This is a genomic window from Flavivirga rizhaonensis (genome assembly GCF_004791695.1).
GTDB lineage: Bacteria > Bacteroidota > Bacteroidia > Flavobacteriales > Flavobacteriaceae > Flavivirga > Flavivirga rizhaonensis.
On record NZ_SRSO01000026.1, the window covers coordinates 1 to 57,671 of the forward strand.

General features: G+C 31.9%; 54 protein-coding genes (1 of these 54 running past the window's edge). 25 read left to right on the top strand and 29 right to left on the bottom strand.

What is annotated here, in order from left to right:
* The coding region (locus EM932_RS16185; protein WP_135878247.1) for a hypothetical protein at window positions 1–184 on the bottom strand (184 nt) is incomplete at its 3' end.
* 222 nt (window positions 185–406) lie between these two features.
* Between EM932_RS16185 and EM932_RS16190 the strand changes: the two genes are divergently transcribed.
* From EM932_RS16190 to EM932_RS16210, 5 genes are all read left to right on the top strand, one after another.
* Window positions 407–1,183: a LytR/AlgR family response regulator transcription factor gene (locus EM932_RS16190; protein ID WP_135878248.1), complete on the top strand. Its 777-nt coding sequence runs from the start codon at window positions 407–409 to the stop codon at window positions 1,181–1,183.
* Between the two features lie 210 nt (window positions 1,184–1,393).
* A complete protein-coding gene (locus EM932_RS16195) occupies window positions 1,394–3,430 on the top strand; it encodes a beta strand repeat-containing protein (protein WP_135878249.1) in 2,037 nt (678 codons plus the stop codon).
* A gap of 24 nt (window positions 3,431–3,454) precedes the next feature.
* A complete protein-coding gene (locus EM932_RS16200) occupies window positions 3,455–3,676 on the top strand; it encodes a hypothetical protein (RefSeq protein ID WP_135878250.1) in 222 nt (73 codons plus the stop codon).
* A gap of 75 nt (window positions 3,677–3,751) precedes the next feature.
* The gene (locus EM932_RS16205; RefSeq protein WP_135878251.1) at window positions 3,752–5,146 is read left to right on the top strand and encodes a hypothetical protein; all 1,395 of its coding nucleotides are present in this window, start codon (window positions 3,752–3,754) and stop codon (window positions 5,144–5,146) included.
* 5 nt (window positions 5,147–5,151) lie between these two features.
* Window positions 5,152–6,177, top strand: coding sequence for a PAS domain S-box protein (locus EM932_RS16210; RefSeq protein WP_135878252.1), 1,026 nt, complete (start codon window positions 5,152–5,154; stop codon window positions 6,175–6,177).
* A 41-nt stretch (window positions 6,178–6,218) separates the two neighbouring features.
* Here the strand turns inward: EM932_RS16210 and EM932_RS16215 are convergent, their stop codons facing one another.
* Window positions 6,219–6,836: a LytR/AlgR family response regulator transcription factor gene (locus EM932_RS16215; protein ID WP_135878253.1), complete on the bottom strand. Its 618-nt coding sequence runs from the start codon at window positions 6,834–6,836 to the stop codon at window positions 6,219–6,221.
* 191 nt (window positions 6,837–7,027) lie between these two features.
* Here EM932_RS16215 and EM932_RS16220 point away from each other — a divergent pair, with 191 nt between their 5' ends.
* Together EM932_RS16220 and EM932_RS16225 are read left to right on the top strand one after the other, a co-directional pair.
* On the top strand, window positions 7,028–10,519 hold the full coding sequence (locus EM932_RS16220) for a ligand-binding sensor domain-containing protein (protein WP_135878254.1): 3,492 nt from the start codon (window positions 7,028–7,030) through the stop codon (window positions 10,517–10,519).
* A complete protein-coding gene (locus tag EM932_RS16225; protein WP_135878255.1) occupies window positions 10,519–11,253 on the top strand; it encodes a LytR/AlgR family response regulator transcription factor in 735 nt (244 codons plus the stop codon). The genes EM932_RS16220 and EM932_RS16225 overlap by 1 nt, the downstream gene beginning before the upstream one ends.
* Window positions 11,254–11,828: 575 nt before the next feature.
* On the opposite strand, the gene EM932_RS16230 is transcribed toward EM932_RS16225, so the two are convergent.
* The 9 genes from EM932_RS16230 to EM932_RS16270 all read right to left on the bottom strand — a co-directional run bounded on the left by EM932_RS16230 (window position 11,829) and on the right by EM932_RS16270 (window position 18,743).
* Entirely contained in the window at window positions 11,829–12,257 is a 429-nt protein-coding gene (locus EM932_RS16230) for a VOC family protein (RefSeq protein WP_135878256.1), read from the bottom strand.
* A 9-nt stretch (window positions 12,258–12,266) separates the two neighbouring features.
* Window positions 12,267–13,025 (bottom strand): 23S rRNA pseudouridine(2604) synthase RluF, encoded by a 759-nt coding sequence (rluF, locus tag EM932_RS16235; RefSeq protein ID WP_135878257.1) that lies wholly within the window; start codon window positions 13,023–13,025, stop codon window positions 12,267–12,269.
* 19 nt (window positions 13,026–13,044) lie between these two features.
* Entirely contained in the window at window positions 13,045–13,872 is an 828-nt protein-coding gene (locus EM932_RS16240; protein WP_135878258.1) for an alpha/beta hydrolase, read from the bottom strand.
* A complete protein-coding gene (locus EM932_RS16245; protein ID WP_135878259.1) occupies window positions 13,869–14,240 on the bottom strand; it encodes a cupin domain-containing protein in 372 nt (123 codons plus the stop codon). Before EM932_RS16245 ends, EM932_RS16240 begins: the two co-directional genes overlap by 4 nt.
* A gap of 92 nt (window positions 14,241–14,332) precedes the next feature.
* Complete coding sequence (locus EM932_RS16250) at window positions 14,333–15,304, bottom strand: YitT family protein (protein ID WP_135878260.1); 972 nt, start codon at window positions 15,302–15,304, stop codon at window positions 14,333–14,335.
* Window positions 15,305–15,315: 11 nt separating this feature from the next.
* Window positions 15,316–15,876, bottom strand: a complete 561-nt coding sequence (locus EM932_RS16255) for a hypothetical protein (RefSeq protein WP_135878261.1) — start codon at window positions 15,874–15,876, stop codon at window positions 15,316–15,318.
* 42 nt (window positions 15,877–15,918) lie between these two features.
* Window positions 15,919–17,463 carry a helicase HerA-like domain-containing protein gene (locus EM932_RS16260; protein WP_135878262.1) on the bottom strand — a complete coding sequence of 515 codons (1,545 nt, stop codon included), beginning with the start codon at window positions 17,461–17,463 and terminating at the stop codon, window positions 15,919–15,921.
* 68 nt (window positions 17,464–17,531) lie between these two features.
* Entirely contained in the window at window positions 17,532–18,257 is a 726-nt protein-coding gene (locus EM932_RS16265) for a hypothetical protein (RefSeq protein WP_135878263.1), read from the bottom strand.
* A 90-nt stretch (window positions 18,258–18,347) separates the two neighbouring features.
* Entirely contained in the window at window positions 18,348–18,743 is a 396-nt protein-coding gene (locus EM932_RS16270) for a hypothetical protein (protein WP_135878264.1), read from the bottom strand.
* Window positions 18,744–18,861: 118 nt separating this feature from the next.
* Here EM932_RS16270 and EM932_RS16275 point away from each other — a divergent pair, with 118 nt between their 5' ends.
* A complete protein-coding gene (locus EM932_RS16275; RefSeq protein WP_135878265.1) occupies window positions 18,862–19,491 on the top strand; it encodes a 7-carboxy-7-deazaguanine synthase QueE in 630 nt (209 codons plus the stop codon).
* A 222-nt stretch (window positions 19,492–19,713) separates the two neighbouring features.
* On the opposite strand, the gene EM932_RS16280 is transcribed toward EM932_RS16275, so the two are convergent.
* The 4 genes from EM932_RS16280 to EM932_RS16295 all read right to left on the bottom strand — a co-directional run bounded on the left by EM932_RS16280 (window position 19,714) and on the right by EM932_RS16295 (window position 25,529).
* Window positions 19,714–20,256 (bottom strand): DUF2911 domain-containing protein, encoded by a 543-nt coding sequence (locus EM932_RS16280; protein WP_135878266.1) that lies wholly within the window; start codon window positions 20,254–20,256, stop codon window positions 19,714–19,716.
* A 261-nt stretch (window positions 20,257–20,517) separates the two neighbouring features.
* Entirely contained in the window at window positions 20,518–23,856 is a 3,339-nt protein-coding gene (gene gatB/aspS / locus EM932_RS16285; RefSeq protein ID WP_135878267.1) for a bifunctional amidotransferase subunit GatB/aspartate--tRNA ligase AspS, read from the bottom strand.
* Entirely contained in the window at window positions 23,856–25,256 is a 1,401-nt protein-coding gene (locus EM932_RS16290; protein ID WP_135878268.1) for an amidase family protein, read from the bottom strand. The genes gatB/aspS and EM932_RS16290 overlap by 1 nt, the downstream gene beginning before the upstream one ends.
* A gap of 3 nt (window positions 25,257–25,259) precedes the next feature.
* Window positions 25,260–25,529 (bottom strand): Asp-tRNA(Asn)/Glu-tRNA(Gln) amidotransferase subunit GatC, encoded by a 270-nt coding sequence (locus tag EM932_RS16295; RefSeq protein WP_211344305.1) that lies wholly within the window; start codon window positions 25,527–25,529, stop codon window positions 25,260–25,262.
* A gap of 707 nt (window positions 25,530–26,236) precedes the next feature.
* Between EM932_RS16295 and gyrB the strand changes: the two genes are divergently transcribed.
* Entirely contained in the window at window positions 26,237–28,186 is a 1,950-nt protein-coding gene (gyrB, locus tag EM932_RS16300) for a DNA topoisomerase (ATP-hydrolyzing) subunit B (protein ID WP_135878269.1), read from the top strand.
* A gap of 517 nt (window positions 28,187–28,703) precedes the next feature.
* Here the strand turns inward: gyrB and EM932_RS16305 are convergent.
* The gene (locus EM932_RS16305; protein ID WP_135878270.1) at window positions 28,704–28,841 is read right to left on the bottom strand and encodes a LacI family DNA-binding transcriptional regulator; all 138 of its coding nucleotides are present in this window, start codon (window positions 28,839–28,841) and stop codon (window positions 28,704–28,706) included.
* A gap of 157 nt (window positions 28,842–28,998) precedes the next feature.
* On the opposite strand from EM932_RS16305, the gene EM932_RS16310 reads away from it, so the two are divergent.
* The 8 genes from EM932_RS16310 (at window position 28,999) to EM932_RS16345 (ending at window position 40,060) form a co-directional block, all read left to right on the top strand.
* Window positions 28,999–30,405 (top strand): 3-keto-disaccharide hydrolase, encoded by a 1,407-nt coding sequence (locus tag EM932_RS16310; protein ID WP_135878271.1) that lies wholly within the window; start codon window positions 28,999–29,001, stop codon window positions 30,403–30,405.
* A 14-nt stretch (window positions 30,406–30,419) separates the two neighbouring features.
* On the top strand, window positions 30,420–31,757 hold the full coding sequence (locus EM932_RS16315; RefSeq protein ID WP_135878272.1) for a Gfo/Idh/MocA family oxidoreductase: 1,338 nt from the start codon (window positions 30,420–30,422) through the stop codon (window positions 31,755–31,757).
* Window positions 31,758–31,764: 7 nt separating this feature from the next.
* Window positions 31,765–32,958, top strand: a complete 1,194-nt coding sequence (locus EM932_RS16320) for a Gfo/Idh/MocA family protein (RefSeq protein WP_135878273.1) — start codon at window positions 31,765–31,767, stop codon at window positions 32,956–32,958.
* Between the two features lie 510 nt (window positions 32,959–33,468).
* On the top strand, window positions 33,469–34,479 hold the full coding sequence (locus EM932_RS16325) for a DUF6588 family protein (protein ID WP_135878274.1): 1,011 nt from the start codon (window positions 33,469–33,471) through the stop codon (window positions 34,477–34,479).
* Between the two features lie 229 nt (window positions 34,480–34,708).
* The gene (gene mdh / locus EM932_RS16330) at window positions 34,709–35,635 is read left to right on the top strand and encodes a malate dehydrogenase (protein WP_135878275.1); all 927 of its coding nucleotides are present in this window, start codon (window positions 34,709–34,711) and stop codon (window positions 35,633–35,635) included.
* A 200-nt stretch (window positions 35,636–35,835) separates the two neighbouring features.
* The gene (locus EM932_RS16335) at window positions 35,836–36,459 is read left to right on the top strand and encodes a hypothetical protein (RefSeq protein ID WP_135878276.1); all 624 of its coding nucleotides are present in this window, start codon (window positions 35,836–35,838) and stop codon (window positions 36,457–36,459) included.
* Window positions 36,460–36,695: 236 nt separating this feature from the next.
* Complete coding sequence (gene secDF / locus EM932_RS16340; protein WP_135878277.1) at window positions 36,696–39,686, top strand: protein translocase subunit SecDF; 2,991 nt, start codon at window positions 36,696–36,698, stop codon at window positions 39,684–39,686.
* Between the two features lie 143 nt (window positions 39,687–39,829).
* Complete coding sequence (locus EM932_RS16345; RefSeq protein WP_135878278.1) at window positions 39,830–40,060, top strand: hypothetical protein; 231 nt, start codon at window positions 39,830–39,832, stop codon at window positions 40,058–40,060.
* A gap of 404 nt (window positions 40,061–40,464) precedes the next feature.
* On the opposite strand, the gene EM932_RS16350 is transcribed toward EM932_RS16345, so the two are convergent.
* From EM932_RS16350 to rsfS, 6 genes are all read right to left on the bottom strand, one after another.
* Window positions 40,465–40,731, bottom strand: coding sequence for an acyl-CoA-binding protein (locus EM932_RS16350; protein WP_135878279.1), 267 nt, complete (start codon window positions 40,729–40,731; stop codon window positions 40,465–40,467).
* Window positions 40,731–41,381, bottom strand: coding sequence for a phosphatidylserine decarboxylase family protein (locus tag EM932_RS16355; RefSeq protein WP_135878280.1), 651 nt, complete (start codon window positions 41,379–41,381; stop codon window positions 40,731–40,733). The genes EM932_RS16350 and EM932_RS16355 overlap by 1 nt, the downstream gene beginning before the upstream one ends.
* Entirely contained in the window at window positions 41,371–42,192 is an 822-nt protein-coding gene (locus EM932_RS16360; RefSeq protein ID WP_135878281.1) for a phosphatidate cytidylyltransferase, read from the bottom strand. Before EM932_RS16360 ends, EM932_RS16355 begins: the two co-directional genes overlap by 11 nt.
* Window position 42,193: 1 nt before the next feature.
* Window positions 42,194–42,802, bottom strand: a complete 609-nt coding sequence (locus EM932_RS16365; protein WP_135878282.1) for an LUD domain-containing protein — start codon at window positions 42,800–42,802, stop codon at window positions 42,194–42,196.
* A 121-nt stretch (window positions 42,803–42,923) separates the two neighbouring features.
* On the bottom strand, window positions 42,924–44,867 hold the full coding sequence (gene ftsH / locus EM932_RS16370) for an ATP-dependent zinc metalloprotease FtsH (protein ID WP_135878283.1): 1,944 nt from the start codon (window positions 44,865–44,867) through the stop codon (window positions 42,924–42,926).
* A gap of 9 nt (window positions 44,868–44,876) precedes the next feature.
* Complete coding sequence (gene rsfS / locus EM932_RS16375) at window positions 44,877–45,248, bottom strand: ribosome silencing factor (protein ID WP_135878284.1); 372 nt, start codon at window positions 45,246–45,248, stop codon at window positions 44,877–44,879.
* A gap of 93 nt (window positions 45,249–45,341) precedes the next feature.
* Between rsfS and EM932_RS16380 the strand changes: the two genes are divergently transcribed.
* The gene (locus tag EM932_RS16380) at window positions 45,342–46,073 is read left to right on the top strand and encodes a biotin--[acetyl-CoA-carboxylase] ligase (protein ID WP_135878285.1); all 732 of its coding nucleotides are present in this window, start codon (window positions 45,342–45,344) and stop codon (window positions 46,071–46,073) included.
* On the opposite strand, the gene EM932_RS16385 is transcribed toward EM932_RS16380, so the two are convergent.
* Window positions 46,070–46,465 carry an SRPBCC family protein gene (locus tag EM932_RS16385; RefSeq protein WP_135878286.1) on the bottom strand — a complete coding sequence of 132 codons (396 nt, stop codon included), beginning with the start codon at window positions 46,463–46,465 and terminating at the stop codon, window positions 46,070–46,072. The genes EM932_RS16380 and EM932_RS16385 overlap by 4 nt on opposite strands.
* Window positions 46,466–46,490: 25 nt before the next feature.
* Window positions 46,491–47,135, bottom strand: a complete 645-nt coding sequence (gene pyrE, locus EM932_RS16390; protein WP_135878287.1) for an orotate phosphoribosyltransferase — start codon at window positions 47,133–47,135, stop codon at window positions 46,491–46,493.
* 131 nt (window positions 47,136–47,266) lie between these two features.
* Between pyrE and EM932_RS16395 the strand changes: the two genes are divergently transcribed.
* Window positions 47,267–47,848 (top strand): NUDIX hydrolase, encoded by a 582-nt coding sequence (locus EM932_RS16395; protein WP_135878288.1) that lies wholly within the window; start codon window positions 47,267–47,269, stop codon window positions 47,846–47,848.
* 122 nt (window positions 47,849–47,970) lie between these two features.
* Here the strand turns inward: EM932_RS16395 and EM932_RS16400 are convergent, their stop codons facing one another.
* Window positions 47,971–49,719, bottom strand: coding sequence for a M14 family metallopeptidase (locus EM932_RS16400; RefSeq protein ID WP_135878289.1), 1,749 nt, complete (start codon window positions 49,717–49,719; stop codon window positions 47,971–47,973).
* 164 nt (window positions 49,720–49,883) lie between these two features.
* Here EM932_RS16400 and EM932_RS16405 point away from each other — a divergent pair, with 164 nt between their 5' ends.
* A complete protein-coding gene (locus tag EM932_RS16405) occupies window positions 49,884–50,249 on the top strand; it encodes a hypothetical protein (RefSeq protein WP_135878290.1) in 366 nt (121 codons plus the stop codon).
* Window positions 50,250–50,365: 116 nt separating this feature from the next.
* Window positions 50,366–51,979, top strand: coding sequence for a SulP family inorganic anion transporter (locus EM932_RS16410; protein ID WP_135878291.1), 1,614 nt, complete (start codon window positions 50,366–50,368; stop codon window positions 51,977–51,979).
* Window positions 51,980–52,219: 240 nt separating this feature from the next.
* On the opposite strand, the gene EM932_RS21260 is transcribed toward EM932_RS16410, so the two are convergent.
* The 4 genes from EM932_RS21260 to EM932_RS16430 all read right to left on the bottom strand — a co-directional run bounded on the left by EM932_RS21260 (window position 52,220) and on the right by EM932_RS16430 (window position 54,668).
* A complete protein-coding gene (locus EM932_RS21260) occupies window positions 52,220–52,498 on the bottom strand; it encodes a HEAT repeat domain-containing protein (RefSeq protein WP_246041119.1) in 279 nt (92 codons plus the stop codon).
* A 175-nt stretch (window positions 52,499–52,673) separates the two neighbouring features.
* Window positions 52,674–53,144, bottom strand: coding sequence for a hypothetical protein (locus tag EM932_RS16420; RefSeq protein ID WP_135878292.1), 471 nt, complete (start codon window positions 53,142–53,144; stop codon window positions 52,674–52,676).
* Entirely contained in the window at window positions 53,141–53,596 is a 456-nt protein-coding gene (gene coaD / locus EM932_RS16425; protein ID WP_135878293.1) for a pantetheine-phosphate adenylyltransferase, read from the bottom strand. Before coaD ends, EM932_RS16420 begins: the two co-directional genes overlap by 4 nt.
* Before the next feature lie 85 nt (window positions 53,597–53,681).
* Window positions 53,682–54,668, bottom strand: coding sequence for a D-alanine--D-alanine ligase (locus EM932_RS16430; RefSeq protein ID WP_135878294.1), 987 nt, complete (start codon window positions 54,666–54,668; stop codon window positions 53,682–53,684).
* 178 nt (window positions 54,669–54,846) lie between these two features.
* On the opposite strand from EM932_RS16430, the gene EM932_RS16435 reads away from it, so the two are divergent.
* The 4 genes from EM932_RS16435 to yaaA form a co-directional block, all read left to right on the top strand.
* Complete coding sequence (locus EM932_RS16435) at window positions 54,847–55,401, top strand: PASTA domain-containing protein (RefSeq protein ID WP_135878295.1); 555 nt, start codon at window positions 54,847–54,849, stop codon at window positions 55,399–55,401.
* A 35-nt stretch (window positions 55,402–55,436) separates the two neighbouring features.
* Window positions 55,437–56,474, top strand: coding sequence for an RluA family pseudouridine synthase (locus tag EM932_RS16440; protein ID WP_135878296.1), 1,038 nt, complete (start codon window positions 55,437–55,439; stop codon window positions 56,472–56,474).
* Window positions 56,475–56,680: 206 nt separating this feature from the next.
* Window positions 56,681–57,337: a VOC family protein gene (locus EM932_RS16445; RefSeq protein WP_135878297.1), complete on the top strand. Its 657-nt coding sequence runs from the start codon at window positions 56,681–56,683 to the stop codon at window positions 57,335–57,337.
* A gap of 25 nt (window positions 57,338–57,362) precedes the next feature.
* On the top strand, window positions 57,363–57,671 hold the start of the coding sequence (yaaA, locus tag EM932_RS16450) for a peroxide stress protein YaaA (protein WP_135878298.1). Its footprint extends 450 nt past the window's final position; 309 of the gene's 759 nt are visible here — the first part of the coding sequence; it begins with the start codon at window positions 57,363–57,365; its stop codon lies beyond the right edge, outside the window.

The window sequence follows — 57,671 nt, forward strand, 5'->3', positions numbered from 1 at the left end:
CTTGAATAACTTGAGCTTCGTTACGTAAATAAATAGAACTATCTGCTTCGTTTAGGTTAATATCATCTTCAACAAAGACAATTTCATCATTTATAAAAACATAAGCATCATTTCTTACTGATAATTGAGCAAATGCTAAATTGTTAACAGTAATTAATAGCAATAAAGAGTATAAACATTTCATAAGATTTGGGATTAGAAAGATTTATAATAAGAATCATTAATATAGTAATGATATATTCAAATGTAGCGTTTGATTTTTGTGTTTTACAGCTGAAAAATTGCGAAATGGAATATATGTCTTCTGAAAAAGCCTTTTTGAGCCTTGAATAAGTGTAGGGATTGAATGAGTAGTTTTAAATTTACTTTATGTCTTATAAATTGAATATATAAAACCTCAAAATTTATGGTAAAAGTAGTTGTAATAGAAGATGAAAGTGTTTCTAGCAATTATATAGTTTCTTTATTAAGTAAATATTGTTCCGACGGATTTATATTAGAAAAAGAAATAGATAATATCGTTGATGCAGTAAGATGGTTTATTAATAATGATAGTCCAGATTTAATATTTATGGATATTCATTTAAGTGATGGATTGTGTTTTGAGATTTTTAATAAGGTAGAAATTAGTTGTCCTATTATATTTACTACAGCCTATGATGAATATGCCATTAAGGCATTTAAAACAAATGGAATCGATTATTTGTTAAAGCCAATTACTGAAAAAGATTTTTACCAAGCTATTATGAAGTTTCTAAAAATAAGGAGAGATAAACAGTCACAAATAAATGAGCGGGTAAGCCTTTTAAATTTAGACAAGGAAAAATTGCATAAGAAACGCTTTTTAGTGAAATTAGGAAATAAGTATACCCCACTAAAAGCTGAAGATATTGCCTATTTTTATAAAGATGATATTGTATTTATAAGATCTTTTGATGGTAACAACTATCCAGTTAATAGCTCATTGACGAGTATAGAGAACTCTATAGATCCTAATATGTTTATTAGGGTTAATAGAAAAATATTAGTTAATATTAATGCTATAGAGTATCTGGCACAATATAAACCTGGTCAATTAGTACTCTGGGTAAAACCAAAATTTGAAGAACTTATTATATTAAGTCGAAAAATCAAGTCATTTAAAATCTTTATTAAATTAATTAATAATCAATTCTTGCCGTAAAAATAAATTACTTTTTTTTAGAAAATGTTATTGATATGACGTATATATTTGAGTAAGAAAAATCTTAGTGCTAATAATATCAAGGGATTGCAGCTTTAAACGTAAAAAAACGCATTTCATGGATTAAATATTTGTGTTCGACAAATATGAATCTCTCTATTCCCCATACTGTATCTATATTTCGAGGTATAACCCCAAAACTTTACAGTTATGAAAAGAATCTACATAACAGCTTTTAATCTTTTATTTTCTTTATTAATGTATTCTCAGGTTGGTGTAGGCACCACATCTCCCGACCCAACATCTGCTTTAGATATTGTAAGTAGTGATTCAGGATTATTAATTCCCAGAGTATCGCTTTCGTCTACCACAGATACATCTACCATTGTTGGAGCTGAAGCTATAAGTCTTCTAGTATATAATAATGCAAGTGTCTCAGATGTTACACCAGGATTTTATTTTTGGAATGGAACGGAGTGGGAGAGAATTGCTTCAGGAGCAGTTGCTGGTAATAGTTGGAACACATCAGGTAATGGAGGAACAACAAGTGGCACAAACTTTTTAGGGACAACAGACGCCCAAAGTTTAGATGTGAGAACTAATAATATAATAAGGACTCGATTTACAACCAGCGGACAAATTGAAGTTTTAAATACTGGAAGTTCTATTTTTATTGGTAATAATGCTGGAGAAAATGATGACTTATCGGCAAATTTAAATCTTTTTATAGGTGATGGCGCTGGAGAGACAAATGTAACTGGTAATAACAACATTGCTTTGGGTTATAGAGCTTTAAATGCAAGTGATGACAGATCGCATAATATAGCTATTGGTAATGGCGCATTGGAAAATAATACAGGCTATCGCAATGTAGGTTTAGGTTTTGAATCACTAACTGCCTCTACTATAGCAGATGATAATGTAGCAGTAGGATATCGTTCTCTTTACTCAACAACAACTGGAGATTCTAATGTGGCCATTGGTAGAAGTGCGCTTTACACAAATACAGATGGTGACGAAAATGTTGCTATTGGTGAAAGAGCGATGGTTTTTAACACTACGGGTAGTCGTAATACAACCATGGGGTTTCGTTCTCTATATAGTAATCAAACAGGTAATTTTAATGCTTCCTTTGGTGCTCTTTCTTTATTTGCAAACACAACAGGGGCTCAAAATACGGCATTGGGATCATTCAGTCTTGAAAATAACACAGTTGGAGATAATAATGTAGCAGTTGGAACACAAGCACTGCATAATAATACAAGTGGAAGAGATAATATAGGTATAGGATTTAGAGCTTTGTTTAATAACAATGGTATAAAGAATTTAGCAATAGGTTTTGATGCACTTTATGAAAATACAACAGGAACCGAAAATAATGCCATAGGAGATGGCGCTTTATACAGTAACCTAACAGGAGATAGTAATAATAGCTTAGGGTTTAATTCACTTTATAATAATACAACTGGAAGTTTTAACGTTGCTATTGGAGATCAGGTACTACTTAGCAATATTAGTGGAGAATATAATAGTGCGTTAGGTTATAGTAATTTATATTCTAATACAAGCGGAAATTATAATACAAGCTTAGGTTTTGAAAGCCTTTATGAGAATATTACAGGAACTAATAATATTGCATTAGGGTTTCAGGCGTTATACAATAATACTACAGCGGACCATAATTATGCGATAGGTACTTTTTCTTTATTTAATAATACAACAGGAACATATAATATTAGTTTTGGTTATGATAGTCTACGTAATAATCTAACAGGTAATTCAAACATAGGTTTAGGACGAGAATCAGGCGTTAATAATAGTACAGGCGATAATAATATAACAATAGGCTATAGAGCCAATTATAATAATGTTTCTGGAAGTAACAATACAGTAGTTGGTTATGAAGCTGGATTTGGAACAGGCTTAATTTCTGGAAGCGGGAATGTGTTTATAGGATATCGAGCAGGATTTCAAAACATAAGTTCTAACAGATTATATATTGAGAATAGTAGTTCTTTATCCCCTTTAATAGGTGGTGATTTTCAAAATGATAGAGTGGGAATAAATGCAGATATAACGGCTCTAAACCATACATTAACCGTAGGAGGTAGTGTGAAAATAACCACACTAATAAGTATTACACCAGGAACGGCACCAATAACCCCAGCAACTGGCGATGTTTATTATGATGCAGCTGCTAATAAATTACGAGTATATACAGGTAGTGCATGGGAAGATTTAAATTAAAAACATATTTAAAAAAAAGCCCATATGAAACTTAATGAAGCAGATAAGAAAATAATCAGATTAAAGAATTTTGAAAGTTCTTTATTACAACTAAGACAATCCATTAGGAGTATAAAGTATGATTTTAAAAGAAACATAAAGCATGCTTCATTTGATGATAAATTAAAAAAAACCTACAGAAAAAAATTAGAAGAGTATACCGTTAAAGAATTGAATTATTTAAGAAATATGATAGATAATTATTAAATAAAAGGATACTCACATATTATTCCATTTTTGTCAGGTAAAATTTTTGTGTAAAACTTAAATAAAATAAAGGAAATGAATACCAAAGATAAATTCCAAATAAATTTTACTTACACCAGATATAATCTAAGAATTAAGAACCCATTAGAGTTATATAATGAGATAATCTTCTATAAGAGAAGAAATAAAGAAATAGAAAAAATACAGCAAATCTTAAAAAAAAGGAAGGCAACATTTGAGTTGGTATTTTCCATTTTAGTTTGGGTATCACTTATTTGTATTTTAACATCTACTAAAGTTTATGCTCAGTTTAAACCCAAAGATGTTAGTGATCTAGTCTTTTTTGTTGAAAGTGCTATTATTGATGAAACGCATCATGTAGCAACATGCGAATCTGAATTTTGTTTAAATCATCCAAATTCAGAAAGTGCCATAATTACAGAACAATATTGCGATGTGACAGATAGTTGTGATGAAGGATGTGTAAGGAGGTGGTTAGACCAATCTGATTATGTGCCAGGTGGAGGATTTAATCCACCAGAATATACCAGTGGTAGAAATTTTGGACAAGATGATAAAGAGAAACCATGCTATATTAGTAATTGCATTAATGGAAAACCATGTATGCGAGGAGGGCCTGCTTATGGAGACGATGGGATGGGAAACTATAAATTTGAACAAGATAAATACCTTGAGATTGAAGGATCTGATGCTGTTAGTTTAACAGGAGCATTTTCTATTTTTCTCTTAGCAAAACCAGCCGACCAGACAGCGACAGGAGACTGGTCTTATTTTGGTTTAGCAGCTCATTATGTTACTCACAGGGTTTCTAATAACACGATTATACTTAGAGTCGGAAATACAGTACCACCTAGTCCAGTAGTAACTATAACAACACAAGGGGCAGTACAATTAAATCAATGGCAGCTCATTGAAATACATAGAGATGATTCAGGTAATATAACATCATTCGTAAATGGAGTTGACACTTCGGTTACAGGAGTCAATTCGGGTTCTGGCACCTTTAAGATAGGATACTTGCTATCTAATTTTAAAACCGGAGTGACACATGGTGTAGCAAGTATGCATGGAGATGTAGCTGCCTTTTTAGTTTATAATAAAAAAACGTCTGATACCGAAAACACGAATGTAAGAGCGTATTTTGATGTCAATTATCTAGCTAATATATTACATGTAGAAAGTGTTTCTTCAGCGGGTATAAACGTGTTTCCTAATCCAATTCAGGATTATGTAATACTTAAAGTTAAAAAATCGAAAGACCTCTTTAGTATGCCCGATAAAAATTATCCATTGGTCTATAATACTTTAGGAGAGGAGATAGACACACTAATAGAAAAAACAGATAAAGGCGCCTCAATGAGTTTTCGTATTCAATTTGATGATACTATAAGTAGAGGTGTTTATTTCGTTAGCTTTAAAGGGGAGATCGTTAAATTAATTAAAGTTTAAGGATTATGATTCCTGGGGCAGATGATCTTAATTTATATGTTGACGACTTTTTTAAAACGATTTTCAATACAGCTACAGAATCATGGATTTTAACTGATAAATTTGGCGTGGTTAGGATGATTAACCCTACTACAACAGAGATGTTTGGGTACGAACAATCAGAATTAATAGGGCAGAAAATAGAACTCCTTATGCCTGCTAAAGAGAGAAAAGAGCATGTAGACTTAAGAAATAATTATATAAAACATCCAAGAAAAAGACCTCATGGTATTGGTGTTGAGGTTTTCGCATTACATAAAAACAAAACAGAATTTCCAGTAGAAATTAGTTTAAACCATCATAAATTTAATAACGAAACATATGCTTTAGCGGTAGTAATAGATATTACTAAAAGAAAAGAAAAAGAACAAAAGCTTCAGGAAGCTATATTAGAAAAGGAACAATTTAAGCAAGACAAAATCAAGTCAGAATTGGAAGTCTTAAAGAATCAAGTCAACCCTCATTACTTCTTTAACAGTTTAAGTGTTCTGGCACCATTAATAAATATAGATCAAAAAAAATCGCAAAAATTCACAGAAAAACTAGCCAGTACCTACCGTTATATTTTAGAAATTAGAGATAAGCTAACCGTTACTGTTAAAGAAGAATTACGTTTTATTAAAGATTATGAGTTTTTACAAGCAGTTCGTTTTAATAATAAGTTTATTATTAGTTACGATGTGATTAAAGATGATTTAAAAAAAGACATCGTTCCTTTTGCATTGCAAATTTTAATAGAGAATGTATTTAAACACAATGCCCTTTACTTAAATAAAAAGCTAAATATATCTATTGAATCTAAAGATGGAGGTATTATGGTTTCAAACAATATTAACAAAAAAATAGATTCCAAGTATAAATCTTTTGGGATAGGGTTAAAAAATATAAATGAACAATATGATCGTTTATCTGACCAAAAACCATTTTTTGATGAGAAGAAAGGTTTTTACGAAGCTTGGGTGCCTTTTATAGACTCTAAAGTCACAAAATAGGTTTTTATCAATTTTTTGAACAGTTTTTTAGTTACTTAAAACTATAAGGAATAACTAAGTAAGGCCTTTAAACCACTCGATTTTTCTTGGCTTAAAATAATAATTTCTTCAAATTTTGGACTCACTTTAATAGTTAATTGTCCAGGTCTATATTGAGCCAAATATTCTATAGCATTAATATTAATGATCATTTTTCGATTAACTCTAAAAAAGGTGTTGGTATCTATTAAACTCTCTATGGTATTTAAAGAACTATTAATAGGGTAACTATTACCATTAAAAGATTTAGCAAACACAATATCATCTTTATAAAAATAGGCTATATCTTCAGTTTTTAAAGGGATGTATTTTTTACCCAGTTTTACTAAGAAACGTTCTTTATCTATTTTTCGGTCCTCTGTTTTTAAGCTCTTATTTTTTTTAGCCTTCTTTTTTAGTCTCAATAATTTAGATATTGATGGATCACTATTTTTTTGAGAAATAATTTTTAGTAAACGATCCATATCACAATCATCATTATTCATAAACCATTTTATGGTATCCAAAACACTTTCGGTTATCGCCTCCATTATAAATGTTTCAGAAGAATAATCTTTCAATAAATTAATAATATGCTTACTTGATATAGTTTCATCTTCTATAATTAATACTCTAACCATAGTTGTTTGCTTTAGGGAATAATTTTTCTGCTATTTAATATGAAGGTAATTAGTACTTAATAAGAATATATGTAAATTTATCATTCGGGACTTATATAAGGATTAAAGGGCATTTCCAGCTATTATAAGTAGTTTAAAACTTACTTTTTATGTAAGTAGAAGATATTTGGGGTTTAACAAAATAAATTTTTATGACATTTTTATCAGTAATGAGAAAATTTAAATGGGTTTATCTATTATTGGTTTTATTTTTAATCTCCTGTGGGAATAGAAGTGATAATAAATTAAATGCTGTAAAAGATAATACCGATGATGATCATTACTTGGTTTTAATAACAGGAGATACTCTAAAAACAAAGGTGCCTCTCAAATTAGAAGGAAAAAAAACCTTGATAAATGAATCTGGTGTCATTAAAACAAAGCTTAAGAAACCTCCAAAAATTGTAAAGTCAAAAAATAGTCCTGAAAAAATAAAAAGTACTGAGACTACTTTGATATCACTTAATCAAAAACTAAAACAACGAGGGACAATTGATATTTCCAAACTAAAAGACACCATTTTAGAAGGAAATAAAAGCACTGTGTTTTTTCCAAAACCAGTTCAATCAGAAAAACCATTATATAGAGATAATGCTATTCTGGATATTCAATGGATGGACGTAGACCAAGGATTAAACTCATCATATGTTGTTTATTCTTTTGAAGACTCCAGAAATAATATCTGGATTGGTTATTATGGAGGAGGGGTTAGCAAATTTGATGGTGTAGAATTTTTACATTTTACAGAAAAAGAAGGATTATTTAATAACTATGTCTGGACTATATATGAAGATAGCAAGCATAACTTATGGTTTGGTCATTATTCTGGAGGAGTAACAAAATATGATGGAAAGGCCTTTACCCACTATTCAGATGAAGATGGGTTTCCAGACAGAACCATTTGGAGTATTTTAGAAGACAGTGCGGGCAATATGTGGTTTGGAACCGCAAACGGAGTTGTGAAATTTAATGGTGAAATCTTTACGCATTATACAAAGGGTGCCGGACTAATTGGTAATGACGTAGTATCCATGATAGAAGATCAAAATAAAAATATATGGTTTGCTACAAAGAACTCTGGAATTAGCATCTATAATGGAGAATCCTTTTATTCTTTAACAAAAGATGATGGATTACCAGATAATAGAGTTTTATCAGTTTATGAAGCTACAAATAAGGATATCTGGATAGGAACACATGGAGGAGCCTGCAAATATGATGGGCGATCACTTGAAAAAATTACTGTAAAAGAAGGGCTAACACATAATAAAGTCATTTCGATAGTTGAAGATAAAAATAATAATATCTGGATAGGAACTCATGGAGGAGGGGTATCAAGATACGATGGGAAAACAATCTATAACATAACTAAAGATGAAGGATTACCTCATAATGAAATTAGGCATTTACTTGTAGATAGTAAGGGAAACATATGGGGAGGAACAGAAGGAGCAGGCCTTTTTAAATTTAACCCTAATTCTTTTTTGCATTATACAAAAGAACAAGGGTTGTCTACAGAACAAATTTTCTCAATGTATGAAGACAAAAAAGGAACTATTTGGTTTGGTACATATGGAGGCGGTTTAACTAAATATGATGGGGCTCACTTTTTTCATTACGGAGAAGAACAAGGATTGATAGCTAAACAAGTGATTTCTTTAACAGAAGATAGCAAAGGAAATCTCTGGTTCGGCACTTTTAGTCAAGGGCTATTTAAGTTTGATGGCGAAGTTTTTACACAATACAATAAAGATTCTGGTTTATCTGAAAATATGGTGTGGAGTGTTGTAGAGGATAGAGAAGGGACTATGTGGGTTGGTACCGAAATGGGAGGCCTGAATCGATTTGATGGTAAAGCGTTTATAAATTATAATTTTGGAGAAGGTTTCTCAAGTTATATCGTCTGGGATATTTTAGAAGATACAAAAGGAAATGTATGGATAGCAACTAACCGAGGAGGCATATGCAAATATAAAGATGGAGAGTTTACGTTTTATGCACAAAAGGAAGGATTACTAAGTGACATCGTTTGGACTATTTTAGAAGACAAAAAAGGAAATATCTGGTTTGGTACCCACAAAGGTATTTGTGTTTATGATGGAAAGACTATAAAGAGTTTTAATGAAGACGATGGATTGTCCAATAATATTGTTTGGTCCTTGTTACAAGATGATAAAGAAAACATATGGATGGGAACAAGCAAAGGTTTGAATTGCTTGGTTTTAGATGAGGCGTTGATTGCGAAAGTTGATGACAAAGAAAAAACAGACGCTATTAATGGCTACATTACGAGCTTTCAAAAAAATGACGGATTAAAATCTACTATATTTTATGCCAATAGTAGCCTTTTTGATAAAAATCACAATATGTGGTTCGGTACTATTAGTGGTGTCGTAAATTTTAATCTTAATAGTTTTAATTTAGTAGACGCTGCTCCATCAATACAGCTAAACACCATAGACATAAACCAAAAAAGTATTAATTATAATTTATTGAGCGATAGTATTTATAATACTTCGACACCTTTTTTTAATAAAATAAAAGATTGTGCTGCAGAAGTTGAAAACTTTCATAACTACCCTAAACGTTTAGAATTACCATTTAAATTTAATCATTTAACTTTCAAATTTGCAGGTATAGATTGGAGTGCACCTCATAGTATCCAATATTCTTATAAGATTTCTGGATTGGATAAAGAATGGAGTATTCCAAGTAGTGAAAACAAAGCGGATTATAGAAACATACCACCAGGAACATATATGTTTAATGTAAGAGCTATTGGTAAATCAGGTCAATGGAGTAAGCCATTACAGTATGAGTTTTCAATTTCACCACCATGGTGGCTTAGCTTTTGGGCAATTAATAGTTATATAGTTTTAAGTATTTTATTAATTATAGGGAGTTTTAAATGGTATGGGAACAGAATGAAGAAGAAGCAAGTTATATTAGAACATATTGTAGAAGAAAGAACCCGTACTATTGGTCATCAAAAAGAAGAACTTTCTATAGCCTATGCAGATTTAGAACAAGAGCGCAATAAAATGGAACTAAAAGCACTTCTAAATCAAATTAACCCGCATTTTATTTTCAACGCTTTAAACTCGATTCAACAATTTGTTATTTCAAATAATGTTAAAACATCTTTAGATTACTTTAATAAGTTTGGAAAATTAATCCGGGCTTCACTGGAACATTCAGAAATGAAATTTGTTTCTATTAATGATGAAGTTCAAGTTATTCGCAATTATGTAGATTTAGAAAACTTGAGATTTAATGAACCTGTTGTTTTGAATTGTGAGGTCAATCATATTGATGCTTATAATGTTAAAATCCCTCCAATGTTTATTCAACCCATTGTTGAAAATGCTATTATTCACGGACTAAGTAAAAAGGAAAAGGAGAAAGAAATTAATATAAACTTTGAAGAATTTGATGATTATATTTTATGCAGTATACATGATAATGGCTCAGGAAGAAAAAATAAAAAGAGTATTAAAAATAAAAATTCAGGAATGATTATAACCCAAAAAAGGTTAAAATCTGTTTGGAATTTGAGCGATGAAAAATATATAAAAGTGGTTGTTGAAGATTTAAAAGATCCAACAGGAACTATAGTTAAGATCAAACTACCTAAAGATTTCTAATGATAAGAGCAATATTAGTTGATGATGAAAAAGGTGCATTAGAAACCTTATCCGGCATGCTGAGTTTATTTTGTAAAGAAGTTCTAATTTTAGGCAAAGCGTCTTCTGCAAATGAAGCTAGAGATTTAATTAAAGAGTTTAATCCAGATTTGGTTTTTTTAGATATACGAATGCCTTTCGAAAACGGGTTTGATTTGTTGGAATCAATAGATAGCTATACATTCCATGTTATTTTTACAACAGCTTATAATAATTATGCCTTAAAAGCTATTAAATTTAGTGCTTTAGATTACTTGTTAAAACCTATTAATGTTGAAGAACTACAAAGAGCAGTATCCAAAATCTCAAAAATAGCGGTAAATAAAGAACAATATAATGTTTTTAAGGCACACCAATTGGATCATGAGCATGAACAAATTTTATTACCCTCTAAGAATGGATTTCAAGTTGTAAATTATCATGAAATTTTAAGGTTTGAAGGGGAACGTAATTATACTCATGTTTATTTTTTAAATGGTAATCGACTTTTAGTAGCAAAAACATTAAAAGAGTATGAAGAGCTTTTAAGAGATTATGGTTTTTTTAGAGTTCACCAATCTAACATCATAAACATGAAATGTGTAAAAGGATATATTAATGGAAGAGGAGGCAAAATCCAATTAATAGATAATACACAAGTTGATTTGGCAAGAAGTAGAAAAAAAGAATTTTTAACATTTTTTAAGTCATTCTAAAGTAAAAAGCACAATTCTTAATATTTGATTTTAGTAATTTAACGCCAGTTCGACATATTATAAATTGATAATCAGTTATTTAAAAGGTTTTAAAACAGAAATCATGTCAAGGACGAGGAACGAGGAGGAATCTCTTTAAGATGAGATGTCTCGTCACTCATACTTCGCTCTGTCGACATGACAAACAGCTGTATTTCATTGGATTAAATAAGATATTTTCAATAAAGTTTACGTGGAACTCAGGTTAATTTAAAAGGAACTCGTTTTAGTGAAATTGGATTTTATAGAAACTTAAAAATGAAAATATCTTTAATACCCAAAAAGCCGTGTTTAGGTATAAATTATTCGTCTTCGTATTATTTTAATTTTAATAGATAATATTAGTAACTAAATTTAGTTATTATATAGTTATCTGTAATTAAATGCTATGAATAAAATGACAAACTTCTCTCAAGAAAGTAAATTAATATATGAAGAAATTGATAGACTAAAAAGACTAAACGATCTCTTAGTCTTGATGCTTATTTGTCTTTTTGTGCTCCTATTAACAGTATTGTATTTCTATAAATAGATTTTTATTTAGCAAATAATTGCCCCATATCCTTGAAAGATTTAAATTCCAAAGCATTTCCCGAAGGGTCTTTAAAAAACATGGTAGTCTGTTCTCCAATTAAACCTTCAAAACGAATATAGGGTTCAATAATAAAATCAATGTTTTTATTGCCTAAATTTTCTGCAAAAGCATGAAAAATGTCCCAAGGTAAAACGACCCCAAAGTGTGGTACAGGAACACTTTTTCCATCTACCGGATTAGTATGCAGATTAGGTTCTTCTTCTTTTGGCTTGTAATGAATCACTAATTGATGACCGAAAAAGTTAAAATCTACCCAAGAATCGCTGCTTCGTCCTTCTTCACAACCTAAAACATCTCTATAAAAAGCTCTACATTCTGGGAGGTTATAAACAGGTATCGCTAAATGAAAAGGCGCTATGGAACTGTTCATAATCGATATTTATTTTTTTATCCTGCTAGGAGGTTTTTGATATTCTTTAAAAGAATTACTAATTAAAAGATTTAACTCGCTAAATTCTTCTTTTGTCAATTCTCTATAGTCTCCAATAGGCATATCCATTTTAATATTCATTATCCTAACACGTTTAAGTGCTTGTACCTCATAATTTAGATACTCACACATACGTCGGATTTGTCTGTTTAAACCCTGTGTTAAGATAATTTTGAACTTATAAGTGCTTAGTTTTTCAACTTTACATTTTTTAGTCACCCTGTTTAATTCTAATAAAGGAATGCCTCCCGACATACGTTCTATAAACGTTTGGGATATAGGTTTATCTACCGTTACAATATATTCTTTTTCATGATTATTGCTGGCTCGTAGAATTTTGTTGACTATATCACCATCATCGGTTAATAGAATTAAACCTTCACTAGGTTTATCTAACCTGCCAATAGGGAAAATACGTTTAGGGTAATTTATAAAGTCGATAATGTTGTCTTTTTCAATAGAAGTATCAGTCGTACAAACAATCCCAACGGGTTTGTTCAAAGCTATATAAACAAAACCTTCTTTGTTGTTTTTAATTTCTTTACCATCTACATGAACGATGTCCCCTGGTGCAATTTTTGTACCCATTTCCGGAATAGCTCCATTTATAGTGACACGTCCAGCCTCAATAAGTTTATCGGCTTCACGACGCGAACAATACCCAACTTCACTTAAAAATTTATTAATACGCTTTAACTGTACTTCCATACTTCAAAAGTACAACATTTTATGCGTTTAAGAAGTCAACAATATGATTGTAAACAGTCTCGTTTTTTAAGCCGTGACCAAAACCTTTTGTGCTAATAAACTGTACTTTTTCGTAATTCTTTTTGAATTTTAAACCATCCGTGTAGGGGATAATTCTATCTTTTTTGTCATGGATTGCTAATATTTTAGCATCGATTTCTTTTGTGAAATTAGGAGCAGAGTAGTATTCTGGTAAATGATTAAATTCTTTTAATAAATACTGAGCCATAGCTTTAGACACTCTGTCATTATACCCCATCATGGTTTCATAGCGTTTAAAGACATCAACAAAATCTGCTGGAGCACCTAATAAGGCTATTTTTTTAATGGATTTTAAAGGAGAGTTGTACTGAGAAAAAATAGTTGATGTCCCTCCAATCGAATGACCTATTAGTGTTTGCGCTTCGAATTTTTTTGCAATAACATGTATGCATTCTGAATAAAAAAGTGCATTAAATAATTTCCCCCCAGAAGCGCCATGTGCAGGTGCATCTAGTGCAATGATGGTATAGTCTAAGGTTTTTAAAATTTCAATTAAACTTTTCCATCTATAAGTATTGCTTTCCCAGCCATGGGCTAATAAAACAGTTTCTTTTTTCCCTTTCCAAAGGTAGGTTTTTATCGAAATATTTTCATAAATAATGTCTTTCTGAATGGCTGTGTTTAGGTATTGAGTTGCCTCTTCATCAAGTCTCCCTTTCTGAGGCGTTGAAAATAACTTAATTGATAATTTTGCGGCATATTCTGGTGAAAAATAACTTGTGAGATTTATAAAAAAACCAATGAATTTTAAAAAACGTGCATTCATTCAGATTCTCTATTTACCAGATTGATAGAAAACGCAGGGGTGCAAATCGCTAGATATTCACATGTTTCGGTGAAAGGATTGGAATATTGAACTCTAGTATTCTTTTCAATTTTAATAGATTGACCAGCTTCTAGAACAATGGTTTCATCTTCAATAATAAATTGTTTTTTGCCTTTTATTATAAAGGTAAATTCATCAAATTCTGGGGTTTGAAAAGGTTCGCTCCATCCAGAAGGAGCCACCATATGAGCTATGCTAATTTGCGAATTACCATCTGTGGCTATTCCAAAATGTTCTTTTATTATTTTTCCATCGTTTGTAGGAACAACGAATGGATTATTTTGAATTGTATATTTTTTTTGTGCCATGCAATATTTATTTTTCTCCTAACTCCTAACTCCTAACTCCTAACTCCTAACTCCTAACTCCTAACTCCTAACTCCTAACTCCTAACTCCTAACTATTTCAAAGGTCTCTTCTTAATCATTCCTCCTTTTAAATCCTTAACAACCCCCATAATAATAAACGCATTTCTATCAATTTTATCGATTTCCGTTTGTAGTTTGGCAAGCTCCAGACGTGTTACAACCGTATAAATAATGTCTTTATCGTAGCTATAACCTTGCTTGCCATAACCTCCTTTACCAGCATATATAGTACAGGCGCGTCTTAGTTTTTCAGTGAGCATAATTCTTAGTTCCTCATGGTTGTTTGAGATGATGGTAACTCCAACATATTCTTCTACACCATCTACCACAAAATCGACTGTTCTTGCTGCTGCCAAGTAAGTAAGCATGGCATAAAGCGCTGTTTCAATAGAAAGTGTATATGCGCCTACTGAAAATATTATGACATTGATCAATAATAAAACATCCCCAATGGTTAACGATAATTTTCTGCCTAAAAATATAGCTAAAACTTCAGTGCCGTCAATAACACTTCCACCACGTATAGACATACCAATTCCAAAGCCTAAAAAGAACCCACCAAAAACAGCGATTAATAATTTATCTTCGGTAACAATAGGATAATTTACAAAGTGAACAACGATTGCTAAAAGCGTTATGGCAACAATGCTTTTTATGGCAAACCTGAAACCAATAGTTCTAGAAGCAAGAATTAAAAAAGGGAGGTTAACTAAAACTAATAATAAACCTAAATTTAATGATGTAACGTTTTCTAATAATAAAGAAATACCAGTAGCACCACCATCAATAAATTTATTTGGTAATAAAAAGCCTTTTAACCCAAATCCAGCAGAAAAAACACCAATTATAATAAAAAAGGATTCTTTAATGGCATGTGATAATTCAACTTGAAACCGTCTTACCAGTGGAACTATTTGCTTTTTACTAACAGGTTTGTCTACCTGTTTTTTTTCAAGCCTTTTTCGAGCTAAATCTATTAATAGTTTTGATAAGAATGGATTCATTTATTTGTTTGCTAATGCATATTCCAGTTTAAAAAAAAGTATTTTATTTTAGCATTCTCAGGAATATGCATGGCTTCAATTTCTACATCCATATTAAACCTGAGATTGGCAGGAAGTTCTTCTTTATCTATAACAAAACTTGCGTTTAGTTCATTTACAGTAATAAGAACAGAGTTTATTAGATTATTTATTTTTGAAACTTTATAAGTACCCGAAATATCTTTAAAAGTGCTTAGAGTCGTTATGCCTTTATCGGTTTTATATCTGGGATCTATGATCTGAATACTTTCAATAGTAGAAGTTGAATCTAAAGCTTGTTCTGGAGTTAGAACTAAAAGCTTTTTACCGCCTTTTTCAAATATTTCTATATTATTTTTACTCCCTGCAAATTCATCACCACTAGTGAATTTTACTAAAGAATCATTGACAAAAATATTTTTAAGGTCTTTAACCTGAGTTGAATCTGTTAATAGTCCCAAGTGGTGTTTACCTACTTCAAAAGGATCTTGTTCTTTGTTACAGCTGGAAAATAAAAAGCCAAGAATAATAAAACTTAAAAATGATTTATACATTATTTAAAAATGATTTATGGGGTGGTTAATATTAATTTTGACTTACTTTTTGAGTACTTTGGTTAAGATACCAAAAACACTTCTTATAAAAGTTGCACTTGTGAGTACTTTAACAATGGGATTCATTCTAGTACTTGTTCTTCTAGAACTTGTTGTTCTTCGTTTTTTAGATTCAGCTTTTTTAAGCGCTTCTCGTTCTTGTTTTGCTTTTTCTTTAGCTTCTTCCGCTTCAGCAAGTTCTATTTTTTCATTGAGCATCTCATAAGCACTTTCCCGATCAATATCCTTATTGTATTTTTTTACCAATTTTGATTTTGAAAGTAGTGTGTTTAATTCTACATCGGTTAAAATGTCCATTCTACTCATGGGAGCACGCATCATCGTTGCTGCTAATGGTGTTGGTCTTCCTTTTTCATCTAAAGCAGATACTAAAGCTTCACCAATACCTAAGGATGTTAAAACCTCGGTAGTATCATAATACTCAGAATCTGGATAATTTTGAGCCGTAAGTTTTATAGCTTTTCTGTCTTTAGCAGTAAAGGCTCTAAGTGCATGTTGTACTTTTAAACCTAGCTGACCCAAAACGGCTTCTGGAACATCTGTTGGATTTTGAGTAACAAAATATAAGCCTACACCTTTACTTCGTATTAGTTTAACAATACTCTCTATTTGATTTAATAATGCTTTTGATGCTTCGTTAAAAATTAAATGAGCCTCGTCAATAAACAGTATTAATTCGGGTCTGTCGCTATCACCTTGCTCAGGAAATGTCGAGTAAATTTCGGCTAATAAGCTCAGCATGAATGTTGAGAATAATTTAGGTCTATCCTGAATATCTGTTAATCTGATTATATTGATATAACCACGTCCATCCTCATCAATTCTTAATAAATCTTGGGTGTCAAAAGAAGTTTCTCCAAAAAATAAATCAGCACCTTGCTGCTCTAACTCAACAACTTTACGTAAAATAGCACCTGTGGACGCTGTCGAAATTCTACCATAGGCTTCAGTAAATTCTTTTTTTCCTTCTTGAGTGGCGTATTGTAATATTTTTTTAAAATCTTTTATATCTAGAATAGGTAGCTTATTGTCATCGCAATATTGAAATATTACTGCCACAACTCCAGACTGCGTTTCAGATAAATCTAAAATCCTTGAGAGTAAGACAGGTCCAAATTCGGTAACGGTTGCTCTTAGCCGTACTCCGTCTTGTTCAGAAAGTGTTAATACTTCAACAGGGAAAGCCTTGGCATCAAATGGTAAACCTATTTTTTCATGACGCTCATCAATTTTTGGATGTCCTGGACTTGGTTGTGCCAAACCACTTAGATCACCTTTAATATCCATAAGTAATACAGGAATTCCTTTATCACTTAAGTTTTCGGCTAATACCTGTAAAGATTTTGTTTTCCCTGTACCAGTGGCACCAGCAATTAGACCATGGCGATTCATAGTCTTTAAAGGTATTTTTACATGAGCACCAGTAACAGTTTCACCATCCAACATAGCAGCTCCTATGGGGATAAAATCACCTTTGGTAGTGTTGCCTTCTGTTATATAATCAAAAAAAGTTTCCTTGGTCCCCATGTGCTATAATTTTGCATAAAAATACAGCAAAAATGAACAAGAAAAAAATAAGGTTTTAATAGTGCTGTCTACTTAATTTTTTCAATAAAAATGTTAGATGTTCCGGCACTTCTAAGAACTGCTGGTGCCGAATTACCACTTTGTATAGTTTGTACACTTATAATATCACCATTTGTAATATTTAGCACTTCCGATATATGTAGAGAAGCTTCGGTATGACCACTATTGTGTCTTACATAACCTGTAGCAGCAATAGTTCCTGTTGGAGTGCCATTAATAGCAATTTGTGCTTCGACAGCAACACGGACGTCTGAATTACCACTAATTGTCGGAACTATATAAGAGATGTTTACTACAATCCTATATCTTCCTGAGGTATTTAAAGTCACAGTGTTTCCAGTGACATTACATGAGGCAAGGTGGTCATTCCAGTCTACAGATCCAAAAATAGGGATATTGGTGTAAGCTGCCGTATTTATATTGGTTGTTGTGTCTGTATTACTATATTTTAAAGAGATACTATGCGATATTTTACTCCAGTTAGGACTTGCAGAAGTGCCAAAATTAAATTGAAATTCATTGAGGTCAGTGTTGAAAACTAAAAGTCCATTTGCAGGACTTGCTATGGCATTTATTGCTCCAGTGTCTAATCTGGGAATTAAAATACCTTTATCGGTAGACTCCACATCTAAAATTGATGATGTATTAGGAGATGTTGTGCCGATGCCTACTTGGGCATGAACATAATAATGCGTACAGAAAAGTAGCATTATAGAATAAGCTATTTTTTTCATTTTAGAGAGAGAGATTAAAAGCAATTTACTTTACTAATATATAAATAAAATACTTATGTTGTACTATTATTTTTTGATTCACTTGTTTATTTAACAAAAATACGAATGTAGGTTTGTACCCAATATAAATTCCACAAAATCATTTCCAGCATTTTTGTAATACCAAAATTTTGTCTTGTGTTTATCACGTGTCAATATAACACGATCACTAGCTGTTTTAGGCTGTGAATTACTTACAGGATTTCTGTATTGTAACTCATGTTGATTAGTATCTTCAAAAGAAGTTTCAATAATATCGCTGTCGTTTTCTAAACTTAAGAGATAAACTTCGGTTTCAGCACCAATGCTAGTTTCATAATTAGAAACTCTAATGTTTGCGTTTGTTAAATCAAGCTGATCCTTAGGATTAGTGGTATCAATACCAACTAAAGAGAAAGAATAATAGCTACTTAAAAGTAGTATTACAAGGTGTGTAGTTTTTTTCATATAAGATAGATTTTTGAGGGGCTTTCAAATTAAATCGATCGACAACAAATCTATAAAAACAGATTTGAAAATCAAAATATAATAATAAAAGTAATGGAATTATGTATCTTTGCAAACTATGAAAAAATCGGTTCAATTGCAGGTAGACAAAGGTGAAATGTTGCCTTTAATGGAAGAGTTTTACACCATACAAGGAGAGGGGTATCATAAAGGTACTGCTGCCTATTTTATTCGTATTGGTGGCTGTGATGTTGGATGCCATTGGTGTGATGTAAAGGAAAGTTGGAATGCTGATTTGCATCCTCCTACCGAAACCGTTAAGATTGTTGGAAATGCTAAAAAGTACAGTGATACTATCGTTGTAACTGGAGGAGAACCTTTAATGTGGGATATGACAGTTTTAACAGATCAATTAAAAGAAAAAGGGTTTCAGGTGCATATAGAAACATCTGGTGCCTATAAATTGACAGGTACCTGGGATTGGATTTGTTTATCGCCAAAAAAAATGAAATTACCTACCAAAGAGGTTTATGATAAAGCTAATGAACTTAAGGTAATTGTATATAATAAAGATGATTTTCGTTTCGCGGAAGAACAAGCTGCCAAGGTAAATAAAGATTGTATTTTGTATTTACAACCAGAATGGAGTAAACGAGACAAAGTGGTACCGGAAATTGTGGATTATGTGATGGCAAATCCCAAATGGAAAGTGTCACTTCAAACACATAAATATCTAAATATCCCTTAAGCCTAAGGTTGAATTGAGTTATTCAAATAAGTGTTTAGACATTAATATAAGATAACACCATTTCATAGATGCTTTGCTGTAGTAAAAAGACAGGACCCTTTTGTGAAATTAGATTGCTAAGAAAAAAGGCCTTTCTTAATTATTGAAAGACCTTGATTTTTTGACTGAATTATTTGGTTTTTAACTTAGGATTCAGCCTCTTTGCTCAGTAAGGAGAATAGATTACTTTGTAAAAGGAACTGCAACTCTAGTAGTTCCCCATCCTAAATGCATGTTAATAGCTCCGTTAGCTTCATCAAATGTAATAGAAAATGCCTCTAAAGATTCACCAGATGTTACAGGTACCGATAAACGAGCAACATCATTTGCTTCTTTATAGAAATAAGAACCCCATACATTTAAATCTTTACTAATAATAGCTGTCCATTCTTTATCTCCTGGAATGGCATAAAACGTATATGTTCCAGCTTTTACAGAAGTATTACCCAATTTCATATTAGTATAGAGTGTTAATTCTGCAGCTTCATTAGCTCCAAGTCTCCAAACCTTACCATTGGGAGCCAGTTTGCTAAGTGCTCTTCCTTTAAGTTGTGGTCTGCTGTAAACAATCTTAATAAGTTTATTGGCATCCTTGTAGTTAGTTGGAAATGCTGCTGCATCCATCGGGCTTTTGTCAAGCTTAGAAAATTTTTGTGCACCTACATTTGCAGATAATAACATAATGAAAGCAAAAGCTATGGATGTAATACATGTTGATTTTTTCATAATGATTTTTTAAGAATTTTATTAGGTTTAAAGATAAATGTAAATTGTGTTAAGGTTTTTGTAAAAGTCGTTAGTGGATGTTAAAGTTTGCATTTAGGTCTAAATAAAAAAAGGTCTGAAAAGCGTCATTCAGAACGTAGTGAAGAATCTCTTAAAATATAAACCTTTGTTTATTATGTTTTTGAGATTTTTCGACTGCGCTCAAAATGACAGGTTTTAAGCTTTTCAGACCTCTTTATAGTATTTTAAAATGTGTAAAAATTATTTTTTCATCACTTTTACATTCATTTCTTCAACTTTTTTATTTGATAATACAGAAGGTGCACCAAATAGTAAATCTTCACTGGTTCCAGTTTTTGGGAACGCCATAACCTCGCGAATGGATGCTTTTTTCTCTAATATCATCATCAATCTATCAACACCCCAGGCTATTCCGCCATGTGGTGGTGCTCCGTAATGGAAGGATTTATACATCGTACCAACGCTTTTAAGCATCTCTTCTTTATTGTACCCCATATTTTTATAGGTAGCTTCCAGAATTTCAGGTTTGTGAGCACGAACAGAACCACCTCCAATCTCGTAACCATTTAAGATGAGGTCATATTGTTGTGCAATAATGCTTCCAATTTCGGCTTCTTTGCCATTCATATGCTTATCAATATCATAAATAGCTGGCATTGAGAATGGATTATGAGTAAATGTCCAACGACCTTCATCTGTTTTTTCAAACATAGGGAAGTCCACTACCCAAGCAGGCCTTAATTCCTTCGGATTGATTAAACGTAACATGCTACCAAGTTCTTGACGAACTGCATCTAATGCCTTATTCGCTGTGGCATAGTCTGCGGCAGAGAAAAATACAATGTCACCAACCTGTGCATTGGTTGCTTTAATGATACCAGCAGCAATATCTTCACCTAAAAATTTAATGATTGGCGATTGCAAATCGTTTTCATTAACAATAATATATGCTAAACCGCCTAAGCCATGTTGTTGGGCGATAGCTGTTAACTTTTCTATTTGCCCTTTGGATAAGCGTTTCTTTCCTTGTTCTTCAGCAGATATTTTAATACATTTTACAATACCGCCTTCTTCAATAGGTTTACTAAATACCTGAAAGGTCGTGTCTTTTACAACGTCTGTAATATCCTGTAATTGTAAGCCAAAACGTAAATCGGGTCTATCACAACCGTATTTGTCCATTGCCTCTTTATAAGTAATGACTTCAAACGGATGCAAAATCCATTTTTTACCGTATATTTTCTTAACTATATCATTGAACATATTCGTGTTCAAATCTATAATTTGCTGCATACTGGCATATGCCATTTCTATATCTAACTGTGTAAATTCTGGTTGACGATCACCACGGGAGTCTTCATCTCTAAAACAACGCGCAATTTGGAAATATTTCTCATAACCACTTACCATGAGCATTTGTTTAAATTGCTGAGGTGCTTGTGGCAAGGTATAAAATGCGCCTGCCTGTTTACGTGTTGGTACTATAAATTCTCTAGCACCTTCGTCTGTTCCTGCGCTTAAAATAGGCGTTTCAATTTCTAAGAAATGTTGTTCGTCTAAAACATCACGCATTAATTTAATCACCTTATGGCGGTTAATAATGACTCTACGAACATCATCATTCCTGTGATCTAAATATTTATATTGAAAACGAGTGGTTTCATTTGTTTTAGTTGCTCTTTTTATCTCGAAAGGAAGTGTTTTAGAGAGGTTTAAAATTTCTAATTCGTAAGCTTCTAATTCTATTGTTCCAGTTCTTAAAGTAGCGTTATAATCGTCTTCTTTACGTTGTACAAGCGTTCCTGTAACTGTTATAACCGATTCCGGTTTTAATTTTACTAGTTCGTCTAAATTAGCAAATGATTCTCTGCTTAAGCGTACTTGAAAAACTTCGTAACTAGAATCTCTTAAATCTATAAAAATAAGTTCACCATGATCACGAACACTCGATACCCATCCAGAGAAAGTGACTTTCTCAGAAATATTGTCTTCAGAAATATCAGAAACCAAATGTGTTCTGTATTCGTCTTTTATAACAATAGGAATTTCTGGTAATGTTTCTTCCTGTATGTTAGTTGGTTGTTGCTGGCTGTTTGTTGTTGGTTGCTCGTTGGCTATTTGAGAACCCTGGTTTTCTAACCCCGAACCTTGCAATTGGTTAAGAATTTCTTCGCGAATTACTTTTCCAGAGGCACCTTTTCCAATAATAGCGATGACTTTACCAACTAAAATACCGGCCTTTCCTTGGTTTCCACTTTTAATATCGTTAGCAACGGCTTCGTTTTCAGAAATTACCTTTTTAATAGCTTCCTGAATTTGAGTTTCAGAAATCGTATGGTCTTCAAAATATTTGTTATAATCGAAATTTCTATCTTTTAGATATGATGTAATGGCGTTTTGAACGAGCACAGACGTTATTTTTTCATCTCTAAACAGTTCGAAAATCTCAATAAGGTGTTCAATTCTATGAATATCGGCGTAGTCATCTGCACCAATGTTATTAACTAATGTTTTTGCAACAAAAGAAGGGTCTTTAAGTTTGTTATTTATTGCAATAAAGGTTTCAGAACGTAACGAATCTGCTGTGAAAAATTTAGCATCTTGTGGTAATACGCCTCCTTTAATCAGAATAGATTCAACAGCAAATGGAAGTACGCTGGTATCCACCTGAATATTGTCTACAACGTCTTTAATCGAAACAAAAGGTAAGTCTGGTTCTGAAATAAAACGATAATCGGCTTCAAACTCTTTTTTACGCATCGTTTTGGTCTGCTTTAATTCGGCATCCCATAAAACGGTCGTTTGTTCTGGTCTAAACTCTTTGTGCTCTATATAATAGTTGAATTGTTTTTCAACTTCTTCCTTTAAAGCCTCTACCATAAACTTAAACGAGTTTAAGTTTTTAATTTCGGTACGCGGGTTTAAATTGTAGCTGTGTTTTTTGCGAAGTGATACAGATACATCCGATTTAAACTCACCTTTTTCAAGGTTTGCTTCTGATATTTTTAAATTCTGAACAATGCGTTGAATGTATTGCGCGTAAATAGAAGCATCTTCAATATGACGAATACATGGCTCGGTTACAATTTCAATAAGCGGCACGCCAGCTTTATTAAAATCGACTAACGATACTGTTTTTTCGTGCATCAATTTGGCAGCATCTTCCTCAATATGTACCTGCGTTAAGTTAACGGTAAATTGAGATCCGTCATTTCGGAAACAAGAGACTTGTCCGTCTGGTATAATTGGGTTATGAAACTGCGTAATCTGAATATTTTTTGGATTATCTGGGTATTCATAATGTTTCCTGTCCCAGGAAATTACTTCGTTTTCAAAAGACGATTTTACGGCTTTTCCAAAATAAATGGCTTTGTTTATAGCCTCTTTATTAATAGCAGGTAATACACCCATTTGTCCTGTGCAAACAGAACATATATTTTCGTTTGGGATTTCTATTTCTTGATTTGGACAAGCACAAAATAACTTGGTTTTAGTATTTAATCGAACATGCGTTTCCAGTCCAATAACCAATTCTAATTCGTGGGCTTTTAATGCCGCGTCTAATTGTTCCAGTTCCATTATATCGTATCTTTTAAGAAGTTAGCAAACTTCAAAACGAGTTCGTCATTATTTTTTGCTGCAGTAACCTGTAAGCCCGTTTGGGTGCCTTGAGGTACTGTTAAGGTTGGCAGTTGCCCCAAGCTAAATCCTACGGTGTAAGCATCAGACAAATACATAGCCAGCGGGTCTTTTAAGCTATCTCCAATTTTGGGTGGTGTACTAGGAGTAACAGGAGATAAGATAATATCCACCGCTTCAAAATCCTTTTCAAAATTCTCAGAAATAGCATCTCTTAAAGCTAGGCCTTTTAAATAGATTTCATCAGAAAATCCTTGAGATAATACTTGATTACCACCAACAATTCTGCGCTTGGTTTCTTCCGAGAATTTCTCAGATCGTGTTATGGCGTAAGATTCCTTTAAATCTTTATCATCAATACGGTCACCATAATTAGTACCGTCTAAGCGAGATAAATTAGAAGCTGTTTCAGCCATAGCCAGGGTGTAATAAGTAGAAACCAAAATATCAGATTTAAAGAAATCCAGTTCTTTTACTTGAATACCTTTTGCTTTTATTTTTTCAATCGATGCTAAAAAGTCTTCTTTAATTTGTGCATCAATCGCTTCACTTTCAATAAAGTTTTTAAAATAACCAATGGTTTTAATATTAGTCGCATTTAAAATACTTGATTCTTCAATGACCTCAGAAGTATAAGTTGTTTGGTCTTTCGTGTCTTTTCCACTCATTGCGTTTAAAACAATACGAATATCTTCTACAGATTTTGCTAAAGGACCAACACAATCTGTTGATGATGCATAAGCCATTAAACCATAACGGGATATACGTCCGTAAGTTGGTTTTAAGCCATATACATTATTATAACCTGCTGGTTGACGTACAGAACCGCCTGTATCCCCTCCAATAGAAAAAACAGTATAGTCTTTAGCAACATTTACGGCAGAACCTCCGCTGGAACCTCCTCCAACTAATTCTGGATTTACGGCGTTTTTAACAGCTCCAAAAATGGTGTTTTCGCTAGACGATCCATGGCCGAAACTATCACAGTTTTCTTTTACTATAGGTATAGCGCCTGCATTTAGTAATTTTTGAATGGCTGTGGCTGTGTATGGCGATTTATAATTTTTAAGTAAATCTGAACTTGCAGTTGCATAAGTACCTTGTAGCATATACACATCTTTAACGCCAAACGGAATACCTTCAAGCAAACCAATGGTTTCTCCATTGGCAATTTTGGCATCCACATTGATAGCTTTCTCTAAAGCAAATTCAGATAATAAAGCGTTTACCGTATTGTGGGTGTTCTCTTTAAGAGCGTTTAGTTTTTCTTGTATCAAATCGACACAAGATATCTTCTTATCAACCAATTGTTGATGGATTTGTTGTATTTGAGATTCCATAACTTATGCATCTATAACTTTAGAAACTACTAAATAGCCAGCTTTCTCTTTCGGGAAATTGTCTTTAATGATTTGTTTTTCCAAAGTAGAACTTTCAACCACGATATCATCCCGCAAATTATTTAAAGACACACAATTATTATGATTATTATTAAAGGGATTATTATTTGTAGTTTGTGCATTTTTAATTACGTCAAATAATTTGCTCACGGCCTCAGAAGGTTGAGCCCCTTTAATACTCGACAATACGTCGACTGTCATAATTTTACTCATGGTATAATTTTTAGATTAACAAAAAAGCCTTCCAAATTTGGAAGGCTTTTTATATTTTTAAACAATAACCTTCCGATCCTAAAAATTAGGATTATTGAAATTATTATTGTTGTTGTTTTTTGTCATAATACTTTTCTGTTGTCAAATATATACAGAATAAATTTACTAAACATCATTTTTTCCTTATCTAATATTTTTATTGTCAAATTAATAAAAAACTTAAAATTAATTTATTAGTTCTACAATGATTATTCGTTTAGGTTTAATTCTCGACAGATTTTTTTGTTATAAATCAAAAAAATGATTTTTTGTCTGTTTTATTGGTCAAACCGTAACTCCATAAAATTGTAATAATTTTTAAGTATAAACCTATTGAAACTTGCTTGAATTTCTTTTTTAGATTTTAGTACAAAAAGTTATTGGAAATTAATATAACTTTTTTTGAGTAAAGTCGAAATTTATCCTCTAAGCAGTTTTAATGTTTTCTGATTTTACCGATCGCATAAAAAATAGTTAAAATCCATTTTAAGATGCTTTTTAGATGATTTAAGACGTTTTTAAGAAATTAACAATTGTTGATAATTATTGGATAAAGTCTCTGAAATGCTTTTTAAAGGTAGGTTGATTTTGTATATTTGTTAGAACTGGGAAATGATGCATTAGCGTCATTTTTTTTGTAATAATAAGACAAAATTTAACTAAACAATATGAGTCAAGAAAAGGAAGAATTTAATAAGCATAATTATTCAGCTGATAGTATTCAGGCTTTAGAAGGTATGGAGCATGTGCGTATGCGTCCATCCATGTATATTGGAGATGTTGGAACAAGAGGGTTGCATCATTTAGTATACGAAGTAGTAGATAACTCTATTGATGAAGCGCTAGCAGGTCATTGTAACAACATTACTGTGACTATTAATGAAGATAATTCTATTACTACCGAAGATGACGGTCGTGGTATTCCAGTAGACTTGCATAAAAAGGAAGGTGTCTCAGCACTTGAGGTTGTAATGACTAAAATTGGAGCTGGTGGTAAGTTTGATAAAGATTCTTACAAAGTATCTGGTGGATTACACGGTGTTGGTGTAAGTTGTGTAAATGCCCTTTCAGAAAATTTAAAGGCTACTGTCTATAGAGAAGGTAAAATTTATGAGCAGGAATATGAACGTGGAAAAGCTATGTATCCTGTAAAATCTATTGGTGATACTGATAAAAGAGGAACTACGGTTACTTTTAAACCAGATTCTACTATTTTTACTCAAACCTTAGAGTATAGTTACGATACTTTAGCAAGTCGTTTGAGGGAGTTGGCGTATTTAAATAAGGGAATCACAGTTCATCTAGTTGATAAGAGAACTAAAAAAGAAGATGGCGAATTTGAAGGTGAGACGTTTCATTCTGAAGAAGGATTAAAAGAATTTATCAAGTATTTGGATGCGACTCGCGAACCTTTAATGAAAGATGTTATTGCCTTTGAAGGAGAGAAAAACGGTGTGCCTGTAGAAGTAGCTATGATTTATAATACATCATATGCAGAGAATTTACATTCTTATGTAAATAATATTAATACACACGAAGGAGGAACACACTTATCTGGGTTTAGACGTGGACTAACACATACCCTGAAAAAGTTTGCAGACGGTTCGGGCATGTTAGATAAGTTGAAGTTCGATATAGCAGGTGATGATTTCCGTGAAGGGTTAACAGCGATTATTTCTGTAAAAGTTCAAGAACCTCAATTTGAAGGACAAACAAAAACAAAGCTAGGAAATAGGGAAGTGTCGGCTTCTGTAAGTCAGGCAGTTTCTGAAATGTTAACCGATTATTTAGAAGAACATCCAGATGATGCCAAAACCATCGTTCAGAAAGTAATCCTGGCTGCTCAAGCGCGTCATGCTGCTCAGAAAGCACGTGAAATGGTTCAGCGTAAAACGGTTATGTCCATTGGAGGGCTCCCTGGGAAATTATCTGACTGTTCAGAGCAAGACCCAGCTAAATGTGAAGTTTTTCTTGTTGAGGGTGATTCGGCGGGTGGAACTGCTAAACAAGGTCGTGATAGAGCATTTCAAGCAATCCTTCCGCTTCGTGGAAAAATATTGAATGTAGAAAAAGCCATGCAGCATAAGGTATTCGAAAACGAAGAGATTAAAAATATATTTACTGCGCTTGGTGTTACTATTGGTACAGAAGAAGATAGTAAAGCATTAAACCTTTCTAAATTACGTTATCATAAAGTAGTTATTATGTGTGATGCCGATATTGATGGTAGTCATATTGCGACTTTAATTTTAACATTCTTTTTTAGATATATGAAAGAATTAATTGAGAATGGACATATCTACATAGCAACACCACCTCTTTATTTGGTTAAGAGAGGTGCTAAGAAAAGATATGCCTGGAGTGATAAAGAACGTGATGATATTGTAACTGATTTTGGAGATGGAAGTAAAATACAACGTTATAAAGGTCTTGGAGAGATGAATGCAGAACAACTTTGGGATACTACTATGAATCCGGAATTTAGAACGATGCGTTTAGTACAAATAGATAATGGTACTGAAGCTGATAGGATTTTCTCTATGCTAATGGGAGATGAAGTGCCACCTCGTAGAGATTTTATTGAAAAGAATGCTATTTATGCAAATATTGATGCTTAGTTAAAAAGCAAAATAGGTTTACTTTTTTAATACCCCTGATATTTTATATTAGGGGTATTTGTTTTTAAAAGCGTTTTATTAAAAATGATAATAGGTAGAGAAGTATGTAGTAGCTTGTGTTTGCATCAAGCAAAATCAATATTTTCTTTAGAAACTATTCGTAATGCAGAATGGTAAATGAGTTCAGGCTTTTTATTAAGTAACGTGAGCTCGATATATTAAAGCTTAACAATCGGTTGTTTAATTGTTTTAATAAAGAAACTATGTCATTATAAATGACAAATACTTGAAAATCATTGATTTAATGTTATTTTTCATAAAAAAATTAAATTGAACTGACGTTAAGTAAAAGATAACCGCTTAAAAGCTTTATACCCATGGAGACTGGGTTCTTGTCTAATTAAAAAAGAGATACTTTCATTTTTTTTTAATTATTGTTTTTATCATTTGCATTTTATCCAACCATTTTAATGTTTTGAAATATGTTTCTAAATAATTAGCGATTGAGTTAGCATAATTATTCTCCTTCAATTATTTTGTCAATATGAGCTTTGGTTTTTTTAGAAAATCTAGATTTATTGTTTATTACTCTATCAATAATAGTACCTATTGATACATTGGCTTTTTTTGCTATATCTTTAATTGTTACCAACACTTAAGAATTATTTAATTAATAGTATACTTAATTGCTAAAAACACAAAATGATTTGTATTATTTTATCTTAATAAATTTTGTGCGTTTCGTATAAATTCATAATTTTACGTGTACGTACACGAATTCACGATTTAGAATAACTTATTTTTATAAAACTATGATACAATTAAAATCAAAACTATTTTTTATAACGAGCCTTGTTCTTGTCGGTTTTATAGGCGTTAAAACTTATTCGCAAGTAAATGAAGACGGATGGGTAACACTTTTTAATGGGAAGAATTTTGATGGATGGAAACAGTTAAATGGGACAGCCGAATATATTATAGAGAATAATGAAATTGTAGGGATAACTAAAACTAATACTCCAAACAGTTTTTTATGTACTGAAAAAAACTATGGCAATTTTATTTTAGAATTTGAAATTCTAGCGGACCCTTTGATTAACACGGGTGTGCAATTTAGATCTAATAGCTTTAAAGATTATAAAAAAGGAAGGGTTCATGGGTACCAATTTGAAATAGACCCTAGTGCTCGTGCTTTTAGTGGAGGTATTTATGATGAATCCAGAAGAGCATGGCTGTATCCATTGTCACTTAATTCAAAAGGAAGAAAAGCTTTTATAAATGGTGTTTGGAATAAATGTAGGGTGGAGGCTGTTGGTAACTCTATTAGAACGTGGATTAATGGTGTACAATGTTCTAGTTTAGTTGATGATTTAACAGCATCTGGATTTATTGGTCTTCAGGTACATAGTATTGGGACTAATGAGGCTCGTGCTGGCAAGAAAATAAAATGGAGAAATATTAGGATAAAGACTGATAATTTGGAAAAGGAAAGTTGGGTGCCTGATCCACAAGTTCGTGAGGTGAGTTATTTGATTAATAAAATTACAGATAACGAAAAAAGAAATGGATGGCGATTATTATGGGATGGAAAAACAACCAATGGATGGAAAGGCGCAAAAACGGCTCAATTTCCAAAATCAGGATGGGAAATAAATAATGGTGTTTTATCTATTTTAGCTACAGATGGAGGAGAATCTACTGGTCCAGGTGATATTATTACAAAAGATGTTTTTAGTGATTTTGAATTAGAATTAGAATTTAAAATAACAAAGGGAGCAAATAGCGGAATTAAATATTTTGTAGATCCGGAACTCAATAAAGGACCAGGTTCTGCAATTGGTTGTGAATTTCAAATTTTAGATGATAACAACCATCCAGATGCAAAAGCGGGAACAGGGGGTAATAGGACTATTGCTTCGTTGTATGATTTAATAGCAGCAGAAAATCTTTCAATTCAAGGGAGGGCTAAGCAATTTAAAGGTATTGGCCGTTGGAATCAAGCAAGAATAGTTGTAAAAAATGGTAAAGTCCAACACTGGTTAAATAATGAAAAGACTATTGAATATGATAGATTCTCTCAAATGTTTAGAGCCTTAGTAGCTTATAGTAAATATAATAAATGGCCAGAATTTGGTCAATGGGCAAGTGGTCACATTTTATTGCAAGATCATGGAGATACAGTACATTTTAGAAGTATAAAAATAAGAGAGTTTAATTAAAAAGAGCTTTACGCATGAGTTCAAACAGAAGAGATTTTATAAAAAAAGCGACAATAGGAGCCGTTGGGGTTGCATTTACTGGAGGCTTAACAGGTGTATCAGCCCAAAGTTATTCGAGAATTCTTGGAGCAAATGATCATATAGGTTGTGCAGTTATTGGAGTACGTAGCAGGGCGAAAGCACATATTATAGCAATTCATCAAGATTTAAATGCTAAGATACTTTATAATTGTGATGTAGATGATACCATTTTAGAGAAACACAATGTTTGGTGCAAAGAAAATATTGGTTATATCCCTAAAGTAGAAAAAGATTTTCGAAAGGTTTTAGAAGATAAAGCTGTGGATGCTGTTTTTATTGCAACGCCAGAACATTGGCATGCACCTATGGCAATTTTAGCTATGCAAGCAGGAAAACATGTGTATGTAGAGAAACCTTGCAGCCATAACCCTTATGAAAATGATCTTTTAGTTGCTGCTCAAAAGAAGTATGGTAAAAAAGTGCAAATGGGTAACCAGCAACGTTCTGCCCAAACATCTATGAATGCTATAAAAGATATTAGAGCAGGAATTATTGGAAATGTATACAAAGGTGAGGCTTATTATTCAAATAATAGAGGGTCAATAGGAATAGGAAACAAAATAGATATTCCTAAAACATTAGATTGGGAATTGTGGCAAGGACCAGCTCCTAGAAAAGACTATAAGGACAATATTCACCCTTATAACTGGCATTGGTTCCGTAGTTGGGGAACGGGGGAAATCCATAATAATGGTACTCATGAAATTGATATTTGCCGATGGGCTTTAGGTGTTAACTTGCCAGAAAGCATTACTTCATTTGGAGGAAAGTATACTTATAAAGATGATTGGGAATTTGTAGATAATCAGCAAGTAACTTATAAATTTGAAAATGATAAATTTATTACATGGACTGGGCATAGTAGAGGTATAATGAAGCCAAAAAGAGCTGGTAGAGGTGCAACCATTTACGGGAGCAAAGGATCTATACAATTAGATCGTAACTTTTATAAGTTATTCGATTTACAAGGCAACCCTATTAAGGAAGAACTGGAGAAATCAGCTAGTGCCACAACAAATACAAGAGGGATAGGGGGCTTAGATGTTTATCATGTTGATAATTTCTTTGATGCGATACGAAAAGACAAAAATTTAAATTCTGATATTCAAGATGCTAGTATTTCAACGATGTTATGTCATTTAGGTAATATGGCCCAGGATGCAGGAGAAACTTTAAAAATAGATTCTAAAACGGGTAAAGTTTTGAACAATGATAAAGTAATGAAGCATTGGAAAAGAGAATATCAAGAAGGTTGGGAACCTAAATTATAAATAAAAAATGAAGAGAAGGGAATTTTTAACTAAAAGTGGTCTCGTGTCTGCTGGAATTGTTGCTAGCGTACCTGTTTTACAAGCTATGTCCAAAAAAATTGCTAGCAATAACATGATTCATATAGGTGTTATAGGAACTGGAGATAGAGGTGGTGGACTTATACCTATTCTAAATACTATTGAAGGAATTAATGTTTCTGCTGTTTGTGATGTACTACCTTTTCGATTAGAAAAAGGGCTTTCAAAAACCGAAAACAAAGCAAAAGCATATACTAATTATAAGAAGTTGCTAAATAATAAAGACATTGATGCTGTATTAATAGCCACACCTTTTAATACCCATGCCGCCATAGCTATAGATGCTATAGATGCAGGTAAGCATGTATATTGTGAAAAAACAATGGCTAAGAGTTTAATAGGAATAGATGATTTAGTAAAAAAAGCATCTAATACTAAAACAATTTTCCAAACAGGTCATCAATATCATAGTTCAAAACTTTATAAGCATGTTGTAGAATTTATTAAAAAGGGTGAGCTGGGGCAAATAGCATCTTTTGAATGCCAATGGAATAGAAATGGTAATTGGCGTAGACCGGTACCAGAGCCATCTTTAGAGCGTGATATAAATTGGAGAATGTACAAAGAATATTCTGGAGGAATGGCAGCAGAATTATGTTCTCATCAAATAGACTTTGTGAATTGGGTTTTAGGTGAAAATCCTAAAAAAATTATGGGTACAGGAGGTATTGACTATTGGAAGGATGGACGAGAGACTTTTGATAATATTCATTTATTGTTTGAATATCCGAGCGGTGTAAAAGCAAAATTCACGTGTTTAACTAACAATGCATTAGGGGATTACCAAATAAAAATTCACGGTAGTAAAGGAACTATTTTGTTAGATTATACAAAGGCGTGGATTTATTATGAAAATGGTTATAAAAAAGAATTGGCCGATGTTGATGGTGTATCTGGTGCTACGTCAAATACTCATTTACAAGGAAAAGGAATTCCTATAAATATATCTCACATAAATCCAAGCAAACAAGCCTTAGTAGATTTTAGGAACTCTATTTTAGATAATAAAATGCCTGTTTCAAATATTTATACAGGAGCAAATACGGCTGTTGCAGTACAGCTATCTTTAGATGCTATGTATAATGAAGAAATTCAATATTGGAAAGAGAGTTATTCTTATTGATATAAATAACGTGAGTTTGACATATTAAAAACCGACAGTCAATTATTTAACTGTTTTAATAAAGAAACTATGTCATTCCGAATGCTACGGAGGGTAAAATATATTTTACTTGAACGTATATAGCGTAGCTATTGAGGAGGAATCCCATCCTTATGAGGTTTCTCGAAAGTTTATCTTGAGTACTTCGACTACGTTCAGCATAAACTAAAGTCGAAAGGCTCATACTTCGCTCTGTCAAAATGACAAACACTTGAAAATCATTGATTTAATATTGTTTTTCATAAAAAAATTAAATAGAAACTGACGTTAAATCGAATAATTACGATTTATAATATTTATATCTGTATTTTAAAAAAAGGATTAAAAATAGCTGTGAAATAATTTTATGACCAAGGAGGCTTCTACATCTTGATTCTGTATAATAAAATCGATTAAAAGTAAATTTTATCGATTAAAAGTTGTTTTGTATAATTTTTTTTATACTTTTGTTTTAACCAAATTGACAAAAGAATGAAAAAGTTAACCTTATTTATGTTGTTGTGTTTAGCAACAATTACTTCAAAAGCCCAAGAGTTAGAAAATATTTTACTTGCTTCTAGGGATGATGCAAACAAATTAACTGAAGCTTATATCAGTCCTGCTATGAAAGGATTGATTTATAGCATGAATAGTGGATGGTATCATACCGCTAAAGTTCATAAAAAATTAGGCTTTGATGTTACAATTGGCTTTAATGCTTCTATGGTGCCTTCAGAAGATGAAATCATGACCTTCGCTAATTTGGGATTGTCTAATAATATAGCGTTTTCCTCTCCAACAAGTCCGACACTTGCAGGATCTGGAGACGGAGCTCAAGCTAGTATTACTCAAACCTATAACGGACAAAGTATTTCAGTTGAATTGTTGGCTTTACCTGATGGTATTAGTGAAGATTTACCTTTAAAAGCTATTCCTACACCTTCAATACAGTTAAGTGTGGGATTACCTTATAAATTTGATGTTATGTTGCGTTTGGTTCCAGAAGTAGGAGACGATGATGCAAAGGGTAAGTTATTTGGAGTTGGACTTAAAAGAGAAATAACAAGTATTTTTGGACCTTTAGATAAATTGCCTTTACACGTATCTTTATTGGCAGCCTATACGTCTATGGATGTTAATTATGCTATTGATCAAAGTACTTTTTCTGGTCAAAATCAAAATGCAGAGTTTAAGTTAAACTCATTTACAGCTCAGGCTATAGCATCCTTAAATTTTCCAATAATTAATGTCTATGGAGGCGTTGGTTATACTGGAGGAAGCTCAACTTTAAAAATGTTAGGTACTTACCAGTTAGAATATACTGCGGGTTCTAATTCGATAACTGAGGAAATTGTAGATCCTATAGATTTAGATTTTGATACAAGTGGTTTAAGAGGAACATTGGGAGTTAGATTAAGTCTTGGCTTCTTTAAGCTTTTTGCAGATTATACGTTACAAGAGTACAATACATTATCTGCAGGAATGGCATTTAGTTTTAGATAAAAATTAAAAAAAAAGACATTTAGTTTAGTTAGTTTATATTTTCGTTAATTAGTTTAAAGAGTACAAGATTTAATCTTGTACTTTTTTTATTTAGAGTATATTAATTTGTAATTTAGCATGATCAAAATCATATAATTTAGGCTTTTAAATTGTGAGATTTGTGTCAGTGAAATTTCGTCAAAAAGAAATAATCAAAAAGTTACAAATAACAATAAAAAATAATAAATACATGAAAGTTACAGTTGTAGGAGCAGGAGCAGTAGGCGCAAGTTGTGCAGAGTATATTGCTATTAAAGATTTTGCTTCAGAAGTCGTTTTATTAGACATTAAAGAAGGTTATGCAGAAGGAAAAGCCATGGATTTAATGCAAACTGCATCATTGAATGGTTTTGACACTAAAATAACCGGTATAACAAACGATTACAGTAAAACAGCAAATAGTGATATTTGTGTAATAACCTCAGGGATTCCTCGTAAACCAGGAATGACACGTGAAGAATTAATAGGAATTAATGCCGGTATTGTAAAAGCAGTATCATCAAGTTTAATAGAGCATTCTCCAAATACAATTCTTATAGTTGTGAGTAATCCAATGGATACCATGACGTATTTAGCACATAAATCAACTAACTTACCTAAAAATAAAATCATTGGTATGGGGGGGGCTTTAGATTCTGCTCGATTTAAGTATAGATTAGCAGAAGCTTTAGGTGCTCCTATTAGTGATGTTGATGGTATGGTAATTGGCGGACATAGTGATACAGGTATGGTACCATTAACAAGCCATGCAACTAGAAACAGTATTAAAGTATCTGAGTTTTTAAGTGATGATAGATTAAATCAAGTAAAAGAGGATACTAAAGTAGGTGGAGCTACACTTACTAAATTATTAGGGACTTCTGCTTGGTATGCACCTGGTGCTGCAGTAAGTGCTTTGGTACAAGCCATTGCTTGTGATCAGAAAAAAATGTTCCCATGTTCTACGTTTTTAGAAGGAGAATATGGTTTAAATGATATCTGTATTGGAGTGCCCGTTATTTTAGGTAGAAATGGTATTGAAAGTATTGTTGATATACCACTAAGCGATGCTGAAAAAGCACACATGCAATCTAGTGCAGAAGGCGTTAGAAAAACAAACGGTTTATTAGAATTATAAAAGTTTATTTTTTAGACACCAAAAATTAAGAAATAATATAACATTCAATACTTTATAGTATATATTTATATAAAGACTGTAGAAATACAGTCTTTATTTTTTTATATTTGGGACTTGAAACATCTAAGACAAGATCTTCGCAATTAGAGAAAAGTTTATTAGGTGCTACATGTAACAATTAAAACAGTAGATAAACACGCATGAAAGCGAAATGGTACTTTAGTACTTTAGTGATTGCACTTACTTTATTAGGTGTTTGCCAAAAGCAAATTTCTGTACCCAATCAGGAAATTGTTATGGAATTTGTTTATGAAGAGGTGACATCAGACGAAGTTCAGGATGCCATTGCAGTTGTAAAGAAACAATTGCAAACTTTAGGAATAGATAACATACAGGTAGGAGAAAAAGAAGATGGGAGATTAAAAATTACGTATTACAGTGATGTTAATGCAGCTAGTATAAAAAAGATTCTTTCTAAAGAGAAAAAGTTAGCACTTGATTATACATCCTATAACCATGGTGAAGAGGATTCCAAACTTCCTTCTAACGAAAATAAAAACAGTTATAATTTAGACGTATATGAAATCCAAAAGGGTGTAGATGGCGAATCTGACTTAAATGGAACATATGTTGTCGAATTAAAACACGAATACGATCGATTTTCTAGCCCTAATTTTTACATAAGTAGAATAGATATTAGTGAAGAAGATAGGATTGTTAAAATAGCCTATAAAGTACGTAGGCATATTGCAATTGCAATAGATGACATGTCTCATAGTGTCCCTGATGTTAGGGCGGGACCAGTACCTTTAGGTAATTCTTGATCTTAAATAATGCTTTTTTACTTTTTCAGATATGGGTATATATCTTTAGAAAAGAAAATATAATTTTAAAAGCATTTCCCAAAAAACAAAAAAATGTTACAAGACTTTGGTTTTTTTCACACATTTGAAAAAGCAACAAAAGGTCTTACCAGAATCACAAAAAAATAATTGTCAAATTATAGAGCAAACTATGTAGTAGTTCGTTTTAGAAAATTTGACCATAAAATAATAGAAGAATGCAAAATAAAGGATTAGTAAAACTATTTGCTATTTTATTTGGATTGGTAAGTATTTATCAATTATCGTTTACATTTAAAGCAAGTCAAATAGAAAATAGTGCAGAGGAGATAGCAATTAATAAAATTCCCGAAACGGAAGATGATTATCGCGCTAAGAGGAGCTTAGAAGAAGTTAATTATTTAGAGTCTATTGCAACCGATACCGTTTTTAACTTAGGTATTGGTAAATTCACTTACAATGAAGTAAAAGAAAAATCGATGCCTTTAGGTCTAGACCTTAAAGGAGGGGTTAGTGTAACATTACAAATTTCTGTAAGAGATATATTAGAAGGCTTAGCAAATAAAAGTAAAGACCCAGTATTTAATAAAGCATTAGATGATGCAGAAGAGTTTCAAAAAGATGCACAAGAATCTTATTTGGAATCTTTTTACAGAGCTTTTGATCTTATTAAAGGAGATACAAAATTAGCATCACCAGATATTTTTTATACAAAAGATTTAGATGGCGAAATTAATAGTAATATGTCTGATGATGAGGCTAAACAAGTTATTGAAAGAAAAGTAGATGAATCTATCGTTTCAGCTTTTGAAGTATTACGTAAACGTATTGATGAATTTGGTGTAACACAACCAACTATTCAACGTCTCGGTAATTCAGGTCGTATTTTAGTTGAGTTACCGGGTGTTAAAGATAAAGAGCGTGCTATTAAATTATTACAAAATACAGCACAATTAGAGTTTTGGGATGCTTATAAAGGAGAGCAATTCTTTGGTTTTTTAGCACAAGCTAACGAACTTTTAAAAGAATCTGTAAAACCTGAAATTGCAAAAGAAGAACAAGAGCCTCAAGACGGAGAGACTACTGAAGATGATACTATTGATGATCTTTTAGGAGATGCAACAACAGATTCTACAGCGGTAGCATCTGAAAACAATCCTATTTTAGATTTATTCAGAGGTCAAGGTTATCAAGGAGGTCCAGTAATTGGAAGATTCGAACTTAAAGATAAAGAAATACTTCTTGATTATTTAAACAGACCAGAAGTAAGAGCGTTATTACCAGCAGAACAACGTTATGCTAAATTCGTTTTTGGAAAACCGGAAAAAGATAGTGAAATAGTTGATTTATATGCTTTAATAGGAAATAGAGATAACACACCGCCATTAAGTGGAGCTGTTATTGTAGATGCTCGTAATCAATTTGACGCTTCAAACAGATCTGAAGTTTCTATGCAAATGAATGCAAAAGGAGCTAAGATATGGGAAGACATGACTGGTAAAGCATATGCACAACAAAGTCAAATAGCCATTGTTTTAGATGATATTGTATATTCTGCACCAGGTGTTACAACTGGACCTATTGCTGGGGGAAACTCCTCAATTTCTGGAAATTTTACATTAAATGAAGCAGTCGATTTAGCAAACGTATTACGCGCAGGTAAATTACCAGCTTCTGCTGATATTATTCAAAGTGAAGTTGTTGGTCCATCGCTTGGTCAAGAGGCAATTGATAGTGGTACAATGTCATTCTTAATAGCATTGGCATTAGTATTAATATGGATGGTATTTTATTATGGTAAAGCTGGTGGGGTTGCAGATGTAGCTATGTTGTTAAATATCTTATTAATCTTTGGTATTTTATCAGGGCTAGGAGCTGTGTTAACATTACCAGGTATTGCAGGTATCGTATTAACAATAGGTATGTCGGTAGATGCAAACGTGCTTATCTTCGAGCGTATCCGAGAAGAACTAACGAAAGGAAAAGGCCAAAAAGAGGCTATTAAAGATGGTTTTAGTAATGCATTATCTTCTATCTTAGATGCTAACATTACTACTGGTTTAACAGCATTAATTTTATTCATATTTGGTTCAGGACCAATTAAAGGATTTGCTACTACTTTATTAATAGGTATAGGTACTTCTTTATTTACAGCTATATTTATTACTAGATTGTTAATTGACTGGTATGCAAATAAGAATGGTAAATTAGATTTTTCTACAGCAGTAACAAAAAATCTTTTCAGAAACATAAATATTGAATTCTTACAGAAACGTAAAATAGCTTACATTATTTCTGGAGCTTTCATTTTGTTGAGTTTAGGATCCTTGTTTACAAATAGTTTAGATCAAGGTGTTGACTTTGTTGGAGGTAGAACATATCAAGTACGTTTTGCACAAGATGTCAGTGCTTCAGAAATCACAAATACCTTATCAAAACCAGACGTTTTTGGTAGTGCAGCTGCAAAAACTCTTGGAGATGCTAATCAGTTAAAAATTACGACTAAATATAAAGTAAATGAAACAGGTGCTGAGGTTGATGAAGCTATTAGGAAATCATTATTTGAAGCCTTACAGCCCCATTTAGATGGTATGTCTTATGACGATTTTATTAGTGATTCTGATTCTAAGACTGTTGGTTTAATGAAATATGATAAAGTAAGTCCAACCATTGCAGATGATATTAAACAAGCGTCATTCTGGGCGATTTTAGGATCTTTAATAGTTGTATTCCTTTATATATTAATTCGTTTTAAAAGATGGCAATTCTCTTTAGGGGCAGTAGCAGCAGTATTCCATGATGTATTAATTGTATTAGGAATATTCTCTTTAACATATAAGTTTATGCCATTTAATATGGAAATAGACCAAGCGTTCATTGCAGCTATATTAACAGTTATTGGTTACTCACTAAATGATACCGTGGTTGTATTTGATAGAATTCGTGAATTCTTTAATGATCATGCTAATTGGGAGTTTAACCGTGTTGTGAATGTATCGCTTAGTAGCACCTTAAGTAGAACATTAAATACGTCGTTAACAACGTTAGTAGTGTTATTGGCCATCTTTATTTTTGGTGGAGATTCTATTAGAGGCTTTATGTTTGCCTTAATAGTTGGTGTAATAGTAGGAACCTATTCGTCTTTATTTATTGCAACACCAATCATGTATGATTCAGTTCAAAAACTAGAAGATAAGAAGAAGAAATAAACTAACTCAAACTATTTTTCTTCGTAATGAGCCTGTCAGCATTTTGTTGATGGGCTTTTTATTTGTCATTTCTGCGATTTATGCTGAACTCGTTTCAATCAGATTAAGGCGAAGAAGAATTACGTTTTCAATGGAATAAAAATATGAAACGTTGGGCGAAACCAGATGTCACTATTTTTGACGAAACAGATATTCGCTTTACTACTAAAAATGATGTACTTTATGCTATTCAGTTAGCGATACCTAAAAACGGAATAACTAAAATTAAATTTTTAGGAACAAACAATATTCCAAGGTCCATTAAAAAAATAGAAAAGATCGAATTGGTGGGTCATGGAAAAGTACCTTTTAAATGTTTTGATGATAGAATATAAATTAAGTTATCTAATACATTACCAAATCTAACAGCTTTAGTTTTTAAGGTTAGCATTAAAGGTGAATTGAAAAAAGTACTGCACAAAGGCAATAGATAGTATTTACCTTTATAGAGGATTTGTGTTTTATGTTAGAGGTTGGTTGCTATAAAGAAAATAGACTGTCAGTCACGTTACAGAAAGGATTTTGTTTTGACAAACTCTACTATAATTATATTTGTCATATTGACGCTAGGAGATATCGTATCATATTGGTTTTTTAGAGGTCAATATTGCAAGATTTACCTCGTTTTTCTTTTTTTTGAAATTTAATCGAAAAGAATTCTCCGAGGCTCTGCCTCCGAGGATAGTTCGGTTCGTTTTAAGAAATTCTTTATTACCTAGTTAGCTTGCCTTGAAGTAGTTTATTCTCTATACAAAAAATAGCTATTCACTAATTCTATATACATGCGTTTTGCTTCATCCTCACTAATGTTTTTAGCTTGAAACAATGCATTAGTTTTAAAAGCATTAATTATAGGTTTCTTGCTTTTTGGTCTACCATAGTCGTTAGTAGCTTTTTTATAGTAGGCATAAAGCTTTAAAAGCGTATCAGCAGGAAAAGGTTCTGTATGCGCATTTACTCTATTAACGGCATTTTGGAATTCTATGTCTAAATCTTTATCTGTCATTAAACTTCGGCGATAACACTTTCACCACCGCGAACTTTTTGATTAAGCTGTACTTTAATATTAGTATCTAAAGGTAAATATAAATCCACTCTGGAACCAAATTTTATAAAGCCTGAGTCTTCCCCTTGTAACGCTTTATCATTTAGCTTAGCATAGTTTACAATACGCTTTGCTAAAGCACCTGCGATTTGCCTGTATAGGACTTTGCCATAAGTCTCATTTTCTACAACAACTGTAGTACGTTCGTTTTCTTCACTTGCTTTAGGATGCCATGCCACTAAATATTTGCCTGGATGGTATTTACTAAAAATAACATTGCCACTAATAGGATAACGGGTAACATGGACGTTTATTGGAGACATAAACACACTTACTTGCAAGCGTTTTTCTTTGAAGTATTCCTTTTCAAACACTTCTTCAATAACAACAACTTTTCCATCAACAGGAGAAACTACTTGTTTACTATTTAAAGATGTATGACGCTTAGGGTTTCTAAAAAATTGAAGGATGAGTATTAAAAACGCTAGAAGAGCAACTAAAATAAGTATTCTTAGCCATCCAATTTCAATAAAATTGTCGACCAATAAAAAGGATGCAATAATAAAGATAAAAGTTATAAGTATAATTTTATGGCCTTCCTTATGAAACATATTGTAAAATTCTTAAAAATAAATATATAAATGGAGCTGCAAAAATGATACTGTCTAGTCGATCTAATAATCCACCATGCCCAGGCATAATTACACCGCTATCTTTAACGTTAGCTTGTCTTTTAAACTTAGACTCTGTTAAGTCTCCTAAAGTTCCAAATACACTAATAATAATACTTAAAATTAGCCAATTTGTAAAACCCAATATTTCTGTAAAGGTAGCAATAAAATAGCTTGCCACGCACGAAAAAAATAAACCACCAAGAAAACCCTCTACTGTTTTTTTGGGAGAAATCTTTTCAAAAAGTTTTTGCCTTCCAAAGTTTTTACCAACTAAAAAAGCGAATGTATCATTCACCCAAACTAAAATAAAAGATCCTAATAATATATTTGGATTATAGTTTTCATGGTAATTTGCAATTAAGATTAAGAATACAAACGCACTTGATAAATAGAATGTTGTGAGAATAAATCGCTTTGAAGCAAAAAGAGGAATTATTTTTTCTGAAAATAGATCTTTTATTAAAAACAACTCAACAAAAATGGTAACCACCATAAGTATTTGAGTAGCTTCATCTAATCCAGTATCAGTATTTAATACAGATTGCCAATAACCGAAAATAGCATAAAGTATAATAAAAATAATGTAAGGAATGTAGCTTTTAAGTTGAATGAGTTTTTTAAACTCTCCCATGCAAACTAAACCGAAAATAAAAAACACAGCGATTAACAACTGTTCATAATTCAAGGATAGAATTAATAATAAGACATAGAGTAGCCCAGAAAATGACCGAATAAGAATTTCTTTCATTCTATAAATCTTCTAAAAGTAGTAGGTATAGATTTTTTGCACTGCTACCATAACTTAGAAAATCTTTTTCATCACCAGATTTAAAATGTTTTATGGTTGTAATATTAGTTGGGATTTTTTGCCTGTTTTTAGATTTTATTCCGCGTAAACCTTCCCCAATGTTTTCAACAATTTGACTTGTAGTAGCAAATACAATAAAGTTTACAGATAATTCAGGAAGTTTCTTTTCGAAAATTTGTTTTGAAGTGATGAGTAATGATCCATCATTAGCAATAAGATTTTCGCATGTTGTTAAAAAAAAAGTTGATTCACTTATCTTGTTTGTTTCTTTGAGATTAGAGTTTTTGAATTTACTTTTTAAATTCTCATCAAATAATAAAACCTTTTTTTCTTTCCAGTTGTTTTCTTCAAGAATATGGTCTAAATTAAAAAAGACTTCGTTTAAATTCTCACAATACAAGAACTTACCGCCATTAGCTTTAAAGTTTATAGTAAACCTTTCGTCTATTGGCAGTTTTATTTCCGGCATGTATTTACCTCTATCGTCAGATTTTAATTCTTCACCTGACTGTTCAGATTTTGAACGAAAAATTTTTCTAAAAAGACTCATTTAAGTGGTTGCTATTAATAGAATTCTTTTTGAGGTTTATCAAATATAAAAAATCTTAAATTAACCATACGATTAATTTAAGATTTTTACTGAAAGCTTAACAAAAATATATGTTAATAAGCTATTTGTCTAAGTTTTCACGTTCTTCTTTTTCAAAAGCGCGTTCTCCAAATATTTTTTCAAGATTATCTTTAAAGATAACTTCTTTTTCAAGAAGAACTTCGGCAAGCTCTGTTAATTTATCTTTATTATCTTCAAGTAATTTGATAGCTCGTTGGTATTGTTTTTCAATAATATCTGAAATTTCTTTGTCAATCAATTCTGCTGTTTGTTCACTATAAGGTTTTGTGAAGCCATATTCGTTTTGTCCAGAAGAATCGTAGTAAGTTAAATTTCCAATTTTATCGCTTAACCCATATATGGTGACCATGGCTCTGGCTTGTTTAGTTACTTTTTCTAAATCACTAAGCGCACCGGTAGATATTTTATCAAAAATTACTTTTTCTGCAGCGCGGCCTCCTAGAGCAGCACACATTTCATCTAGCATTTGTTCTGGTCTAACAATTAAACGTTCTTCTGGTAAATACCATGCGGCTCCTAACGAACGGCCACGAGGAACGATTGTTACTTTTACCAAAGGAGCAGCATGTTCAAGCATCCAGCTTACAGTGGCATGACCAGCTTCATGATAGGCAACGGCCTTTTTCTCGCTTGGTGTTATAATTTTATTTTTCTTTTCTAATCCTCCAATAATTCTGTCTACAGCATCAAGAAAATCTTGCTTATCAACTGCTTTCTTGCCATTTCTGGCAGCAATTAGAGCAGCTTCGTTACAAACATTTGCAATATCTGCTCCAGAGAACCCAGGGGTTTGTTTTGATAAGAAATCAGTGTCTAAATCTTTAGCCTTTTTTAAAGGCCTTAAATGCACTTCAAAAATTTCTTTACGTTCACGGATATCTGGCAAATCAACAAAAATTTGTCTGTCAAAACGTCCAGCACGCATTAATGCTTTATCTAAAATATCAGCTCTATTGGTAGCTGCAATTACGATAACGTTCGTATTTGTACCAAAACCGTCCATTTCTGTTAATAATTGATTTAGTGTATTTTCACGCTCATCATTGCTTCCAGACATAGCATTTTTACCTCTGGCACGACCAATAGCATCTATTTCATCTATAAAAATAATGGAAGGTGATTTTTCTTTGGCTTGTTTAAATAAATCTCGAACACGAGAAGCACCAACACCAACAAACATTTCAACAAAATCTGAACCTGATAATGAGAAGAAAGGTACCTTGGCTTCACCCGCAACGGCTCTGGCTAATAAAGTCTTTCCTGTTCCTGGAGGGCCTACAAGTAAAGCACCTTTTGGAATTTTACCACCTAGTGTTGTATATTTTTCTGGGAATTTAAGGAAATCTACAATCTCTTGAACTTCTTCTTTAGCACCTTCTAAACCGGCAACATCTTTGAATGTTGTTTTTACTTCGGTATTCTGGTCAAAAAGTTTTGCTTTAGATTTTCCGATATTAAAAATCTGTCCACCTGCACCACCACCTGCACCACCAGACATACGTCTCATGATAAAAATCCAAACACCAATAAGTAAAATAAAAGGGAGTATACCCATTAAAAGATTGCCCCAATCATTGGTTTCGGTATCAAAGGTTATGACAGGTTTAACCGCTAAATCTTTTGTAAGTTCGTTTAAACGATTCTCAAAATTTTGAAGATCACCAAATTCAAACTTATAGTTTGGTAGTTTTGTAGCAGAAGGGATAAGTGTTGTTGGCTTCGAGTTTTTATGAACTTCTTTCGCCTCAGCATCTTTAGTTAAATAAACTCTAGCTACGCGTGTATTCTTTACAATATCAACTTTTTCAACGTCACCATCTTCTAAAAACCTAAAAAAGTCTGAAGGCGTGGTCATGTTGCCATCTTGATAGCTTCCATTGCTAAATAATTGGAAGCCTAAGAAAACAGCTATTAATATTCCATAAATCCAGTATGGACTAAATTTTGGTTTTTTATCTTTTAAATTTTTTTTATCGTTTGCCATCTGATTTTTTTAGTAGCTGGTTTCTATAACTGTTGTTTTTGCATCTCCCCAAAGACTTTCAATATCGTAATACTCTCTAATGTGTTTTTGAAATACATGTACTACCACATTTACATAATCTATTAATACCCACTCGGCATTATCGACTCCTTCGGTATGCCAAGGATTGTCTTTAAGCTCTTTGCTTACTTTTTTTTGTATTGAATTGACTATGGCGTTTACTTGTGTGTTTGAAGTACCTTCACAAATTATAAAGTAATCACAAACCGTATTTTCAATCTTTCTTAAATCTAGGATATTTATTTTCTTACCTTTAACATCTTCAATGCCATTTATTATTATAGATATTAATTGGTCTGCGCTTATATTTTCTTTCGCCATTAATTTTATTTAATTTATGCAAAGTTATTATTTTTTTAGTTCTTTATACTTTAAAATAATCATAAGATTTTTTAGTGTCATAATAACTTCTATATGTTTATAGTCAAACTTAATGCCATCGATTCCACAAATAGCTATTTGCGAAAGCTTAGCGTCGATGAAACTATAGATGATTATACAACTGTTATAGCAAAAAAACAAACACGAGGACGCGGACAAATGGGAACGGTTTGGGATTCGCAAGCATCTAAAAATCTTACGTTTAGCGTTTTTAAAAATGTGTCTCAGTTATATTTAGAACATCCTTTTTATATAAGCGTTGTTACCTCTTTAGCTTTGTTGAAGACGTTACAACTTTTTTCAATTCCTCGATTAAGTGTGAAATGGCCAAACGACATTTTGTCAGAAAACAAAAAGATTTGCGGCATTTTAATTGAAAATGTCATAAAACAAAATAGTATTAAAGCCTCTGTTATTGGTATAGGTCTAAATGTAAATCAAACCAAATTTGAGAATTTACCCAAAGCCTCTTCTTTAAAAATTATATCTGGAAAAGTTTTTAATTTAGATGAAATAGTTCATGAAATTTTAAAAAACTTAAAACATTATTTTCTTCTTTTAGAAAAAGGAAATTATGATCTTTTAAAAAAGGACTATGAAGCTTATTTGTTTAGAAAAAATAAACCTTCAACATTTAAAGATGAAGAAGGTATTGTGTTTTCTGGTTTTATAAAAGGGATTTCCAAGTCTGGAAATCTTCAGGTTTTGTTAGAAGATGATATTATAAAAGAGTTTGATTTAAAAACGATTACCCTTTTATATTAAATAGCATTAGGAATACTTGTAGCAAGTGTTTCAATAAATTTACTAATAGGACTTTTTATCATCATCGCCATCATTGGATTAAATTCTCCAGTAAATTCTAATTGAACTTGGCTAGAAGTTTCGTCTATTTCAGTAATGTTTCCAATAAGAGAAAAATCTAATTTTCCACCAGCAGCTCCTAAAACTATTTTATTCGGTGCTATAGCTTCTTTCTTTTTAAGAACAATTTCTGGCATACCTTTTAAAGCAAATAAAAATTTGTCTTTTTCTAAAACTTCAAATTTACTAATATTTTCAGGCATTAAAGCTTCGAAATTTTTAACATCAGATAAAAAATCAAATACTTCTTGAGGGGATTTACCAACGTTAATTTTTGGAGATTCTAAATTCATTATTTTTATTTTAATAAAGGGTATATCAATTAGCGTTCCATTCTGTAGGATTGCTATTCCATTCAGATAATGTCTTTAATTCTTTTTCAGAAATATAATTTGTGTCTAAAGCTTGTTCCAATAAGCTTTCATAATTACTAAGTGTTTGTAGTTCAATTTGTTCCTTGTCGAAATTTTCGGTAGCAATATCAAAACCGTAAGTAAAAATGGCAATCATCCCCTTTACATTTATCTTAGCATCTTTTAAAGCTTTTACAGCATTTAAACTACTTTTTCCTGTGCTTATTAAATCTTCAACAACAACAACATTTTGTCCACCTTCAATAAAACCTTCTATTTGATTTTTTCTACCATGTCCTTTAGCATCAGGTCTTACATATATAAAAGGCAAACCTAAATAATCCGCAACTAGCATGCCTATACCAATAGCTCCAGTTGCAACACCAGCAATAGCATCTGGTTTACCATATTTATTTTCAATAAACTTACTCATTGTTTCACTAATATAATTTCGAATTAGCGGAAACGATAATACAATACGGTTATCACAATAAATAGGCGATTTCCATCCAGAAGCCCAAGTAAAAGGCTCTTTTGGACTAAGTTTTATAGCATTAATCTGTAGTAAAACTTCAGCAGTTTTTTTGGCGGTGTCTTTATTAAAAATCATGCAGGCAAAATTACGTATAAATTTAGATTTAACTATGAGTTGCTTAACGAATAAAAATATTTTTTTCAACAATGACTAGATTGCAACTAAAAATTATATTTTTACCATATTCTAATTGTTAGTTGTAAAGTATGTATAAAGTTTTTGTGGGGGACAAACCTATAATATTAACAACTAAAGTTGAACAAGAAGTCAACTTTAAAAACTATTTACTTGATACTGTAAATATTGGGAAAGTTATTAAGGAACTTAACACAACTTCTTTAAATGAAGTTCGGCTTATTCATAAAAATGAAGATAAACTTCTAAAAAAAACCTTAAAAAAATTGCCTAATGTAATAGCTGGTGGAGGTAAAGTATATAATAAGAATAATGATATCTTATTTATATTCAGAAATGATAAATGGGATTTGCCTAAAGGAAAGGTAGAAGGTAATGAAACTATTGAAAAAACAGCAATTCGGGAAGTGTCTGAAGAAACTGGAGTTGCTGGATTAGAGATTACAAAACCTTTAGAGACCACCTATCATATTTTTAAGCGTAACGGCAGACATAAGATAAAAATCACTTATTGGTTTGAAATGAAGACTAATTTTAATGGTAATTTATATGGACAAGAAGAAGAAGGAATTACCAAGGTTGAATGGTTAAACAAAAATCAAACTAAAGAAGCTCTTGCTAATTCTTATGCTAATATTAAGTTGCTGATTTAAAAATCATTAAATAGTCTTTGCTTAAATCGGTTATTATTTTGATTTACTGATGCCTAGATTTAAAATGGTAAGGTTGAAACTTATGTGAAAAAAAACTTAAGTAGTTTGTGACGCATTGTTGTTTAAAAAGGTATGTTTATCCTGTATACAGGATATTGCATATGAGCGTTTTCATAATGTTCACTTTGCTTGTGTATCCAATTTAATTGTTCATACCAATTATTATTGAATTCTTTAATGTCTTTTTTGCGAAGCTCAAAAGCTTCTCTTAGTTTAGGATTGTTGTTTAACAGTTCTAAAGCTTTGTCTTCCCATACATAAGGCGAGAACCCTTCTTTTTGCTGTAAAATGGAGTCAAAGAAGTTCCAGTTAAAAAAAGAATCTGGTGCTTCTGGTTCTAGAGTTTCTAATAAATACCTAAGAGCATACTGATGTGTATAAATAATATAATCACCTTTTGTGAAATGGACTTCTTTTTCGGTTTTAACAACCTTGGTATTATAATGCAGATAGTGGCCTTCATAAGGTGTTTTTCGAGTGTCATAATTGCTAATTTTATACAATTCAACTGCAATTATTGAATCTTTTTTAAGAGTAGTCATCTCTACTTGATTCAGTTTTAAAAGCTCAATAATATTATGCCAGCTTTTAGGTATTATATAAGCGCTAGGAACTTTAACTTCTAAACTAGGTTTAAAATAGTTTTGATAATTAACTTCTTTGGTGAATGGTCTATTTCTGTTGTATTTTAATCGGTTGGTTCCTGTTACTTCACTTGTAATTAGTTCACCTTCAAAACCTTTGAAATTTAAAACTGTAACTTTTGTTGTGTCTATTTCCCAAAGAAGAGGATAGGTTTTTCCATAGCCATCAAGGTTTTCTTTTAAATGAAGTCGCTTCTGTTGTATTTCAATATGGTCCTCTTCTATTACTTCAATCATACTTTTCATAAGTTCGTAAGTGCCTTCAACACGTTGTTTGTATGGTTTAAGCATATGGGTTTCTACCATTATGCCAAGTGTATTGAACAGTGTCGTGTAGCCTGTTGAATATCTAGGAGAATCCATAAATTGAGAAAAACCTTTTTCTGGAACTTCATTAAAAACATTAACATAAGGTGTAATATCCCATTTTTTTAATGCCAGTTTTTGTTCAAGTTTTGGCATCATACTATTATGGATATATTCACCTAAATCACCTCCTAATTTATTGTGTTGTGTAAATAAATGAGTAAGAGTATATTGGTAATCTGCACCATTACTTACATGGTTGTCAATAAAAACATCTGGTTTTACCAAATGAAAAATTTGAGTAAATGTCTTTGCATTTTTAGTATCACATTTAATGAAATCACGATTTAAATCATAGTTTCTTGCATTTCCCCTAAAACCATATTCTTTTGGTCCGTTTTGGTTGGTTCGGGTATTCGAATTTCTATTAAGGCTACCACCAATATTGTAAATAGGAATAGTTACCAATACGGTTTCTTTTGGGGTTTTAATTTTGCCCTGAACAATATCTCTGAAAAGTATCATCGTTGCATCAATACCATCACTTTCTCCAGGATGAATACCATTATTTATTAACAAAATACTTTTTTTATTCTTACGAACTTTCGAAAAATCGAATTCTTTATTTGGGTTAAGGGTTACTATGTGTAAAGGTTTACCCGAATCTGTTTCTCCTATAGTTTGTATAGAAATTTCTGAATACACTTCTGCCAAATGTGTATAAAACGCTATCATTTGTTGATACGTTGCTGTCTCTAATCCTTTCGATTTTTCGAAATGTGTTTCAAAATTATATGTTGGTTTTTTATTTGAATTAGTACAAGAAATGCAAAAAATTAGGGAGATAAATATTAACCTCATGTTTTAATAAATCTGGAATTATTCTATAAAGATATTCTTAAAAAATTTAAAATTAGAAAAAAATAACTAACTTACAGGTGTAGGTATTGCCCTTCGTTATTGTTGAAAAGGTGGTTTTTTGAAGTTTTTTGTATTTTTATTAATCTCTAAAAAATGATTTTATTATGAGAAATTATAAGTTATCTTTTGGTACTATTTTTATCATAAGAAACAATTTAGCAGAAATAATTGCTAATGAAGGGGTTTTAATGGACGAAATGAAGGTTGTTGAGCTTCACGATTTTTTATTAGATAAATTAGAAGCTCCGTTCTCGCTATTAGTCAATAAAAAGCACTCCTATAGCTATACATTTCAAGCCCAAAGAAAGATTGCTCATTTAAAAGGAATAAAAGCATTAGCGATCGTTATTGGTACTAGTGGTGCATTAATGTCTATTAAAACATTATTAAGTATTAATGGAAATACCAATAAGAATGTTAAATTATTTCAAGATAGGGAAGAAGCTTTAATGTGGGTTAATAAAAATTAATTCACTGATTTAAAGTGTTTTATTTAATATTTTTAGTATTGTTCTCTATCAAAATGAAGATTACTTATTGCTTCTCTGTATTTTAAGTGTAAATTTGCACCTTCAAAAAATAAGCCATGACAGAATTTATTAGAAAGCGCACAGCGAATGCTAAAAACGATATTTTAAGTGGAATAACAGTAGCTTTGGCTTTAGTACCAGAAGCTGTTGCTTTTGCGTTTGTAGCAGGTGTAGACCCATTAGTTGGTTTATATGCTGCTTTTATGATAGGCTTAATTACTGCTATTTTTGGTGGTCGTCCAGGTATGATTAGCGGTGCAACAGGTGCTTTGGCTGTGGTTATGGTAAGTTTAGTTGCAGAAGGAAATGCTTTTGGGGCAGAAGGAGAAAATCTTGGTCTTTATTACTTATTTGCTACGGTTATTTTAATGGGGGTTATACAAATGTTTGCAGGTGTTTTAAAACTTGGGAAATTTGTAAGATTGATTCCGCACCCAGTTATGATGGGATTTGTTAATGGATTAGCGATCGTGATTTTTTTAGCACAACTAAAAATGTTCAAGGATGTTAATGGTGATTGGTTTAGTGGGGCACAAATGTGGACTATGTTAGCTCTCGTAGTTTTAACTATGGGAATTATGTTTGGTTTACCTAAACTAACTAAAAAATTACCGGAAGCTTTAGTTGCTATTTTAGTAGTCTCTGCTATTGCCATTTTTGGTAATTTTGATGTAGCAACCGTGGGTAGTTTTATTCGAGATGGAGGTGGTGAGGGTTTGAAAGGAGGCTTACCACAATTCCAAACAGAGATATTTAGTAAAGTGCCATTTAATTGGCAAACTATAAGATTTATTGGCCCTTATGCTTTAATATTAGCGGCTATAGGTTTAATCGAATCTTTAATGACATTAAACCTTGTTGACGAATTAACAGATACGCGAGGAAATACTAATAGAGAATGTATGGCGCAAGGAGGCGCAAATGTTATTACTGGGTTATTTGGTGGTATGGGAGGTTGTGCTATGATTGGGCAATCACTTATTAATATAAAAGGAGGTGGACGTGGTAGATTGTCTGGTATTGTTGCAGCACTAGCTTTATTAGCTTTTATTCTATTCGCATCTGGACTTATAGAACAAGTGCCAATTGCAGCTTTAGTAGGCGTTATGTTTATGGTTGTAATAGGTACGTTTGCCTGGAGTAGTTTTAGAATTTTAAATAAAATTCCAGTGACTGATGTTATTGTTTTAATAGCGGTGTCTGCGTTGACAGTTATTTTTGATTTAGCAGTTGCAGTAATAGCTGGTGTTATTATAAGTGCTTTAGTATTTTCTTGGGAAAATGCGAAACGTATTAGAGCCAGAAAACGTATGCGTGAAGATGGTACTAAAATATACGAAATTTGGGGACCTTTATTTTTTGGATCTATAATCGCTTTTAATGAAAAGTTTGATGTAAAAAATGATCCACAACAGGTAGAGGTAGATTTTGTAGAGTCGAGGATAAGTGATCATTCTGCTATAGAGGCTATTTTTAATTTAGTTAATAAGTATGAAGCAGAAGGAAAAACGATAAAGTTAAAGCACTTAAGTGAAGATTGTAAAATCTTATTATATAAGTCTAGTCCAAAATTTAGAGAAGTTATAGTAGAAGATATTGACGATCCACGTTATCATTTAGCCGAAAACCCAGAGGCATTTACCAAAGGGCTTTCAGAGTATAAGTTGTAGTATTGTTAGGAGTTAGGAGTTAGGAGTTAGGAGTTAGGAGTTAGGAGTTTTTCATTTTATCAAGAACCAAATACTACCTCATTGGTCTTTTTAATTGTTCTTTTACACGATCAAAAGACTTTTTACTGGCACGCTCCCATCTGTAAATTTTATACTTTTTACCTTTACTTGCTTCAAGTTTAGCATCTTTTTCACGCTTATCTCTTACCCAATTAAACCTTTTTTTAATAATAGTCGTTCCTAATCATCATCGCAACCAATTATTTCAAGAGCATTTAAAGCTGCAATAGATACATTATGTACATTGTCATTAATAGCTCTAAAAAGTATTGGAACTGAAGACGTATAACCAGTTTCACCAAGAGCTTCAGCCGCTAATTTTCTAGTTTTGTAATTACCATGTTCTAATACATACTCTATTCTTTTAACTTTTTTTGTTGATATCCATGTTTGAATATCTCTTTCAGAAGGCTGAATAAGTTTTAACTTAATAAGTATGTATTTGATTTCTTGTAGCATGAATTGTTAGAAGTCATTGTTTACTTATTAGTATAGAATAAATGAAATTTGTTACTAATAAACTACAACCATAGTCTTTTAGCATATCATAGAAATTAATCGCTGTATATAATAAAAATGGCAAACAAGGGAATAAAATGATGATTTAGAGGAAAGGCAAAATTAGTTCAATCAACTATAAGATTCTAGATTGACCATTTAAGAACTTCCAGCCATCTTTACGTTTAATTAATGTTCCAGATTCAATTATTTTAAACGTTATAGGGTTAAGGTCTTTATCAACTTGCACACATTTTATAATGCCAGAATAGTTTGCTATTTCATTTGTTAAGGGTATGATTTTTATACTTTCCCAGGAAAACTCTATAAAATTTACAGTTTTAGAATTTTCAATTAGTATACTTTTTACAGTATCATAGTCTAATGTCTCCTTGTACCCAGGTGGGACCCAGAAAAAATCTGAAGAAGCATCTAAATATTTAAACTCACTTTCTAAACCATTTTTAGTAATGTCTTTATGAAAGCTGTCAAACATTTGTTTAATTTCAAGAGAGATGGTTGCTTTTCTCTCATCATTTAATGTTTTTTGACTGTAGCTATTGAAAATAACTATAATAAATAAACTAGTTGTCCAGATTAGTTTCATTTAATTCTTACGCTTTTAGGTACAAGTTTTGTATAATCTCCATTATTTCTTATAACGTCTCTAACAATAGAAGAAGCTATATAGGATGTGTCTGCCGATGTTAAAAGGAACACAGTTTCAATAGGTGCTAAGTCACGATTAGTATGAGCTATTGCCTTTTCAAATTCAAAATCTGCTGGATTACGAAGTCCACGTAAAATAAATTCTACATTAATTTCTTTACAAAAATCTACTGTTAACCCTTTGTAGGTAACCACTTTGATTTTAGGTTCATCAGCAAAAGTCTCTTCAATAAATTTTTTACGTTCCTCTAATGAGAACATATATTTTTTATCGGCATTTATGCCTATGGCCACAATCACTTCATCAAAAAGAGTTACACCACGTTTTATAATATCATAATGTCCCAATGTGATAGGATCAAAAGATCCAGGGAATATGGCTCGTTTCATGTTTTTAAAGTTACAAATTTTATTTAATCTTCAAAACTTATTATTTTTTAATTTAATGAAGTTAAGTAGTCGGTTTTTTTGGATGTCAAACTTGTTTTAAAGCTTCTTCTATAGCATTGTCAAATAATGCGGCTAGTGAAATACCTGCAGCAGCGGCTTGTTGTGGTAAAATACTTTCTTTTGTTAGCCCAGGTATTGTATTCATTTCCAGCAAATGAGGTTCACCATCTTTAAAAATAAATTCAGTACGTGAAAAGCCTTTCATTTTTAGGACTTCATAAACTTTTTTTGCAAGAATAGTAACTTTGTCTTCTTCTTCTTTACTTAATCTTGCAGGTGTTATCTCCTGAGATTTTCCTAAATACTTGGCTTCATAGTCAAAAAAGTCATTTTCGCTTACAATTTCAGTGATGGGTAATACCTTAGTGGCTCCTTTATAGGTAATAACCCCAACCGAGACTTCGGTTCCATCTAAAAATGATTCAATGATAATTTCATCGTCTTCTTTAAAAGCTATATCAATAGCATTTAATATATCTTCCTTTTTATTTACTTTGCTTATTCCAAAACTACTTCCTGCTTTATTAGCTTTAACGAAACACGGTAAACCCACTTTATTAATTATATCATCTTCGTTAATGGGGTCACCTAGATTTAGATAAAAAGATGTCGCTGTTTTAATACCGTAAGGTTTTAAAACACTCAGGCAATCACGTTTGTTAAATGTCAAAGCGGCTTGATACATATCACAACTAGTATGAGGCATATTAAGTAACTCGAAGTACCCTTGTATAAACCCATCTTCACCGGGAGAACCATGAATAGCGTTAAAAACACAATCGAAAGTAATAACACGATTGGCAACCCGAACAGAGAAGTTGTCTTTATTTACAGGGAATTCAGCGTTATTAGCATCTACATAAACCCATTTATCTTTAAATATATGAATGCGATACCCATTATATTTTGTAGTATCTAGTGTTTCGTAAACAACATTCCCGCTCTTCAAAGAGATTTCATATTCACTTGAAAAACCACCCATAATGATGGCAATATTTTTTTTTGTAGGCATATTCCTTTTATTTCCGCAGCAGCGAAAACCATTTTAATTTTGTGATTAAATCCGTCTAAAAATAGATAATAAAACGTATCTATGTATAAGATAATATTTGTCAAGCTAAAATATCATATATATTGCAAAAGAAAAAACAGTTCTGTTTTATATATTTGCCTTATCGAAAAATTTATAAATGAGTCTATTTAAATTCCTTACCAGTAAAACATTTTTAAAACAAGTTTTATTAGCACTAGTAGCTGTATTTGTATTATGTTTTATTATGCTTCAATGGTTGAAATCTTCAACAAATCACGGTGATTTTGAAACGGTTCCAAATTTAACAGGCAAATCCATAAGTGTTGCAAATATTGAGTTAAAAGAGAATAATTTGGTAATGCAAATTCAGGACTCAGCAAATTTTAACCCAGATTACCCTAAGTTTTCGGTTATTGAGCAGGAACCACCACCCGGAACAAAAGTTAAAGAGAATAGGAAAATATACTTAACCCTGAATCCATCAGGGTATAGAAAAATACAAGTTCCAGACCTAAAAGAGCGTACCTTTAGGCAAGCAAAACCAATGTTAGAAGCCTCAGGGTTTCAAGTGGGTAAAATAACTTACGAGGACAATATTGGTAAAGACCTCGTGTTAAAGATGAGTTATAAAGGAAAGTCTATTAAAGAGGGCGATAAGTTGGCAAAAACTTCAAAAATAGATTTAGTTTTAGGGAATGGCAAACGACCTTGAAATTAAGCGGTCTATTAATATCTAATTTTACTAAAATGGACGATTATACACCGCAATTACCAGATGAAGATAGTCTTTATGAGCATTATGCTTTTACAGTTGATAAAGGGCAAACCCCTTTACGTATAGACAAATATTTGATGAATTTTGTTGAAAACGCTACTAGAAACAAAATTCAGGCAGCAGCAAAAAACGGAAGTATTTTTGTTAATGATGAAACTGTTAAATCCAGTTATAAAGTAAAACCTTTAGACAACATTAGAGTGTTGTTTACGCACCCACCACATGAAAACTTATTAGTTGGAGAAGATATTCCTATTGATGTGATTTATGAAGATGATGAACTTCTAGTTGTTAATAAGCCAGCAGGAATGGTGGTACATCCTGGACATGGTAATTATTCAGGAACACTTATAAATGCTTTAATTCACAGGTTTGATAATTTACCTAATAACTCTAGTGAACGCCCAGGGTTGGTACATAGAATAGATAAAGATACAAGTGGACTTTTGGTCGTTGCTAAAACTGAAAAAGCCATGGCACATTTGTCGTTACAGTTTGCTAAAAAAACCAGTGAGCGTGAGTATGTCGCTATTGTTTGGGGACATATAGAAGAGGATGAAGGTACTGTTGAAGGCCATATTGGTCGTCATCCCAAAAACCGATTACAAAACACTGTTTTTCTAGGCGATGAAGCTGATAAAGGAAAGCCTGCTATCACTCATTATAAAGTTTTAGAGCGTTTAGGATACGTAACTTTGGTATCTTGTAAGTTAGAAACGGGTCGTACACACCAAATACGTGTTCATATGAAACATATTGGGCATACTCTTTTTAATGACGAACGCTATGGGGGTGAAAAAATATTAAAGGGTACTACCTTTACCAAATACAAACAATTTGTAGAAAATTGTTTTAAAGTATTGCCAAGGCAAGCGCTACATGCCAAAACCCTAGGGTTTAAACATCCAAAAACAGGAGAATTCATGCGATTTGACACGCCAATTCCTGACGATATGCAGCAGTGTATTGAAAAATGGAAGAGCTATTCAAAACATCAGGAATTAGATTAGTATGTTTTTAACTTCTTTAATTCGTTAGTGTCATAGCTTATTTTATCTTATTGTGGTCATTTTTACAATTTGCTTTTTGGAATTAAGTTGAAGTTTTCGACCTTGTTTATTATATCTACAAGCTAAATAAATACATTTTATTCAGATATAAATTTTATCGTTTTAAACAATGTAGATACCATGACTTTATCATTTATATTTGGAGCATGAAGATTAAAGAAATCATTCTTTTTACAGCAAATATCCAGAGACAAAAGCAATTTTATAAAACTGTTTTAGAATTTGAATTGGTTTTAGATTCCGAAGAAAAAATCTCATTTAAAACAGGAGCAAGTGTTTTGTCTTTTGTGTATGATGAAAAAGCTGTTAATTCATCACATTTTGCCTTTAATATACCTTCAAACCAACAACAAGAGGCTTTACAATGGTTGCAAGAGCGTGTACAAATATTACCTGATGACGATAATTTAATTTCAGATTTTAAAGATTGGAATGCTAAAGCCATTTATTTTTATGATGCCGATAAAAACATTGTAGAGTTTATCGCTCGGAAAAATATAGATATTAATAGTCGAAATTCCTTTTCTTCTAAAAACATTTTATCACTAAGTGAAATAGGAATCGTAGCTACCAATCTAGAAACAGTTTATAATTCAATAAATAGTATTAAAAATATTCCTGTTTTTGATGGAAATCTTGCCCGTTTTTGTGCTTTAGGAAATGAAGAAGGTTTATTTATTTTAATAAATAAAACTATAAAAAAATGGCACCCTACTCAAGAGGAAGCGTTTACTTCAAACTTTATTATTAAAGGCGATTATAACTTTAGTTATGAGAATGGAGAAATAAAAGAATTATTGTAATTTAGTTATTTAAAAAATAGTTTTAATGAAATTAGTCCTGTCACCAGCAAAATCCCTCGATTTTGAAAGTCAATTACCAACGGCAATACACACAGAAGCGCAGTTTTTAACTCAATCTGAGCGTTTAAATAAATTACTTAAGAAGAAATCTGCTAAAAGTTTATCAAAACTTATGCGCATTTCTGATGCTTTGGGGCAGTTAAATTATCAACGTAATCAAGATTGGCAACTACCTTTTTCAGCAAATAATGCACGACCAGCGGTTTATGCTTTTAGTGGTGATGTATACCGGGGATTGGATGCTTATAATATTCCAGAGGAAAAAATAGCTACG

Excerpts from the sequence above, each read along its gene's own strand:
- EM932_RS16275 (WP_135878265.1), top strand. The coding sequence starts at position 18,862 with ATGAAAAAATCGGTTCAATTGCAGGTAGACAAAGGTGAAATGTTGCCT.
- EM932_RS16315 (WP_135878272.1), top strand. The coding sequence starts at position 30,420 with ATGAGTTCAAACAGAAGAGATTTTATAAAAAAAGCGACAATAGGAGCC.
- EM932_RS16250 (WP_135878260.1), bottom strand. The coding sequence starts at position 15,304 with ATGAATCCATTCTTATCAAAACTATTAATAGATTTAGCTCGAAAAAGG.
- EM932_RS16405 (WP_135878290.1), top strand. The coding sequence starts at position 49,884 with ATGAGAAATTATAAGTTATCTTTTGGTACTATTTTTATCATAAGAAAC.
- gatB/aspS (WP_135878267.1), bottom strand. The coding sequence starts at position 23,856 with ATGGAACTGGAACAATTAGACGCGGCATTAAAAGCCCACGAATTAGAA.
- EM932_RS16395 (WP_135878288.1), top strand. The coding sequence starts at position 47,267 with ATGTATAAAGTTTTTGTGGGGGACAAACCTATAATATTAACAACTAAA.
- EM932_RS16445 (WP_135878297.1), top strand. The coding sequence starts at position 56,681 with ATGAAGATTAAAGAAATCATTCTTTTTACAGCAAATATCCAGAGACAA.
- EM932_RS16360 (WP_135878281.1), bottom strand. The coding sequence starts at position 42,192 with ATGAAAGAAATTCTTATTCGGTCATTTTCTGGGCTACTCTATGTCTTA.
- EM932_RS16210 (WP_135878252.1), top strand. The coding sequence starts at position 5,152 with ATGATTCCTGGGGCAGATGATCTTAATTTATATGTTGACGACTTTTTT.
- EM932_RS16350 (WP_135878279.1), bottom strand. The coding sequence starts at position 40,731 with ATGACAGATAAAGATTTAGACATAGAATTCCAAAATGCCGTTAATAGA.
- EM932_RS16380 (WP_135878285.1), top strand. The coding sequence starts at position 45,342 with ATGTTTATAGTCAAACTTAATGCCATCGATTCCACAAATAGCTATTTG.
- ftsH (WP_135878283.1), bottom strand. The coding sequence starts at position 44,867 with ATGGCAAACGATAAAAAAAATTTAAAAGATAAAAAACCAAAATTTAGT.
- EM932_RS16270 (WP_135878264.1), bottom strand. The coding sequence starts at position 18,743 with ATGAAAAAAACTACACACCTTGTAATACTACTTTTAAGTAGCTATTAT.
- EM932_RS16255 (WP_135878261.1), bottom strand. The coding sequence starts at position 15,876 with ATGTATAAATCATTTTTAAGTTTTATTATTCTTGGCTTTTTATTTTCC.
- EM932_RS16310 (WP_135878271.1), top strand. The coding sequence starts at position 28,999 with ATGATACAATTAAAATCAAAACTATTTTTTATAACGAGCCTTGTTCTT.
- EM932_RS16410 (WP_135878291.1), top strand. The coding sequence starts at position 50,366 with ATGACAGAATTTATTAGAAAGCGCACAGCGAATGCTAAAAACGATATT.
- rsfS (WP_135878284.1), bottom strand. The coding sequence starts at position 45,248 with ATGGCGAAAGAAAATATAAGCGCAGACCAATTAATATCTATAATAATA.
- EM932_RS16365 (WP_135878282.1), bottom strand. The coding sequence starts at position 42,802 with ATGAGTCTTTTTAGAAAAATTTTTCGTTCAAAATCTGAACAGTCAGGT.
- EM932_RS16400 (WP_135878289.1), bottom strand. The coding sequence starts at position 49,719 with ATGAGGTTAATATTTATCTCCCTAATTTTTTGCATTTCTTGTACTAAT.
- pyrE (WP_135878287.1), bottom strand. The coding sequence starts at position 47,135 with ATGATTTTTAATAAAGACACCGCCAAAAAAACTGCTGAAGTTTTACTA.
- EM932_RS16435 (WP_135878295.1), top strand. The coding sequence starts at position 54,847 with ATGAGTCTATTTAAATTCCTTACCAGTAAAACATTTTTAAAACAAGTT.
- mdh (WP_135878275.1), top strand. The coding sequence starts at position 34,709 with ATGAAAGTTACAGTTGTAGGAGCAGGAGCAGTAGGCGCAAGTTGTGCA.
- EM932_RS16265 (WP_135878263.1), bottom strand. The coding sequence starts at position 18,257 with ATGAAAAAAATAGCTTATTCTATAATGCTACTTTTCTGTACGCATTAT.
- gyrB (WP_135878269.1), top strand. The coding sequence starts at position 26,237 with ATGAGTCAAGAAAAGGAAGAATTTAATAAGCATAATTATTCAGCTGAT.
- EM932_RS16335 (WP_135878276.1), top strand. The coding sequence starts at position 35,836 with ATGAAAGCGAAATGGTACTTTAGTACTTTAGTGATTGCACTTACTTTA.
- EM932_RS21260 (WP_246041119.1), bottom strand. The coding sequence starts at position 52,498 with ATGCTACAAGAAATCAAATACATACTTATTAAGTTAAAACTTATTCAG.
- EM932_RS16205 (WP_135878251.1), top strand. The coding sequence starts at position 3,752 with ATGAATACCAAAGATAAATTCCAAATAAATTTTACTTACACCAGATAT.
- EM932_RS16220 (WP_135878254.1), top strand. The coding sequence starts at position 7,028 with ATGACATTTTTATCAGTAATGAGAAAATTTAAATGGGTTTATCTATTA.
- EM932_RS16230 (WP_135878256.1), bottom strand. The coding sequence starts at position 12,257 with ATGAACAGTTCCATAGCGCCTTTTCATTTAGCGATACCTGTTTATAAC.
- EM932_RS16195 (WP_135878249.1), top strand. The coding sequence starts at position 1,394 with ATGAAAAGAATCTACATAACAGCTTTTAATCTTTTATTTTCTTTATTA.
- EM932_RS16320 (WP_135878273.1), top strand. The coding sequence starts at position 31,765 with ATGAAGAGAAGGGAATTTTTAACTAAAAGTGGTCTCGTGTCTGCTGGA.
- EM932_RS16260 (WP_135878262.1), bottom strand. The coding sequence starts at position 17,463 with ATGGGGACCAAGGAAACTTTTTTTGATTATATAACAGAAGGCAACACT.
- coaD (WP_135878293.1), bottom strand. The coding sequence starts at position 53,596 with ATGAAACGAGCCATATTCCCTGGATCTTTTGATCCTATCACATTGGGA.
- EM932_RS16290 (WP_135878268.1), bottom strand. The coding sequence starts at position 25,256 with ATGGAATCTCAAATACAACAAATCCATCAACAATTGGTTGATAAGAAG.
- EM932_RS16345 (WP_135878278.1), top strand. The coding sequence starts at position 39,830 with ATGAAACGTTGGGCGAAACCAGATGTCACTATTTTTGACGAAACAGAT.
- EM932_RS16430 (WP_135878294.1), bottom strand. The coding sequence starts at position 54,668 with ATGCCTACAAAAAAAAATATTGCCATCATTATGGGTGGTTTTTCAAGT.
- EM932_RS16190 (WP_135878248.1), top strand. The coding sequence starts at position 407 with ATGGTAAAAGTAGTTGTAATAGAAGATGAAAGTGTTTCTAGCAATTAT.
- EM932_RS16240 (WP_135878258.1), bottom strand. The coding sequence starts at position 13,872 with ATGAATGCACGTTTTTTAAAATTCATTGGTTTTTTTATAAATCTCACA.
- rluF (WP_135878257.1), bottom strand. The coding sequence starts at position 13,025 with ATGGAAGTACAGTTAAAGCGTATTAATAAATTTTTAAGTGAAGTTGGG.
- EM932_RS16215 (WP_135878253.1), bottom strand. The coding sequence starts at position 6,836 with ATGGTTAGAGTATTAATTATAGAAGATGAAACTATATCAAGTAAGCAT.
- EM932_RS16295 (WP_211344305.1), bottom strand. The coding sequence starts at position 25,529 with ATGAGTAAAATTATGACAGTCGACGTATTGTCGAGTATTAAAGGGGCT.
- EM932_RS16245 (WP_135878259.1), bottom strand. The coding sequence starts at position 14,240 with ATGGCACAAAAAAAATATACAATTCAAAATAATCCATTCGTTGTTCCT.
- EM932_RS16385 (WP_135878286.1), bottom strand. The coding sequence starts at position 46,465 with ATGAATTTAGAATCTCCAAAAATTAACGTTGGTAAATCCCCTCAAGAA.
- EM932_RS16225 (WP_135878255.1), top strand. The coding sequence starts at position 10,519 with ATGATAAGAGCAATATTAGTTGATGATGAAAAAGGTGCATTAGAAACC.
- secDF (WP_135878277.1), top strand. The coding sequence starts at position 36,696 with ATGCAAAATAAAGGATTAGTAAAACTATTTGCTATTTTATTTGGATTG.
- EM932_RS16440 (WP_135878296.1), top strand. The coding sequence starts at position 55,437 with ATGGACGATTATACACCGCAATTACCAGATGAAGATAGTCTTTATGAG.
- EM932_RS16200 (WP_135878250.1), top strand. The coding sequence starts at position 3,455 with ATGAAACTTAATGAAGCAGATAAGAAAATAATCAGATTAAAGAATTTT.
- EM932_RS16325 (WP_135878274.1), top strand. The coding sequence starts at position 33,469 with ATGAAAAAGTTAACCTTATTTATGTTGTTGTGTTTAGCAACAATTACT.
- EM932_RS16280 (WP_135878266.1), bottom strand. The coding sequence starts at position 20,256 with ATGAAAAAATCAACATGTATTACATCCATAGCTTTTGCTTTCATTATG.
- EM932_RS16355 (WP_135878280.1), bottom strand. The coding sequence starts at position 41,381 with ATGTTTCATAAGGAAGGCCATAAAATTATACTTATAACTTTTATCTTT.
- EM932_RS16420 (WP_135878292.1), bottom strand. The coding sequence starts at position 53,144 with ATGAAACTAATCTGGACAACTAGTTTATTTATTATAGTTATTTTCAAT.